This window comes from Bradyrhizobium sp. (assembly GCF_035652035.1).
Lineage (GTDB): Bacteria > Pseudomonadota > Alphaproteobacteria > Rhizobiales > Xanthobacteraceae > Bradyrhizobium.
In genome coordinates this window covers 1-56,258 of sequence record NZ_DASREO010000077.1, presented here as the reverse complement: position 1 = coordinate 56,258, position 56,258 = coordinate 1, and the positions used below count along the sequence as shown (strand labels likewise).

General features: G+C 63.0%; 55 protein-coding genes. 20 read left to right on the top strand and 35 right to left on the bottom strand.

From position 1 onward, the window contains the following. Positions 1–14: 14 nt before the first annotated feature. The 7 genes from VFB05_RS21150 to VFB05_RS21120 form a co-directional block, all read right to left on the bottom strand. Positions 15–1,331 carry a lytic murein transglycosylase gene (locus VFB05_RS21150; protein WP_325015774.1) on the bottom strand — a complete coding sequence of 439 codons (1,317 nt, stop codon included), beginning with the start codon at positions 1,329–1,331 and terminating at the stop codon, positions 15–17. Between the two features lie 140 nt (positions 1,332–1,471). Beyond that, entirely contained in the window at positions 1,472–1,753 is a 282-nt protein-coding gene (locus VFB05_RS21145) for a hypothetical protein (protein WP_325015772.1), read from the bottom strand. Between the two features lie 104 nt (positions 1,754–1,857). After that, positions 1,858–2,154, bottom strand: a complete 297-nt coding sequence (locus tag VFB05_RS21140) for a DUF1330 domain-containing protein (protein WP_325015770.1) — start codon at positions 2,152–2,154, stop codon at positions 1,858–1,860. 24 nt (positions 2,155–2,178) lie between these two features. Then, entirely contained in the window at positions 2,179–2,571 is a 393-nt protein-coding gene (locus tag VFB05_RS21135) for a RidA family protein (RefSeq protein ID WP_325015768.1), read from the bottom strand. A 202-nt stretch (positions 2,572–2,773) separates the two neighbouring features. After that, entirely contained in the window at positions 2,774–3,232 is a 459-nt protein-coding gene (locus VFB05_RS21130; RefSeq protein ID WP_325015766.1) for a hypothetical protein, read from the bottom strand. A 159-nt stretch (positions 3,233–3,391) separates the two neighbouring features. Next, entirely contained in the window at positions 3,392–4,606 is a 1,215-nt protein-coding gene (gene sbmA / locus VFB05_RS21125; protein WP_325015764.1) for a peptide antibiotic transporter SbmA, read from the bottom strand. 107 nt (positions 4,607–4,713) lie between these two features. After that, positions 4,714–6,159 carry a helix-turn-helix domain-containing protein gene (locus VFB05_RS21120; RefSeq protein ID WP_325015761.1) on the bottom strand — a complete coding sequence of 482 codons (1,446 nt, stop codon included), beginning with the start codon at positions 6,157–6,159 and terminating at the stop codon, positions 4,714–4,716. 283 nt (positions 6,160–6,442) lie between these two features. On the opposite strand from VFB05_RS21120, the gene VFB05_RS21115 reads away from it, so the two are divergent. The 3 genes from VFB05_RS21115 (at position 6,443) to VFB05_RS21105 (ending at position 9,033) form a co-directional block, all read left to right on the top strand. Continuing rightward, positions 6,443–8,080, top strand: a complete 1,638-nt coding sequence (locus VFB05_RS21115; RefSeq protein ID WP_325015759.1) for an isocitrate lyase — start codon at positions 6,443–6,445, stop codon at positions 8,078–8,080. A 13-nt stretch (positions 8,081–8,093) separates the two neighbouring features. After that, a complete protein-coding gene (locus tag VFB05_RS21110; protein ID WP_325015756.1) occupies positions 8,094–8,303 on the top strand; it encodes a DUF4170 domain-containing protein in 210 nt (69 codons plus the stop codon). A 175-nt stretch (positions 8,304–8,478) separates the two neighbouring features. Continuing rightward, on the top strand, positions 8,479–9,033 hold the full coding sequence (locus VFB05_RS21105) for a hypothetical protein (RefSeq protein ID WP_325015754.1): 555 nt from the start codon (positions 8,479–8,481) through the stop codon (positions 9,031–9,033). An 18-nt stretch (positions 9,034–9,051) separates the two neighbouring features. Here the strand turns inward: VFB05_RS21105 and VFB05_RS21100 are convergent, their stop codons facing one another. Then, entirely contained in the window at positions 9,052–9,945 is an 894-nt protein-coding gene (locus VFB05_RS21100) for a metallophosphoesterase (RefSeq protein ID WP_325015752.1), read from the bottom strand. A 102-nt stretch (positions 9,946–10,047) separates the two neighbouring features. Between VFB05_RS21100 and VFB05_RS21095 the strand changes: the two genes are divergently transcribed. The 3 genes from VFB05_RS21095 (at position 10,048) to VFB05_RS21085 (ending at position 12,185) form a co-directional block, all read left to right on the top strand. Continuing rightward, positions 10,048–10,539, top strand: a complete 492-nt coding sequence (locus VFB05_RS21095) for an NUDIX domain-containing protein (protein WP_325015750.1) — start codon at positions 10,048–10,050, stop codon at positions 10,537–10,539. Positions 10,540–10,659: 120 nt separating this feature from the next. After that, positions 10,660–11,640, top strand: coding sequence for a glycosyltransferase family 2 protein (locus tag VFB05_RS21090; protein ID WP_325015811.1), 981 nt, complete (start codon positions 10,660–10,662; stop codon positions 11,638–11,640). A 32-nt stretch (positions 11,641–11,672) separates the two neighbouring features. After that, on the top strand, positions 11,673–12,185 hold the full coding sequence (locus VFB05_RS21085; RefSeq protein ID WP_325015748.1) for an N-acetyltransferase: 513 nt from the start codon (positions 11,673–11,675) through the stop codon (positions 12,183–12,185). Positions 12,186–12,223: 38 nt separating this feature from the next. Here VFB05_RS21085 and VFB05_RS21080 read toward each other — a convergent pair whose 3' ends face one another. From VFB05_RS21080 to VFB05_RS21035, 10 genes are all read right to left on the bottom strand, one after another. Then, positions 12,224–14,482: a TonB-dependent receptor gene (locus VFB05_RS21080; RefSeq protein ID WP_325015746.1), complete on the bottom strand. Its 2,259-nt coding sequence runs from the start codon at positions 14,480–14,482 to the stop codon at positions 12,224–12,226. Positions 14,483–14,917: 435 nt separating this feature from the next. After that, positions 14,918–15,274, bottom strand: coding sequence for a DUF2946 family protein (locus VFB05_RS21075; RefSeq protein ID WP_325015744.1), 357 nt, complete (start codon positions 15,272–15,274; stop codon positions 14,918–14,920). A gap of 176 nt (positions 15,275–15,450) precedes the next feature. Further along, positions 15,451–16,173: a TonB family protein gene (locus tag VFB05_RS21070; protein WP_325015742.1), complete on the bottom strand. Its 723-nt coding sequence runs from the start codon at positions 16,171–16,173 to the stop codon at positions 15,451–15,453. After that, positions 16,170–16,604: a TonB system transport protein ExbD gene (gene exbD, locus VFB05_RS21065; RefSeq protein WP_325015740.1), complete on the bottom strand. Its 435-nt coding sequence runs from the start codon at positions 16,602–16,604 to the stop codon at positions 16,170–16,172. Before exbD ends, VFB05_RS21070 begins: the two co-directional genes overlap by 4 nt. A 4-nt stretch (positions 16,605–16,608) precedes the next feature. After that, positions 16,609–17,412 carry a tonB-system energizer ExbB gene (exbB, locus tag VFB05_RS21060; protein WP_414643231.1) on the bottom strand — a complete coding sequence of 268 codons (804 nt, stop codon included), beginning with the start codon at positions 17,410–17,412 and terminating at the stop codon, positions 16,609–16,611. A 165-nt stretch (positions 17,413–17,577) separates the two neighbouring features. Continuing rightward, the gene (locus tag VFB05_RS21055) at positions 17,578–17,931 is read right to left on the bottom strand and encodes a DUF2946 family protein (protein ID WP_325015738.1); all 354 of its coding nucleotides are present in this window, start codon (positions 17,929–17,931) and stop codon (positions 17,578–17,580) included. Positions 17,932–18,004: 73 nt separating this feature from the next. After that, on the bottom strand, positions 18,005–20,068 hold the full coding sequence (locus VFB05_RS21050) for a hypothetical protein (RefSeq protein WP_325015736.1): 2,064 nt from the start codon (positions 20,066–20,068) through the stop codon (positions 18,005–18,007). A 28-nt stretch (positions 20,069–20,096) separates the two neighbouring features. Further along, positions 20,097–22,901: a DUF4159 domain-containing protein gene (locus VFB05_RS21045; protein ID WP_325015807.1), complete on the bottom strand. Its 2,805-nt coding sequence runs from the start codon at positions 22,899–22,901 to the stop codon at positions 20,097–20,099. Beyond that, positions 22,901–23,845: a DUF58 domain-containing protein gene (locus tag VFB05_RS21040; RefSeq protein WP_325015734.1), complete on the bottom strand. Its 945-nt coding sequence runs from the start codon at positions 23,843–23,845 to the stop codon at positions 22,901–22,903. Before VFB05_RS21040 ends, VFB05_RS21045 begins: the two co-directional genes overlap by 1 nt. Beyond that, positions 23,845–24,849 (bottom strand): MoxR family ATPase, encoded by a 1,005-nt coding sequence (locus VFB05_RS21035; protein WP_325015732.1) that lies wholly within the window; start codon positions 24,847–24,849, stop codon positions 23,845–23,847. The genes VFB05_RS21040 and VFB05_RS21035 overlap by 1 nt, the downstream gene beginning before the upstream one ends. 305 nt (positions 24,850–25,154) lie before the next feature. Between VFB05_RS21035 and VFB05_RS21030 the strand changes: the two genes are divergently transcribed. From VFB05_RS21030 to VFB05_RS21010, 5 genes are all read left to right on the top strand, one after another. Then, complete coding sequence (locus VFB05_RS21030; RefSeq protein ID WP_325015805.1) at positions 25,155–25,763, top strand: DUF1285 domain-containing protein; 609 nt, start codon at positions 25,155–25,157, stop codon at positions 25,761–25,763. Between the two features lie 176 nt (positions 25,764–25,939). Continuing rightward, on the top strand, positions 25,940–26,599 hold the full coding sequence (locus tag VFB05_RS21025) for a CoA pyrophosphatase (RefSeq protein WP_414643230.1): 660 nt from the start codon (positions 25,940–25,942) through the stop codon (positions 26,597–26,599). Then, positions 26,596–26,859 (top strand): DUF6111 family protein, encoded by a 264-nt coding sequence (locus tag VFB05_RS21020; protein WP_325015727.1) that lies wholly within the window; start codon positions 26,596–26,598, stop codon positions 26,857–26,859. The genes VFB05_RS21025 and VFB05_RS21020 overlap by 4 nt, the downstream gene beginning before the upstream one ends. Further along, positions 26,856–28,106, top strand: coding sequence for a CCA tRNA nucleotidyltransferase (locus VFB05_RS21015; protein ID WP_325015725.1), 1,251 nt, complete (start codon positions 26,856–26,858; stop codon positions 28,104–28,106). The genes VFB05_RS21020 and VFB05_RS21015 overlap by 4 nt, the downstream gene beginning before the upstream one ends. Beyond that, complete coding sequence (locus tag VFB05_RS21010; protein WP_325015723.1) at positions 28,103–28,870, top strand: TSUP family transporter; 768 nt, start codon at positions 28,103–28,105, stop codon at positions 28,868–28,870. The genes VFB05_RS21015 and VFB05_RS21010 overlap by 4 nt, the downstream gene beginning before the upstream one ends. Positions 28,871–28,882: 12 nt before the next feature. Here the strand turns inward: VFB05_RS21010 and hemF are convergent, their stop codons facing one another. Further along, positions 28,883–29,770 carry an oxygen-dependent coproporphyrinogen oxidase gene (hemF, locus tag VFB05_RS21005; RefSeq protein ID WP_325015721.1) on the bottom strand — a complete coding sequence of 296 codons (888 nt, stop codon included), beginning with the start codon at positions 29,768–29,770 and terminating at the stop codon, positions 28,883–28,885. A 10-nt stretch (positions 29,771–29,780) separates the two neighbouring features. Further along, a complete protein-coding gene (locus VFB05_RS21000) occupies positions 29,781–30,248 on the bottom strand; it encodes a tRNA (cytidine(34)-2'-O)-methyltransferase (RefSeq protein WP_325015719.1) in 468 nt (155 codons plus the stop codon). Positions 30,249–30,650: 402 nt separating this feature from the next. Here VFB05_RS21000 and petA point away from each other — a divergent pair, with 402 nt between their 5' ends. The 5 genes from petA to VFB05_RS20975 all read left to right on the top strand — a co-directional run bounded on the left by petA (position 30,651) and on the right by VFB05_RS20975 (position 35,591). After that, positions 30,651–31,181 carry a ubiquinol-cytochrome c reductase iron-sulfur subunit gene (gene petA / locus VFB05_RS20995; RefSeq protein WP_325015717.1) on the top strand — a complete coding sequence of 177 codons (531 nt, stop codon included), beginning with the start codon at positions 30,651–30,653 and terminating at the stop codon, positions 31,179–31,181. A gap of 61 nt (positions 31,182–31,242) precedes the next feature. After that, positions 31,243–33,303 (top strand): cytochrome c1, encoded by a 2,061-nt coding sequence (locus VFB05_RS20990; RefSeq protein ID WP_325015715.1) that lies wholly within the window; start codon positions 31,243–31,245, stop codon positions 33,301–33,303. Between the two features lie 181 nt (positions 33,304–33,484). After that, on the top strand, positions 33,485–34,159 hold the full coding sequence (locus VFB05_RS20985; protein WP_325015713.1) for a dienelactone hydrolase family protein: 675 nt from the start codon (positions 33,485–33,487) through the stop codon (positions 34,157–34,159). Between the two features lie 11 nt (positions 34,160–34,170). Next, positions 34,171–35,073 carry an NAD-dependent epimerase/dehydratase family protein gene (locus VFB05_RS20980; RefSeq protein WP_325015711.1) on the top strand — a complete coding sequence of 301 codons (903 nt, stop codon included), beginning with the start codon at positions 34,171–34,173 and terminating at the stop codon, positions 35,071–35,073. Positions 35,074–35,138: 65 nt separating this feature from the next. After that, positions 35,139–35,591 (top strand): hypothetical protein, encoded by a 453-nt coding sequence (locus tag VFB05_RS20975; protein WP_325015709.1) that lies wholly within the window; start codon positions 35,139–35,141, stop codon positions 35,589–35,591. A 35-nt stretch (positions 35,592–35,626) separates the two neighbouring features. Here the strand turns inward: VFB05_RS20975 and VFB05_RS20970 are convergent, their stop codons facing one another. Next, positions 35,627–36,622, bottom strand: coding sequence for a VOC family protein (locus tag VFB05_RS20970; protein ID WP_325015707.1), 996 nt, complete (start codon positions 36,620–36,622; stop codon positions 35,627–35,629). 321 nt (positions 36,623–36,943) lie between these two features. On the opposite strand from VFB05_RS20970, the gene VFB05_RS20965 reads away from it, so the two are divergent. Then, the gene (locus tag VFB05_RS20965) at positions 36,944–39,100 is read left to right on the top strand and encodes an anthranilate synthase component I (protein WP_325015705.1); all 2,157 of its coding nucleotides are present in this window, start codon (positions 36,944–36,946) and stop codon (positions 39,098–39,100) included. 99 nt (positions 39,101–39,199) lie between these two features. Then, the gene (locus VFB05_RS20960; RefSeq protein ID WP_325015703.1) at positions 39,200–39,739 is read left to right on the top strand and encodes an adenine phosphoribosyltransferase; all 540 of its coding nucleotides are present in this window, start codon (positions 39,200–39,202) and stop codon (positions 39,737–39,739) included. Between the two features lie 14 nt (positions 39,740–39,753). Here the strand turns inward: VFB05_RS20960 and VFB05_RS20955 are convergent, their stop codons facing one another. The 9 genes from VFB05_RS20955 to VFB05_RS20915 form a co-directional block, all read right to left on the bottom strand. After that, complete coding sequence (locus tag VFB05_RS20955) at positions 39,754–40,068, bottom strand: monooxygenase (RefSeq protein WP_325015701.1); 315 nt, start codon at positions 40,066–40,068, stop codon at positions 39,754–39,756. Further along, positions 40,065–40,940 (bottom strand): carboxylating nicotinate-nucleotide diphosphorylase, encoded by an 876-nt coding sequence (nadC, locus tag VFB05_RS20950; RefSeq protein WP_325015699.1) that lies wholly within the window; start codon positions 40,938–40,940, stop codon positions 40,065–40,067. The genes VFB05_RS20955 and nadC overlap by 4 nt, the downstream gene beginning before the upstream one ends. Continuing rightward, positions 40,937–41,920, bottom strand: a complete 984-nt coding sequence (gene nadA / locus VFB05_RS20945) for a quinolinate synthase NadA (protein ID WP_325015696.1) — start codon at positions 41,918–41,920, stop codon at positions 40,937–40,939. The genes nadC and nadA overlap by 4 nt, the downstream gene beginning before the upstream one ends. Before the next feature lie 56 nt (positions 41,921–41,976). Continuing rightward, entirely contained in the window at positions 41,977–42,924 is a 948-nt protein-coding gene (locus VFB05_RS20940) for an NUDIX hydrolase (RefSeq protein ID WP_325015694.1), read from the bottom strand. A gap of 150 nt (positions 42,925–43,074) precedes the next feature. Further along, positions 43,075–43,743, bottom strand: coding sequence for a hypothetical protein (locus tag VFB05_RS20935; protein WP_325015803.1), 669 nt, complete (start codon positions 43,741–43,743; stop codon positions 43,075–43,077). Between the two features lie 60 nt (positions 43,744–43,803). Beyond that, the gene (locus tag VFB05_RS20930; protein WP_325015692.1) at positions 43,804–44,559 is read right to left on the bottom strand and encodes a hypothetical protein; all 756 of its coding nucleotides are present in this window, start codon (positions 44,557–44,559) and stop codon (positions 43,804–43,806) included. A gap of 280 nt (positions 44,560–44,839) precedes the next feature. Continuing rightward, positions 44,840–46,072 (bottom strand): M48 family metallopeptidase, encoded by a 1,233-nt coding sequence (locus VFB05_RS20925; RefSeq protein ID WP_325015690.1) that lies wholly within the window; start codon positions 46,070–46,072, stop codon positions 44,840–44,842. Positions 46,073–46,102: 30 nt separating this feature from the next. After that, positions 46,103–46,660 carry a LemA family protein gene (locus VFB05_RS20920; RefSeq protein ID WP_325015688.1) on the bottom strand — a complete coding sequence of 186 codons (558 nt, stop codon included), beginning with the start codon at positions 46,658–46,660 and terminating at the stop codon, positions 46,103–46,105. A gap of 166 nt (positions 46,661–46,826) precedes the next feature. Then, a complete protein-coding gene (locus tag VFB05_RS20915) occupies positions 46,827–47,270 on the bottom strand; it encodes a MarR family winged helix-turn-helix transcriptional regulator (protein ID WP_325015686.1) in 444 nt (147 codons plus the stop codon). Between the two features lie 84 nt (positions 47,271–47,354). On the opposite strand from VFB05_RS20915, the gene VFB05_RS20910 reads away from it, so the two are divergent. Then, the gene (locus VFB05_RS20910) at positions 47,355–48,164 is read left to right on the top strand and encodes an amidohydrolase family protein (RefSeq protein WP_325015684.1); all 810 of its coding nucleotides are present in this window, start codon (positions 47,355–47,357) and stop codon (positions 48,162–48,164) included. Positions 48,165–48,187: 23 nt separating this feature from the next. On the opposite strand, the gene VFB05_RS20905 is transcribed toward VFB05_RS20910, so the two are convergent. Next, positions 48,188–49,054, bottom strand: coding sequence for an ABC transporter substrate-binding protein (locus VFB05_RS20905; protein ID WP_325015801.1), 867 nt, complete (start codon positions 49,052–49,054; stop codon positions 48,188–48,190). A gap of 24 nt (positions 49,055–49,078) precedes the next feature. Next, positions 49,079–50,440 carry a Bug family tripartite tricarboxylate transporter substrate binding protein gene (locus tag VFB05_RS20900; RefSeq protein WP_325015682.1) on the bottom strand — a complete coding sequence of 454 codons (1,362 nt, stop codon included), beginning with the start codon at positions 50,438–50,440 and terminating at the stop codon, positions 49,079–49,081. Between VFB05_RS20900 and VFB05_RS20895 the strand changes: the two genes are divergently transcribed. After that, the gene (locus VFB05_RS20895; RefSeq protein ID WP_325015799.1) at positions 50,333–51,121 is read left to right on the top strand and encodes a tripartite tricarboxylate transporter substrate binding protein; all 789 of its coding nucleotides are present in this window, start codon (positions 50,333–50,335) and stop codon (positions 51,119–51,121) included. The two genes, VFB05_RS20900 and VFB05_RS20895, sit on opposite strands and share 108 nt — an antisense overlap. On the opposite strand, the gene VFB05_RS20890 is transcribed toward VFB05_RS20895, so the two are convergent. From VFB05_RS20890 to VFB05_RS20880, 3 genes are all read right to left on the bottom strand, one after another. Next, on the bottom strand, positions 51,108–52,085 hold the full coding sequence (locus VFB05_RS20890; protein ID WP_325015680.1) for a small ribosomal subunit Rsm22 family protein: 978 nt from the start codon (positions 52,083–52,085) through the stop codon (positions 51,108–51,110). The two genes, VFB05_RS20895 and VFB05_RS20890, sit on opposite strands and share 14 nt — an antisense overlap. A gap of 122 nt (positions 52,086–52,207) precedes the next feature. Continuing rightward, entirely contained in the window at positions 52,208–55,672 is a 3,465-nt protein-coding gene (gene smc / locus VFB05_RS20885; protein WP_325015678.1) for a chromosome segregation protein SMC, read from the bottom strand. Positions 55,673–56,001: 329 nt separating this feature from the next. After that, positions 56,002–56,258: DsbA family protein (locus VFB05_RS20880; protein ID WP_325015676.1), on the bottom strand; the 257-nt coding region annotated here is incomplete at its 5' end.

Here is a 56,258-nt window from a genome sequence, read left to right as displayed (position 1 = left end):
TTTTATCTCGAGGTTTATCTTGGCGGCTGCGCCATCGCAGCGGCAGGCTGCGCGCTCGGGCCGCGCATCCGCGCCAGCAATTCGGCCGTTGGCCACGAGTCTGCCGGCAAGCCGAATTTGACTTGCATCGCCTTGACCGCGGTGCGGCTCTGCTGGCCCATCACGCCATCGATCTTGCCGACATCGTAGCCGGCGCGCACGAGCAGCTGTTGCAGTTCGCGCAGCTGGTTCAGCGGCAGTTGCGCTACCGGCACGCTCGGCCGCTGCATCGGGGCTGCGCCCGCGATGCGGGTGGCGAGATAGCCGGCGGTGGTCGAATAGATCAGCGAATTATTCCATTCGGTATAGGCGGCGAAATTGGCATAGGCGAGGAATGCCGGCCCGTTACGGCCCATCGGCAGCAGCAGCGAGGCCGGCATGTCGTCGTCAGGCAATGGCCTGCCGTCAGGATATTTCACGCCGAGTTGCGCCCATTTCGACCGCGGAATCTTGATCGTCAGATCGGCCTGGTCCCAGGGGAAATTGGCGGGCGCCGTCACGCGCACCTCCTGGAGCCAGGGCTCGCCGCGCCGCCACTTCAATCCGGTCGCGATGTAATTCGCCGTCGAGCCGATCACGTCCTCGGCGCTCGACAGGAGATTGCGGCGGCCACCATAGTCGACCGCATAGCTGAAATAATGCGTCGGCAGGAATTGCGTCTGGCCAAGCTCGCCGGCCCAGGAGCCGACCATTTCATCCGGCGTCAGGTCGCCGCGGTCGATGATCTTCAGTGCGGCGATGGTTTCGCCGACGAAGCGCTCCGAGCGGCGGCAATCATAGGCGAGCGAGACCAGCGAACGCAGTGTCGGCAGGTTGCCCATGTTGGCGCCGAAATCGCTTTCAAGTCCCCAGAATGCGGCGATCACTGCCGGCGGCACGCCGTATTCTTTCTCGGCGCGAGCGAACGCTGAGGCATAGGTCTTGATCCGCGCCTGACCCTGTTGCATCCGGTAGGGCGCTGCCATGCGGCCGGAGAATTCGGTGAAGACCTGTCCGAACACGCGCTGGCCGCGGTCGCGGTTGACGATGCCCTGATCGTACACGAGGTAGGGCGAAGCGTCGTCGATCGCGCGCTGCGAGACCCCGGCAGCGATGGCCTGCTGCTTCAGATCAGCGAGGAAGCGATCGAAGCTCGCACCGTTATGGCAACTGGCCGCGCGGGGGACGGGAGCCGCTTTTGCGCGTGTCGGCGCCGGAAATCCCGGCGCAACGGATTGCGCCCATGCCGAACTTGTCAGCGTCGCAAGTCCGATCGCGCCGAGCACGCGTGAGAGTTTCGCTGGTAGCCGCATGTTGGATTCCCCCTGAGAGGAAATCCACTAGCATCCTTTTGGCGCGGCTGTCAGTGCCGCGTCATCGATTTGGGAACCTCATCAGAAAAGGACAGCCTGGATGCCCGGGCCTTTGCGCATATCAAAGTCGAAAACGGCGCTCAGTACGTCCAGGCCGGCATCGAGTAGCCTTGGCCGCAATAGCCGTGAACACAGCCGAATGTAAACCCGAGAGGGCCGAGGCTCTTGGGCGCACTATCGTCGTAGGCGTTGCCGGCCGCCTCGGCATACCCGCGGTCGTGCCTGGCCCAGCCGTGTGTTGCGCTGGCGTGGACACGCGTGACGTGGCCACGGCCGGTCTTGTGGTTCGAAGCCATTGCGCCGGCGGTCATCCCGGCAGCAAGCGCAAGCATCGTTGCGATTGCAAGAATGGGTGCTTTCATCAGGGGTTCTCCGCGTCGCTATCGGTCCCAGGCAAATGGCCCTTCCGGTATCATCCTTCAACGGGGCTGCGCGAAAATGGCTACCCGGTCATGGCAGTCATCGGCTATGCGCCTTCGAGGGTAATGATCATATCGGCCTCCGCCGTGGATTGTTTGCGCAACGCGACCAGCGGTTGGTATTCGGCGGATCGGTACCAGGCATTGAGCCGTTCCATATCCGGAAATTCGATGATGACGACCCTTTCCGGTCTCCAGTGCGGCGTTTCGGGAAATTGATGGCTTCCCGTCTTCGTGATGTAGCGACCACCATGCTTTGCTATCATCGGGGCTACCTTGATCCGGTAGTCCTCGAACTTCACGGCATCGGTGATGATGTGTTCGGCGATGTAGTAGGCGGGCATGTGTTGCTCCCCGGATGACGAAAGTCAGACCGTCGCGATGCAATCGATCTCGATGTCGAAGGGACCCGCATGTGATGGGACGTGCAGCAAAATCCGGGTTGGGGACCCCTCGATAAAATAGCGATCCCAGACTGCATTGAAGCGGTCATAATGCGACGGATCCGGGGTGCAATAGACATTGCACTTGAGAATATTCGCAAGCGAGGACCCGGCGGTCTCCAGGCAAAGCTTCATTTGTTCGATAACAATTTCGGATTGTCTCTCGAACGGGAAACGTTTGATTTCGCCGCTCTCGGGATCGAACGGTGGTAGTCCTGAAAGAAACACAAATCCGTTTGCCATCGCGACGGGACAGATCGGTCCCTTGCGGCGACGTTCGACATAGCTCGAGATCGGATCGACGCGTAAGCGCTTCATGCAAGTGCCCTCGGTGGGTGAATTGAACGCGCCGACCCTAATGCAAACGCGGTCCCGGATGGTTCGGCCGATACCGAACTGCCACGGCTTGTTGCCGATTGGACCGAACGCTAAGGTGGCGCGCGGCCGCTGCATGATCGAGCCAATGAAAACCCGCCCGGTTTCCCGGACGGGTCTTCGATCGAGTCCAGAATTGCGAAGCTTACCAGGTCCAGGCGTCGATCGGCGTACCGTAACCCCAGCCCCAGCCTGGAGCGCAGCCATAGAAGGGGTCGCAATAGCCCGTCGCTACGGTAGCGAGCCCAAGGCCCAGACCGACGAGACCCACGTCTGCCGCATAGGCATCATACGGGTAACCCCATCCGCCACCCCAACCCCATCCGCCGCCCCAGCCCCAACCGCCTCCGACGAAGCGCCGGCCGCGCCAGCCGCCGACGAACCGTCGACCGCCCCATCCGCCACCGCGCCAACCGCTGAAGCCGCGAACGCCCGCGAACCGGGCGCCGCCGAAACTGCGGGCTCCGGCAAAGCCACCATGGAATCCACCGCCATGAAAACCACCGCCATGGAAGCCGCCACCACCGCGGAAGGCCATCGCGCTAGTGCTGGTGCCAGCGGCAAGCGCAAGCGCCATCGCCCCGATCAATATCTGTTTCCTCATCAAAACCTCCTCTGCATCCTTGGGGTTGTTGACGAGTTAACGGTCGCGACGCCGAACCGTTGCTAACGAGGAGCCTGCGAGGAACCTAAAATATAGCTTAGGGTTCGCCGGGCGCGCAGAAACACGCGCCTTCCGCTGGCGCGAAGGCGTCGCCGAGGTTCAAGCCGACTGCGGTTTGGCCTCCGATTCGATCGGCGGCAGCGGGTCGCCGTGAATCTTGGCCTCGAAGCCGCGCAAGCGCTGATAAATCGAAATCAACTCGACGATCGTGCTCCAGGAGTTGATGAGATACTGAAAGGATTGGCGGACCTGGGCGAACGCATTCTGGATCTGCTGGAACGGTCCCAGCGTGAGCTTGCCGGCAACGACCGTCGGCACCAGCAGGATGTAAGGGAAGACGACGTCAGTCTGCAAATAGACAATGCGGCCGACGTTGAAGTACATGAAATTCAGATAAAGCCGAAAGTAGTTGCGGCGAATATTGGCGAACAGTTCGGCCAGCGTCGGCGGATCGGAGCGAGCCGGATTGTCTTCGCCTAACACCAGCTCCTTGCGATAAGCAGCCTCGACGCGCTGGTTATGAAACTCGATGCCGGGCAGTCGAATGCCGATCAAAGCCAACCCTCCCGTGCCGACAATTGACCAAACGATCGCCGCGATCACCAGCGGATAGGGGATAGAACCGATCAACGGAAGTTCGGTGACGATTTCCGATAACCGCAACAACAGCGGAAGGAATGCGATCAGCGTCAGCACGGCGCTGATCAGGTTGACGCCTAGCCCCTCCGTCGTGGTCGCGAATCGCATGGTGTCTTCCTGGACGCGTTGCGAGGCGCCTTCGATGGTGCGCAGGCGTGGCCAGTTCTCGACATAGTAGTCGTTCATCGCCGTTCGCCAGCGGAAGATGTAGTGACTGACGAAGAATCGAGTCATCACACCGACGACGACCGCAACAAAGGCGATACCGGCGAAGGTTGATAACTCAGCGTAGAACTCCCAGGCCGTCACGGCCCGCGACTTTGAAAGGGCGGCTTGCAGCAGATCGTAGAATGGCCCGTACCAGCTATTGATGGCGACGCTGACCTGGACCTGGAAGTACGAGGTGAACAGGATCAGCGCGGAACCCCAAACCGACCATCCTGCCCACCGATGCGGTGCGAACACTCGCCAGAAGCCAGCGAAGATTGCGACCGCGATCAGGAAATAGAGATCGAACCATAGCGACGCCGCCGACCAAAACAATGACACGCCGATCGTCTTGGACGGCGCGACGAGGTCTTCCGCATAGCCGTACCAAAGCGCCATCGACAGCGCTATCCAAACAAGTGCCGACCAGAAGAACAGCCTTGGGCGAGGGAAGAACGAGACGAACATGTCGGGGTATCCAGTCTTTGAGGCGGGAGCCGCTATATTTGCGGCCACCATACCGGGTCCGGCGGATTAGCCAACCGGCGCAAGCCCCAAAACAGCGTGCTCTGCGTTCACAATTCACGCGCGTTGGAGAAGGCAAAGGACGACATCCGCCGCGTGTTTTCGTCCAGGATCAGCGTGCGGGTGATCGGCGGTTCGGCGCGCTGGCTGCAATTCTCGCGCTCGCACAGCCGGCAGTTGACGCCGATCGGCGTGCCCTCTGAAGTTTCAAGATTAAGCCCGCTCGCGTAGACGAGTTTCGACGCGTGGCGGATCTCGCATCCGAGTCCGATCGCAAAGCGCGGCTGCGGCTGCGCATACGGCGCCGCTGGACGGCGCACGGTTTGTGCGATCGAGAAGTAGCGCGTGCCGTCGGGCAATTCGATCACCTGGCTCAAGAGCCGATCCGGCGTGTCGAAGGTCGAATGCACATTCCACAATGGACAGGTTCCGCCGAATTTCGAGAACGGGAAGGTGCCGGAGGAAAACCGCTTCGAGACGTTGCCGGCATTGTCGACGCGCAGCAGGAAGAACGGAACGCCGCGCGCATTGGGCCGCTGCAAGGTCGTCAGGCGATGGCACACCTGCTCGAGGCCCGCGTTGAAGCGCTGTGACAGGATGTTGAGGTCGTAGCCGAGCGCTTCGGCTGCCGTCTGGAACGGCTGATACGGCATCATGGCGGCGGCGGCGAAGTAATTGGCGAGCGTGATGCGGTAGAGCCGCCGTGGGGCGTCATCGAGCGGGCCGGCGCGGCCGATGATGGTCTCGATCGTGCTGGCGCATTCGGTAAGGGCAATCTGAAAGGCGAGCTGGAAGGCGCGGCCGGGCGCGTCGATCAGTTCCGAGATCAAGAGTTGCCGGCGATGGCGATCGAAACGGCGCAGCGTCTCGCGCATGACATCGACCGGCATGATGCGGGTGAGGATCGAGTGTTTTTCGCGTAGGCGCGCCGACAGCGCGGCAAATAATTCTTCGGCGGGAACATTGAGTTCGTCGCGCAGATTTTCCGCCGCCGTTTCGAGCTCTGGAAAATAATTGCGATTGGCCTCGATCAGATCGCGCACGCGTTCGATCGGGTTGGCCTCAAAGCGCGCGCCCTCGTCGCGATCGGCCATTTGCGCCGCAGCCATGGTCTCGCCGCGGCGCGCTTCGGTGTAGGCGGCATAGAGCCGTTGCAGCGCGTGCGTGACGCCGGGACAGAGTTCCGCGAGATCGCGCAGTTCCTGTTTCGGCAGATCGATCTGCCGGAACAACGGATCGGAAAAAATCTCGTTCAGTTCCGCGAAGAAGCGATCTTCGTCGGCGGTCGCAAGGTCGCGCAGGTCGAGGTCATAAGCTTCCGCCAGGCGTAACAGGATCTGTGCCGTCACCGGGCGCTGGTTGCGCTCGATCAGGTTGATGTAGCTCGGCGAGATGCCGAGACCTTCAGCGATCTGGGTCTGCGACAACCCGAGTTGCTGGCGGATACGCCGGAAGCGGGGACCGACAAACAGCTTCTTTCCGGAATCCGCGGGCATGGCGTTGTTCCCTTACATCGCGCGCGGCCGAAATCGGGCCGCTTGTCCCAGTCTTTACACGAAAACGGCGCGCAAACGTGCCGTCTTATGACAAAATTTACAAGATAACTTATGTCACATGTATGCGTGTTACATGACATCACCATTCGAAATCAAGCAGTATTTACGATTTGACGGGAGTCGCGTTTATCTCCTGACGAGCATTTTGCAATGCACTGTCACGAATGTCTGAGGCGGCGATACCGTCCTTCAGGCCCGTCGCATCTTCAGAAGGATTACGAACATGAACTACCAGCCACGCGGGATCAGTGATCAGGCTCTCCAGGGGCCGGCTTCGTATCAGAGCCAGATCGAGGCGGCCCAGGCGCTGCTCGACACCAGGCCGACCTGGAACGGGGTGACGGCCGAGGCTGTCGCGCGCATGCGCCTGCAGAATCGTTTCAGGACCGGCCTCGACGTCGCCCGTTACACCGCGGCGCTGATGCGGGCCGACATGGCCGCCTATGACGGCGATCCCACCAAGTACACGCAGTCGCTGGGCTGCTGGCATGGCTTCATCGCCCAGCAGAAGCTGATCTCGGTCAAGAAGCACTTCGGCACGACCGATCGCCGCTACCTGTACCTCTCGGGGTGGATGATCGCGGCGCTGCGCTCCGAGTTCGGACCGCTGCCTGACCAGTCCATGCATGAAAAGACCTCGGTGCCAGCCCTGATCGAGGAGCTCTACACCTTCCTGCGTCAGGCCGACTCGCGCGAGCTGAACGATATCTTCCGCGCGCTCGATACTGCCCGCGAGCAAGGCGACAAGGCGAAGGAGAAGGCGCTGATCGAGAAGATCGACAACTTCCAGACCCACGTCGTGCCCGTCATCGCCGACATCGATGCCGGCTTCGGCAACGCGGAAGCAACCTATCTGCTCGCCAAGAAGATGATCGAGGCGGGCGCCTGCGCTCTGCAGATCGAAAACCAGGTCTCGGACGAAAAGCAGTGCGGACATCAGGACGGCAAGGTGACCGTGCCGCACGATGTCTTCCTTGCGAAGATTCGCGCCTGCCGCCACGCGTTCCTTGAACTCGGCGTCGAAGACGGCGTCGTGGTGACCCGCACCGACTCGCTCGGCGCCGGCCTCACGCAGCAGATCGCCGTAAGCCACAAGCCCGGCGACATCGGCGACCAGTACAACAGCTTCCTCGATTGCGAGGAAGTGACGGCGGACAATGCCAGGAACGGCGACGTCATCATCAACCGTCACGGCAAGATGATGCGCCCCAAGCGGCTGCCCTCTAATCTCTACCAGTTCCGTCCGGGTACCGGCGAAGATCGCTGCGTGCTCGACTGCATCACCTCGCTGCAGAACGGCGCCGACTTGCTGTGGATCGAAACCGAGAAGCCGCATATCGAGCAGATCGCCAAGATGGTCGACCGGATCCGCAAGGTCATCCCGAACGCGAAGCTCGCCTACAACAACTCGCCGTCCTTCAACTGGACGCTGAACTTCCGCTGGCAGGTCTACGATGCGATGAAGGAAGCCGGCAAAGATGTCAGCAAGTACAATCGCGCCGAGCTGATGAAGGCGGAATACGACGACACGCCGCTGGCCAAGGAAGCCGACGAACGCATCCGCACCTTCCAGGCCGATTCAGCGAAGCGCGCCGGCATCTTCCACCATCTGATCACGTTGCCGACCTATCACACGGCAGCGCTCTCGACCGACAATCTGGCGAGGGAATATTTCGGCGAGCAGGGCATGCTCGGCTATGTGAAGAACGTCCAGCGCGCCGAGATCCGTCAGGGCATCGCCTGCGTGAAGCATCAGAACATGGCCGGCTCCGATATCGGCGACGATCACAAGGAGTACTTCGCCGGCGAAGCCGCCCTGAAGGCGGGCGGCGCCCACAACACGATGAACCAGTTCGGCTAGAGGAGGACTGACAATGACCGCAGGCAGCAATTTCTGGGTGATCGGTGGCGAGTTCGGCTCGATGAACTTCCACAAGCTCGTCGAAGGCTCCGCTCAGGTGAAGGGTCCCTTCAAGAGCCGGGCGGAAGCCGAACAATGCTGGCGCGAGGTTTCGGAAGAAAACCGCCACAAGGCCGGCGTGCGCTTTTCGATCGTGGAAGAGCCTTCCCGCGTGATGGCCTGATCCCCAATAAAGGCGTCCAAGGGCGGCCGCGGCCTCTTCGTCCCTTTAAGGGACGGCGGGGCCGCGTTCGTTTCTGGGGAGCATAAGCCTTTGGGAACAAACGTCTCTTTGCGGAGGCCAAGGTTACTGATAGGTTAATACCACTTTCCGGGGGTGAGGACGGGACGCAAGGCCGATGGCAGAGGCACAGAATATCGGAGACGAGGCCAGTGAGGTGCGGCCCACTCGGCTGCGCGATGCGCTCCGCAAGGCGCGGATCGAGGCTGCCGATCGTACCGGCGTCGTCGTCGACTTGCGCGATGCGGAAGTCGCGCGCCTTGAAATCCTGAGCGAGGCGCTGGATCCGCTGTTTGCTCAAATTCCCGACACCGTCGATCTGTTCGACCGCGGCATCAGTCAGGGCGAGACGCCGCGGCTGTGGATCGACGTGGTCGCCCACATCGTGATGGGCCGCGACAAGCGTGCCTATCGCTTCGTGCAGGACACCCGCTTCGGCCGCATCCTGATCGCGGAATCGCACGACGTGCCGGTCATTGTCGATGCCGTCACGGATTATGTCGCGCGCCGCATGGTCGAGCGCGAACATGCGCTGGTCGCGACTCCGGTTGCCATACCGGCTCCGACTGAAGAGCCGCGCCGCAGCCGGTTCTGGCCGTTTGCGTTCGGCTTCATCCTCGGCGCGCTGGCGCTGTTTGGCCTCGCGCTGTTTGCGAGCCTGAGCAGCATCTAGATCGCTATCGCGCCGGCGCTACAGCAGCTCCACGCGCCTGATTTCCTTGACCTGACGCGCGTCGTTGATGCCGCGCACCATTTGCCGGCAGCTCCAGCCGTTGCCGTCGCGCGCGATCGAAAACAGGTTGTAGGCCGCGTGAGGATAATGGCCGTGCGCCAATGCGGATGCCGACGGCACGCCGATCGCCGGTATCGACGATCCGTTCGGCCCCTCGATCCAGTTCGTGGAGTGAACGTGATCGTGTCCGTGCAGGATCATTTCCACGCCGTATCGTTTCAACAGCGCACGCAAATCCGATGAATCGGTCAGACGCTTGGCCCGCGCGTTCGAGCGGATCGGATGATGAATGAGCAGAATCCGAAAAGCGCTTTCTGACGCGAGTGTCGCGAGCAGGCGCTCGAGCGCTTCCATCTGGCTTTTGCCGAGCCAGCCCGTCGCCATGAATGGCGGCGTCGGCACTGCCGTGGATACGCCGATCAGCGCGAGGGGGCCGCGCCGGCGGAGCGACGGAAAGATCGCATCAGGATCCGGCGCCGCGTCGCCGGCGAGGTAGCTTTTCCAGTCCTCGGCAAATCGATGAGCGGTCGTGCGAACATAGGCATCGTGATTGCCGGGAACGAGGGTCACCCGTTCCGGCGGGCCGACGCTTTCGAGCCAGGCCAGCGCCGGCGCAAACTCGGCCTCTAGCGCGAGGTTGATGAGATCGCCGGTGACCGCAATGTGATCCGGCACCTGCGCCTGCAGGTCGGACATCAGCACGTCGACCACGTCGCGCCGATGATAGCGGTGGCGGTTTCGCGTCCAGTTCAGATAGCCGAGCACGCGCTTGCCCGCGAGTTCGGACAGCCGCGGGTGCGGCAGCGGCGGCAGGTGCGGGTCGGACACATGGGCGAGGGTGAAGGCCGCCATTGATGGATATCCCGCTTTCAAATCCACTCCACTCGCCGTATTGGCAAGCTGGCAGGGAGGATGCAAGGATCAAACGTAACCTTGGGAGTTGCAAGGATTGCCGTGACGACGACCGTACAGCGGCTGCGAACGCGTCTTGAGCCGGCGCTGCGGCGGCTCTTTCACCTCTACTGGCGATTTGCGCGCGGCATGACGCTCGGCGTGCGCGCCGTTGTGCTGGACAGCGAAAACCGCGTCTTTCTGGTCAAGCACAGCTATGTCAGCGGCTGGCATCTGCCCGGCGGCGGAGTGGAAACCGGCGAGACCTTGCGCGAAGCCCTGCGGCGGGAGCTCATCGAGGAGGGACGCATCGAACTCGCCGGCGAGCCTGCGTTTTTCGGCGTCTATTTGAACAGCCACGTTTCCAGGCGCGATCACGTCGCGGTGTATCTGGTCCGCGACTTCAAGCAGGATCGTCTGCCGGAACCGAACCGCGAGATCATCGATTGCGGCTTTTTCGATACGCGGGCCCTGCCGGCGGATACGACTGTGGGAACGCGGCTGCGGATCGCGGAAGTGGTCGAAAACAAGCCGCAAATCGCGACCTGGCGTTAGAGAACGTTAGCGATAGGTCCTTATGATCGGGCGCAAACCCTAACGATCGTTAAGGATTGGTCCATGAGCGCCGTATCGCAATCCATGCGCCCGTCAAAGCCTCGCGGCGATCTGGCCGGGATGGCGGAGGCGCTGGCTGAATTTGCGAGATCGGAATTTCCGATAAGCCAGCCTGCACAGCCGCGCGTTGCCGTGCTGGTGCCGTGCTTCAACGAGGAGGCCGCGGTCGCAACCGTGATCGCCGATTTTCGCAAGGCGCTGCCGTCGGCCGAAATCTATGTCTACGACAACAACTCGACGGATCGCACGGTCGCGGTGGCGCGCGAGGCTGACGCCATCGTTCGCAGCGAACGCCGTCAGGGCAAGGGCCATGTGGTCCGCCGCATGTTCGCCGATGTCGACGCCGACATTTACCTGCTGGTCGATGGCGACGCCACGTACGACGCATCGAGCGCCCCGAAAATGATCGAGGCGCTCAAGTCGGAGCATCTCGACATGGTGGTGGGTCTGCGGGTCGATCAGGCGGAGGCTGCCTGGCGGCCGGGACATCGTACCGGAAACTGGCTTTTGACCGGCTTTCTGGCCTCGATGTTCGGCAGGGCCTTCAAGGACATTCTCTCCGGCTATCGCGTGTTCTCGCGGCGGTTCGTCAAATCCTTCCCGGTGCTGTCGGACGGATTTGAGATCGAAACCGAGCTGAGCGTGCATGCGCTGGAACTCTCGCTCCCGACGGCGGAAATCGAAACGCCCTACTTTGCCCGGCCTGAAGGATCGGTCAGCAAGCTCAATACCTGGCGCGACGGCTTTCGGATCCTCGGCACTATCATAAAACTCTATCGCTCGGAAAAGCCGCTGCGCTTCTTTACTGCGATTGCCATGTTCCTTGCGCTGGTGTCGATCGGCCTTGCGATTCCGGTTTTCGTGACCTTCCTCGAGCAAGGCGTCGTCCCCCGCCTGCCCACGGCGGTGCTGTCGATGGGGTTGATGATCATGGCGATGCTCTCGCTGTCGTCCGGTCTGGTGCTTGACACGGTGACGCGCGGGCGGCGGGAGATGAAGCTCTTGGCCTATCTCGCGCAGCACCCTTTCGAGAAGGGTTGACGGCTCACGCAATCGCGTGTGGATAGGGGGTCATGAGCGATCTGTCTCTGACCATCCTGGCCGAAACCGCCAATGACGCGCAGGCGATCGAGCGTTTGCATGAGCGAACGTTCGGACCCGGCCGTTTTACCTTAAGCGCCTACCGGATTCGCGAGCACGTCGATCATGTGCTCGACCTGTCGTTCACCGCCTGGATCGGGACCCTGTTGGTCGGCTCGTTGCGCCAGTTGCCGATCACGATCGGAAATACCAAGGCGCTGCTGCTCGGACCGTTGACGATCGAGCCGCCGTTTCGCGGCCGTGGTGTCGGGCGCCTGTTGCTCGAGCGTGCGCTTGCCGACGCCAAGACCAAGGGGCACCGTTTGGTGCTGCTGGTCGGCGACGAGCCCTATTATAGTCGTGCCGGATTCAAGACCGTGCCGCAGGGGCGGGTGACTATGCCCGGACCCGTCGACTATAAGCGCCTTCTGGTCGCCGAACTCGCCGAGGGCGCTTTCGAGAATGTCTCCGGCGCCGTCCGCCCGGACTGGGATTTCGCGAAATAGCGGGATCGAAATTTCGATCCCGCATGATCGCCCGCACCTCATATCTTCTTTGAGATGCCAACGTAGAAGCCGCGGCGCGGTCCGAACTGCGGGGCGAACACACCGATGCCGCTGCCATCCCTGATCTCGTAGATCCGGTCGAACAGGTTGACGACGTCGAAGCGAATGGTCATCGGCTTCAGATCGTTGGGCAGCAGGAATTCGCGCTTGATGCCTAGGTTGACCTGCGTGTAGGCCGGCACCGAGCCGATGTTGGCGTCACCGTTGCGCAGGCCGCTGCCATAGATCGCGTCGGCGCTCAGCGTGACCCCGCACCACGACAATCCGTTATCGCCAAATGCCTCGGCTGCGGTCGCGGGCCGGCCGCAGAACTTGTAGCTCGCGCCGGCGGACGCGGTGACGAACTGGTTGTGGTCGGTATAGATGAAGTGCGACTGCAGGTACTGGAACTCGGTGAGCCCGCCGAGATCTGGAAGTGGTGTGTTGCCGAACAGATACTGGTTCGACACCGGGTCGTTCGCGCGCTGCTGGGCGATGGCGACATTACCGTAAAGCTGAAGGTTGCCGCTGGTGAGCTTGCCCTTGAATTCGATGCCTTCGTTGTAGCCGCGCGCGTAGTTGAAGGCGCTGAGCACCAGCGCCTGGCCGAAAAAGCCGTTGTCAATCAGATCGGTCGCGATCTTGTAATAGGCATCGACGCCAAGATCGAGACTGGAGCAGTTCTTTCCGTCCGAGCCGCATCCAAACTTGAAGGTCTGGTCGACACCGGCGTCGAAGTAGTGCGAGCGCTCCGGCAGGACTGGATCGCTTCCCTGGTTGGTCGGCACCGCCGCAGTCGTGTTGTTGAACGCGTTGATGTTGACCGGTGCAGCTTCTACCAGGACCGGCGGCGTGAAGTAGCGCGCATAACCTGCGTGGAACGTGGTGTTCTCGAACGGCTTGTAGGTGAAGCTGAGCCGCGGGCTGAACTGGTTGGCGGTGACGAACTGATCCATCTGGTCGAAGCGCAGGCCATAGTTCATGGTGAGCTGGTTGGTCAGTTTCCATTCGTCCTGAACATAGACGCCTGCGAGCCAGCCGAGTTTGGAGACATTGTCGGTGATGTTGAAGGGCGCGTCTATTGGGTTGCCGTTGATGTCCGTGGGCTCAACCAGCGAGGTATTGCCAACGAACACTTGCTCGCCGCTGACGGAGAAGCCGGCACGCAGCGTGTGCGAATCGCCAAGCTTGTAAGAGCCGTCGCCCTGCAGGCCGTTGACCAGGGACCGCCGGCTGATGTCCGAAGCGACGCCGTTGATCAGGAGATCGCCGATCGGATCGGGCGTATAATGGAGGTTGCTGTAGCGGGTGAAGAAGGACAATTGCCCGTCGAAGCCGTCGTACGACTTTTGCGCTGTCAGCACACTGAATTGCGTGGTCTCGACTTGGTTCTCGTTGAGCAGCAAGGAGTTGAAACTGGACACGCCGAAGGCGCTGCCCAGAGTCGTCGGCTGGTCAGGCCGGTTGGGAATCTGGAAATTGTTGTACGCCGTGCCCGCGATCAGGCTGACCCGGGTGGTCGGATCGACGTAGGCCGACATATAGGCAAAGCCCCGGTCCTGCTGCGAGAAATCGTGAAATGCATTGTAGGTGGGTGTTGCGCTTTCGATGCCCACTGAGTTCTGCGTGTAGCGGCCGGTGAAGTAGTACTGCACGCCGGCAAAGCAATCCGGATTGGCCTTGGTATAAGCCCCCGGCGTCGGGGTAGGGCAGGTGTTGCCGAATGTGCCGCCATATTCGAAGCTCGGCTGGATCGTTCCAAAACTGCCGCCGTAGACGCCGACGCTGCCCGAGTTGTTGAAGAGGTCGGTGCGGGTCTTGATGTCGATGAGGCCTGTCGTGCGCAGTCCGTATTCGGCCGGCAAGGCGCCCGTGACCAGTGACATGCTGCCGATGAAACTGGTGTCGAAAATGCTGCCGAGACCGGTGACGCCGTCAGGCAACAAGATCCCGTTGATCCGGTATTGAAGGTTGCCATGATCGTTGCGGACATGCAGCGAACCGCTGGCCGCCGAATCCTGCGAGACGCCGGGCATCTGAAGCAGCACCTTCTCGACCGAAGCATTATCGCCCTGCGGCAAATCCTGGATCGCGGCGCGGCTGATGGTGTCGGAGGTCGTGCCTGTTGTCGTGAAGATGTTGCCGCGCGCCTGATCGAAGGTTGCATTCTTGGCGGCAAGTCGGGCGGCTGCCTGCTCCGCCGGGGAGAGCGGCGCGGGTGCAGGTGCGACCGGAGCCGCCGGGGCCCGACGGGTCACGACCTGTGGCTTCTGCTTCGGCGGCCTGGCCGCTTGCTTCGGGGCCTGGACGTTGGTTTGCGGCAGCACCGTCGCAGGCGCATTTGCCGAAGGTGAGGGCGGGGCGTTCTCCGCAGGCGCTGGCGTTGGTGCCGTATTCTGCGGAGTTGGAGATGGCGTAGGCGCAGGTGTTGGTTCTGCAGTCTGCGATCGCGCGGTCTCCGCGAAGGTGCAGATCATGAGCGAGGCCACGCTTAAGGCTACGATGGGTTTGATAGGTACTTTTCTTGCGACTGGCATTGTCTCGATCCCAACAAACGCCGCGAACGAATCTATCGCTATGCGCGAATTCGAAAGCGGCTGCCGCGGACTTGCGGCGAACTGATTGCCTCGTCTTCCCAGGGGATCGACCACGAATGAAACGGCCAATCCCGCCAGGAAGTGTTCAAGTCAATGTCAGGAGATGGGAGGTGCGCGTGATTGGAAGGCCGCGCGCGCAGAGCGCGGATGGATGGTTGGCGCTTCCGTTGTCAGATGCGCGTGCTCGATCGTCGGCGGCAGCGGCAGCGCCGGTGGTGCGGCGGCCATCGCCGTGCTTGCCAGCGCGACTACGGCGCAGATCGCGCAGACATCGTCCGGATGATGATCCCCGTCGTGAACCGGCGCAGGGAGTTGTTGGGAGGATTGGAGCGACGGCGCCGTTGTTTGCGCCACGATCGCATGGAAGTGGCCGAACGACAGCGCAAACTGGACGACGAGCGCAAATAACGCTGCGCGCGCGCCAAGTCTGATGTTCGACCGGACCCATTGCATATCGATAGTGCCCCACGCCGGAAGCCGCTACATCCCCGTGGCTTCGACGTTACAACATAACATCGCAAGCGCGACGCTTCGATGTCAACTCCTCCGGTCGGAAAACAATTCGTGAGAGCGAGGCGACACGGCGCGTGTGGAATTTCGGCAACGTCGCGTGCCGCTCACGCGACTGATCAGCGCGCGAAGTGCATCGGCCAGATGTAGCTCTCCTGCGCGCCCGGCTTGGCAGCGGGGAAGGGCGGGAACGGGCTGGCACGATGCAGGATATCGAGCGCCTCGTGATCGAGCACGTTGTTGCCCGAGGATTTCGACACCTCGCTCAAAATCACGTCGCCTGCGCGGTTCAACGCGAAGCGCACCAGCACGGTGCCGGAAGCGCCATGCGCGTCCTTCGGATAGCGCTTGAATTTCTCAAGATGGCCGACTACGAGCGCGTTATAGGCGTTCGAGCCGGCCTCGGTGAATTCGCCGATGCGCGCATTCTTCGGCAGCGCGCGCGTCTCCGGCGCCGGTGTAACGGGCATCGGCTCTGGCTTTTCGATCTTCGCCTCTTTTTGCGGCAGTGTCACCTCTGCCTGCTGCGGTGGCGGTGGAGGCTGCACCACCTCTTCCGTCGACTTTTCCTCGACCTTGCGCTCCTGCATTGGCACCGCGGGTGCCTCCTGCATGGTCGGTCCGACGGCGACGTCCTGGTCCTGGAGCGTTGGCGCGGCGGCGTCCAACGGCGCCAGCGTCACGGCGATCGCCGGTAGAATGTTCTGTTCGACCGGCTGGCGCGCATACCAGAATGCGATCGCGCTGATGAGGGCCGCATGCGCCGCGAGAATGGTGATGCCCGCGAGCATCCATCGGGGCACACCGTTCCGTTCCGGCAGATAAAGCGCGAACGCGTTCATTGCTTTGCCGCTTGTGTCTCGAGGCCGACCAGCGCGAGCTTCAGGTGGCCTGTGTCGCGCAGCACGTTCATCACCTCCATCAGCTCGCCATAGCTGATGGACTTGTCGCCGCGGACGAAAATCGTCTCGTCCTTGTGGCCGTTGGTGGCGGCGTCGAGCGCGCTTGAAAGCTCGCCGCGCGGAACGATGGTCTCGCCGATCGCAATCGTTGCGTCGGACTTGATGGTGACGAACACCGGTTTGTCGGGGCGCGGCTGCTCGGACGCCGTCGATGCCGGCAGGTTGACGCCGATGTCGACGGTTGCGAGCGGCGCGGCGACCATGAAGATGATCAATAGAACCAGCATCACGTCGATAAACGGGGTGACGTTGATCTCGTGCAGTACGTCGAATTCGTCGGTGCTCGAACCGGATGGAAGACGCATGGCCATCGGCTTACTCCGCCGCTCGCGGCAGCGTCGCCGTATGGCGCAGTTGCCCGCGGCTGATGATCAGCAGCAATTGCGCGGAGGCGTCACCGAGCAGGGTGCGATAGCCGCCGATCATGCGCGCGAGATGATTGTAGATCACGACCGCCGGGATCGCCGCGACAAGGCCGAACGCGGTTGCTAGCAGGGCTTCCGCAATACCGGGCGCAACCACCGCGAGGTTGGTGGTGTGCGATTCCGAAATGCCGATGAACGAATTCATGATGCCCCACACCGTGCCGAACAGCCCGACAAAGGGGGCGGTCGCGCCGATGGTGGCAAGTATGCCGACGCCGCGCGATAGATGCCGCGTCATTGCCGCTTCGACGCGCTCCAGCCGCAGCGCGACGCGCTCCTTGAAGCCGTCGTCGACGATGCCATCGGAAAGCTCGGCCTCGCGCGCGGTGGAGAGGATCAGCTGCGCGACGGCGTCCCGCTTCTTCGCGCACGCGAGCGCGGCATCGGCAAGACTGCCGCCACGCTCCAGCATGGCAAGGCGACGGCGCGCCGCCCGCCTTGCGGCCTGGAGTTCGATGGTCTTGGCGAGCCAGACCGTCCAGGTGACGAGCGAGGCGAAAGCCAGCCCGATCATGACCGCTTTCACGACGATATCGGCATTGAGGAACATGCCCCATGGCGACAGGTTGTGCGGCAGCAGTGGATTTGCTTCCTGGGTGAGCGCGGAAGACGGAAGCATGACGCCGGCCGCAAGGGCGCCGGCCACGACGTAGGTTATTCGCCGATGCGAAATCCCGCCGCGTTGATGCTTCATGGTGCTTTGCTGCATCTTGTTCTCTCTTCACTGAATCGATTTCTGCCTGGCAAATGCCCTCTGTTCCCAGTTGGAGAGGCATGTCGCTGGCGCTGAATTATTTTCCGTCCACAGCTACCGGCGTCGCTTGGCGCGCCTTTAGCTGCAGCGGAAGGCCGATCGATGTCAGGAGAGTGGTGGCGCGCGTGATTGAAACGCCGCGCGCATGGTGCGCGGATGGACGATCGCCTCGCCGATTGGCAGGCGCGCGATTTCGAAAGCTTGCGGAACCGGTAGCGGCGGCGGCACGGCGGCCATGGCCGAACTTGTCAGGGCGACCGCGGCGCAGATCGCACAAAAGTCATCCGGATGTTGATCGGAATCGTGGCCGGGCGCCGGCTGATGCTGCGAGGATTGGATCGACGGAGCCGCTTGCGCGGCTAGGCCGTGGGCGTGGCCGAACCACAGGGCAAACTGAACGGCCAGCGCGAGAAGCGCCAGCCGGCTGCCATGCCTGATGTTCGAACGAAACCACTTCATCCCAAAAACGCCTCGCTCCGGGGATCAGGGTCCCCGCGCAATACCTGAATATTATAACGTGTTTAGGCCGCGCTCAACGTCCCTCGCGCACCCAGGTCGCGGCAAACGCGCCGAGCAGCAGCAACAGGCCGATCAGGCCTGCAAAGACCGGCAGGACGCCGACGCCCCGGACGACGCTGGCATCGCGCATTTTCACGCCCATCCAGCCGTCGCCGCGGAAAATGCTGGAGGCGCGAACCGGCACGATGCGCGGCAGATCGATGCTGGAGCCGTTGACGACGCGTTGTACGTCACCGCCGGTCGCTTGCGCCAGCGGCTTGAGCGTGTCGGTGGTGGAGGTGACTTCGGAGAATTCCTTCGGGTTGGTCGGGCCGACATTGATCAGCGCTTTCAGCGTGCCGTCAGTCGCCTGCCACAGGCCGAGTTCGTTGGCCGGCATCGTCGCCGTCCACACGCCGGGCTCGCCCGCGCTCAAGGTCAATTCGCGGGTGGCGCCGGACGGTGAGGTCACCGTCACAGGCGAAACGCTGTCGGCCATGGTTTGACGCTGCACGACGAGGTCATGGCCGTGAACCTGCAAGTGCAGCGCTTCCTCGTCGAGATCCGGCTGCTTCATCAGCCAGTGTGACATGCGCCGCAAGAGGTCGAGATGCGGGCCGCCGCCTTCATAGCCGCGCGCCCAAAGCCAGATATGATCCGACAGCAGCAGCGCAACGCGGCCCTCGCCAAAGCGCGACAATAGCAGCAGCGGCTTGCCGTCCGCGCCCGTGATGACAGGCGGGCTCGTCGCATTGCGCGTCTCCACCTCGCGGAAGAAGCGGCTCCAGTGCGGCGGATCGCTGTTCGAGCCTTCGAGGCCGCGCGTCACCGGATGGCGTTTGCCGAAGTCGCTGAGCACGGCATAAAACGGCTTCTCGCTGACACCGACCGGCTCGGCCGGAAGCACCGAATCCAGCGGCGTGCGCCAGATGCTGGTGGAGGATGCGTAGTCCGGACCGGCCGACACCAGCACCGCGCCGCCCGCCCGCACGTAGCGTGCGATATTGTCGAAATAGGCGATCGGCAGCACGCCCTGGCGCGCGTAGCGATCGAAGATGATCAACTGGAATTCGTTGATCTTCTGCTGGAACAATTCGCGCGTCGGAAAAGCGATCAGCGACAATTCGTTGATCGGCGTGCCGTCCTGCTTCTCCGGCGGGCGCAAAATCGTGAAGTGTACGAGGTCGACGCTGGCGTCGGACTTCAGCAGGTTGCGCCAGGTGCGTTCGCCGGAATGCGGCTCGCCCGACACCAGCAGCACGCGCAGCTTGTCGCGCACCCCGTCGATTGCGACCACGGCGCGGTTGTTGACGAGCGTCAGCTCGCTATCGAGCGGCGAAGCCTCGATCTCGACGATATTCTGGCCGGCATGCTTGATGTCGACGTCGACATTGACGGTCTGGCCACTTGTGACCGTGCGCTCGTTGAGCGTCTCGCCATCGACGCGCACCGTGACCTTGGCGCGCTGGCCGGTGACGCCCTGATCGTCCAGCCGGTAGGTGATGGTCTGCACCTGGCCGACGATGCCGAAGCGCGGCGCGGCCGTGATTGCGATCCGCCGGTCGCGCTCGTTCTTTTGACCGGTGATCAGCGCATGGACCGGCGCCTGAAAGCCGAGCGCGGTGGCGTTGGGTGGAATGTCGTGCACCCGTCCGTCGGTGATCAGGAAGGCGCCGGCAACGCGATCGACCGGTACGTCCGAGAGCACGGAGGACACCGCGCCGAACAACTTGGTGCCGTCAGTCTCGCCGTCGGCCTGGCCGGCTTCGACCACGCGCACTTCGAGGCCGGGAATTTTCTTTAAAGTGTCGACCAGGGCCTGCTGCGCGCGGGCGGTTTCCTTGGTGCGATCGCCAAAGCTCTGGCTGGGGCTCTTGTCGACGACCACTGCGGCGACCGACGATAATGGCTCGCGTTCTTCGCGGGTGAATGACGGATTGGCGAGCGCGAGCAACAGCAAGCCCAGCGCGAGCAGCCTGACCCACGCGCCGCGCGGACGTCCGATGAACAGCAACGCCGCAATCATGACGATCGCGACAAGTGCCGTCCAGAGCACAAGCGAGGGGATCAGCGGGGTAAACGCGATGCCGTAGTTCATGGCGTGGACCTGTCCGTGATCGCGGTCATCATTGTCCGAGCCGCTCGATCAATGCCGGGGCGTGCACCTGGTCGGCCTTGTAGTTTCCGGTCAGCGTGTACATCACGATGTTGACGCCGGCGCGGAAGGCAAATTCGCGCTGCCGCGGTTCGCCCGGCGTCAATGGCAGCATCGGTTGTCCGTCGGGGCGTATCGCCCAGGCGCCGGCGAGATCGTTGGACGTAATGATGATCGGCGAAACGCCATCGCCGCCGCGCGCCGGATGCGAGGCCGCGTCTTCATCTTCGTCGCGCGGCAACGCTTCGACCCAGGTCTGCCCGGTGTCGAACCGGCCGGGAAAGTCGCGCAGCAGATAAAACGTCTTGGTCAGCACGTGCTCGCGCGGCACCGGCTCGAGCTCAGGCACGTCGAGCGAGGAAAGAATCTCCCGCAGCGTTTGCATGCCAGGCGTTTGCGATGCGCCGTTGTCGCCGGGCGGCGCCTCGATGGCATCGCGCGTGTCGAACAGCACTGTGCCGCCTTGCTTCATATAGGCGTCGATCTTGTCGATCGCCTCCTGCGGCGGCTTCGCCGCGCCGGGAACAACCGGCCAGTAGATCAATGGAAAGAATGCGAGCTCGTCGTGCGCAGGGTCGATGCCGACGGGATCGCCGGCCTCGAGCGCTGTGCGCTGGGCCAGAAACAGCGTCAGACCCGACAGACCTGCCTTGACGATGGAATCGACGTCCGCATTGCCGGTCACGACGTAAGCGAGGCGCGTCTGCGTGGTCGCCTTGATGGCGAACTCGTCGGCCGCGCTGTCGGCTCTCGTCGGCGACGGCAGGCCGAGCGGCAACAACAGCGCGAGCAAGAGCGCCGCCGGCGCCGCGCGCCGCCGCAACAGACTGGCAATCCCGCCGCCGAGGAAGGCAACTACCAACGCGTCGATCAGGAACAACGCGAGCGCGGCGCCGAGCAGCATGCCGCGCAGATCGCGCGGCTCCGAATTGGTGTAACTGGCCCGCCGCGCGTTCAGGACCGACGTATCGAGCGGCGTGATGCGGTCGGTTGCCGCCAGCGTGTTGACCGCAAGCGGCCCATCGGCCGGGCCGTAGAATCCGGGCGGATGATCCAGCGTCGCCCGATCGCGGAAATTGGCGGCAAGGGGCTTTGCCGTCGAAGGCGGCGGTCCGAATGCGCCAAAGCCGTCGAGTATGCGCAGTGGCGCGACCGTCTCGGCGCTCGCGTCGCTGGTCGCGCCCGGAGCCGGGCCTGATGCGAAGCCGGAAACGTCGACGATCCGCCGCAGCATTTCGACGAAGGAGCCGGACATCGGAAGATCGGACCATTTCATGTCGGCGCTGACGTGGAACAGAGCGAGTAGCCCCTTGCCGCGGCGTTCGCCGGTGACGAGCGGCGTGCCGTCTTCCAGCGACGCCCAGCTCTTTGTCGGCAACACCGCGTCGGGCTCGGCGAGGACCTGCCGGTTGACGGTGACGTCCTTCGGCACCGCGAGCCCGGCAAAGGGTCCATCGGATGCGAAGGCTGCAAGGTGCTGCGGCTTTTCCCAGGTCAGACTGCCGCCGAGGCTGCGTCCGCCGCGGCGCAATTTCACCGGCACCAGATCGTCGTCGGCTTGCGCCAGCCGCGGGCCGGCAAAGCGCACCAGCACGCCGCCGCGTTCGATCCAGGCATTGATGCGCTCGCGAAGCTCCGGCGACAAAGTGCCGACATCCGCCAGCACCATCATCGGCAGCTTCTGATCGAGAAACTGCGAGATCGCCTGTTGCGGCGCGCCGTGATCGCCCTGCCTGACGTCGGCGAACGGCGCCAGCGCGCGGGTGAGATAGAATGTCGACGCCAACAGCGGTTGCGCGGTGTCGGAGCTCGAACCGGAGACGACGCCGACGGCGCGGCGGCGCCATCGCTTGTCGAGCAGTTGCACCGCACCGGCCGAGCGTTCATTAGAGATTTCCAGCCGCGCGATGTCGTTGCGCAATTCGACCGGCAGGTCGAACGAAGCCTCGGTCTCCCGCTCACCGGGCGCAAAAGCAAAACGCGCTTCCCCGATCGGCGAACCCTTCTGGTCGAGCCCGCGCACGGTGCCGCTGCCAACGTCGCCACCGGCGCGCAGCACCTTCACCGTCATCTTGGCGGCGGCATTTTCGGCCCCAGCAAGCGCGAGCGCGGGCGGCGTTCCGCCCTCGAACACCGTCACGACGCGGTCGCCGACGATTTTCTTCAGACCCTGCAGGAACTCGGCGCCGTGTCCGCTGTCGACACCATCCGACAGCCAGACGATCTCGCAATCGCCGGTCGCCTTCAGGAAGCGATCGATGATCGGAAGCGCTTCTGCCCTGTCGATCGAATAAGGTTTCGGCGACAGCTGGCGCAACGCCACGCGCGCCGTGCCGCCAGGCATGATGGCGATGTCGCGCGCAGGTTCCGAGAGCGGAATGAGCGCAACGCCGCGCCGGTCGTTGTCGGCATTTGCGATCAATTCGTCCGCAGCCTTGACGCGGGCATCCCAACTGGAGGCCGCGCTCCAGCCGTCGTCGATGACGATCGCGAGCGGCGCGCGCGAGGTGGTCGCGCCGACCGGCGGATTCCAGATCGGTCCCGCCGCAGCCAGAATGACCAAAGCCGCGGCGGCGAGACGCAGCGCCGTCAGCCACCACGGTGTGCGCGAAGGCGTCTCTTCCTTCGGGGCGATGTCAAACAACAGCCGCGTCGGCGGAAACTCGATGCGCCGCGGCCGCGGCGGCATTACGCGGAGCAGCCACCACAGCACCGGCAGGCTCAAAAGGCCGAGCAGCAGCATCGGTTCGATAAAGGAAAGCGGCAGACCTGCGATCATGCGCTGCGCCCCGCTTTGACTGTGGCGCCGCGCGCAGTTCCCTTGCTCACCATCATGCCCGAATGCAGGAACAGCAGCAGTTCAGCCGCCGAGCGGCTGGTGGTGTGGGTGGAAAACAGCCAATCGAGCTTGGCGGTCTCAAGGCGGATTTGCTCGCGGTGAAGCGCAAGGCGCGCGACGTAGTCGTTCGCCCAGCTTTCAGCGCGGCCCGCGATGATGATGTTTCCGCCTTCCGGCTCGACAAATTCAATGCGTCCCGAATAGGGAAAGGTTTCTTCGGCGGGATCGACGACCTGGATCATCGTGCCGTGCGCGCCCGATGCGGACAGCCCCGCAAGCATGCCGCGGATCTCCTCGATCGGCGACCAGAAGTCCGACAGCACCACGATTTCCGACAGCGGCGACGGCACAAAGGACGGCGGCAGGCTGAGGCGCGCCGCATCGTCGTGCAGCATCGCCTGCGCCATCTTGTCGATGATGCTGCGGCTTGCGGTCGGGCTGACGAGGCCGGGGATGCCGACTCGCTCGCCGCCGTCGACCAGAAGCTCGGCAAGCGCAAAGGCGACGATCAGCGCGCGCTCGAGCTTGCTGTCGCGCGCCTCCCGTGACGCAAACGCCATCGACGGCGAACGGTCCGGCCAGATCCAGACGGTGTGGGCGGCTTCCCATTCCTGCTCGCGGACGTAGAGATGGTCATCGCGCGCCGAGCGGCGCCAGTCGACGCGCTGGGCAGGTTCGCCGGACACGAAGCGCCGATACTGCCAGAAACTTTCGCCGGCGCCGGCGCGCCGCCGTCCGTGCAGGCCGTGAATGACATTGGCTGCGATCCGCCGTGCTTCCAGCACAAGGCGCGGCAGCGATGCGGCGAGCGTTCGGCTTTCGCCATCGGCACGTCGGACTGCTACTGCCTCCCTCGCGGTGTGCTCGGTGGCTGCGGCCATCAGCCAATCCGCATTTTCAACTGTTTGATGACGTCGGCAATGGTGCGGCCTTCGGCGCGGGCCGAGAACGTCAGCGCCATGCGGTGTTTGAGGACCGGCTCGGCAAGGTCGAGCACGTCGTCGACCGATGGCGCGAGACGCCCGTCAAGCAGTGCACGGGCGCGAACGGCGAGCATCAGCGATTGGCTGGCGCGCGGGCCGGGGCCCCAGGCGATCAGCTTGCCGGCCTCGCCGCCTTCAGGACCGGGGCGCGCCGAGCGCACCAGCGACAGGATCGCCTCGACGACGGAATCGCCAACCGGCAGGCGGCGCACCAGGCGCTGCGCCGTGATCAATGTTTCGGCGTCCATCGCCGCTTTCGCCAGCGTCTCCTCGGCGCCCGTGGTTTCAAACAGGATGCGCCGCTCGGCATCGCGATCGGGATAGTCGACGTCGATTTCCATCAGGAAGCGGTCAAGCTGCGCTTCCGGCAACGGATAGGTGCCTTCCTGCTCGAGCGGATTTTGGGTCGCGAGCACGTGGAACGGCTTCGGCAAGTCGTGGCGGGCGCCCGCAACCGTAATGTGCTGCTCCTGCATGGCTTGAAGCAGCGCGGATTGGGTGCGGGGGCTGGCGCGATTGATTTCGTCCGCCATCAGAAGCTGGGCGAACACGGGTCCGGCGATGAAGCGGAACGAGCGCTTTCCGGTATTGCTCTCGTCCAGCACCTCGGCGCCGAGAATGTCTGACGGCATCAGGTCCGGCGTGAACTGGATGCGTTTGGCGTCGAGCCCGAGTGTGACGCCCAAGGTTTCGACCAGTTTGGTCTTGGCGAGGCCGGGCACGCCGATCAGGAGCGCGTGTCCGCCGGACAGGATCGTGACCAGCGTGTTTTCGATGACCCGTTCCTGGCCGAAAATAACGGTGGAAATCGCTTCTTTGGCGGCGCGGATCTGCCCCGCGACTTGTTCGGCCGAACGGACAACGACGTCCTCGAGTTTCTCGACACTGTCAGTGCCAGCCATTCCGTTCTCCTTAAACCTGAACCTTAAGTTCGCCGCTCGTTGGCCGCCGATTTCGTCGGGTCCATGCTAAACTCACGCGAAGGCCCTGTATCCGTTGAATTAAACTATCCCCACAATATCGACATTTAGGGGTATGAACCGCATCACGATGTGGCGACTTGATCCGCAAGAATACGGTTGAATTCGTTCAGGACAGACGCGCATTGCCAGCGTCGAATGATCAGATTCTTGCACCAATCGTGCCAAAACCAAGCGTCCCGAAACCCGACTGTTCCAATTCTCAAGGCTCAAACTCACGGCAAACCATGGCGAAGCAAGGGCGGGAACCGGTTCAAAGTCTTGAAGGTCTCACAGCCGCAGCAAAAGACGCTGCGAATGGCAATGCTGCCGGAAAAGGCTTGCCTCCGGTGCACCTCTGGAATCCGCCCTTTTGCGGCGATCTCGATATGCGAATCGCCGCCGACGGCACTTGGTACTATATGGGGACGCCGATCGGGCGCCCAGCTCTGGTCCGGCTGTTTTCGACAATCCTCAAGCGCGAAGATGGTAAGCACTTTCTTGTGACGCCGGTCGAAAAAGTCGGCATTCGCGTCGACGATGCGCCGTTCCTGGCGGTCGAAATGGTCAAGGAGCAGGGCGAGGAGGGCCGGTCCTTGCGCTTTCGGACCAATGTGGACGACTGGGTGGCGTGCGATGAAGCGCATCCGCTGCGTTTTGAGCCCTCTGCCGAGGGCGGGCTGACGCCTTATCTGCATGTCCGTGCCGATCTTTGGGCAAAGGTTACACGCGCGCTCTATTATGATCTGGTTGACATCGGCGAGGCGCGGATGGTCGATGGTCGTGAGATGTTCGGGGTCGCATCGTCAGGAGCATTCTTTGCGATGGCGGATGCGGAAGTGGTGAGGGGCGGCTAATACCGCCGATCTGAAGTCCCCGCGGTGCGGGCTGCGGGTTTTTTCGGGGACTTCAGATCGAAAGCGGTATTGGATTTAATAAGTTTGGTAGTGCCCATAACTTTCCGAAGTTCGTGAAGGTGGGCGCTGCGAGGGAGCACGAACTTCGGAAAGTGGGCACTACCTTGAATCAAGCGATGGCGGAAAACGATCCCGCCACAATCAGTTCAGCGGAGTTTTTCGATCGCGCGCACGCGCGGTTGAACTTCGATATTCCCGCGGGTCTGACCGATCCGAACCAGATTCCCGAGAGCGGCGACCGGGGCACCGACCGGATGCTCGAGATTCTGTCGCGCGAGCAGCCGATCCGCCCCGCAGCGGTGTTGATCCCGGTGATCGACCGTCCGCAGCCGACCGTGCTGTTGACCCAGCGCTCGGCCCATCTCAACGAGCACGCCGGCCAGATTTCCTTTCCCGGAGGCAAGATCGACAAGGCGGACGCCTCGCCGCTCGATGCGGCGTTGCGTGAGGCCTGCGAGGAAGTCGGTCTGGCGCGCGAATTCATCGATCCGATCGGCTATCTCGATCTCTATGGAACGAGCTTCGGCTTTCGCATCCTGCCGACGGTGGCCCGCGTCAAGCCCGGCTTCACGTTGCGCATCAGCGCGTCGGAAGTCGACGATGCGTTCGAGGTCCCGCTGGCGTTCTTGATGAATCCGGCAAACCACCAGCTTCACAGCAAGGAATTCCGCGGCATGGAGCGCTTTTTCTACGCCATGCCCTACGGCGAGCGATATATCTGGGGCGCGACGGCCGGAATCCTGCGGGTGCTGTACGAACGGATCTTCACCCCATGATCCGTTCGGCCCTTACCGAGATCGGAGTCTTTCTGATCCCGTTTGCGGTCTACGCTCTGTTTCTGGTCGCCACCCGTTCCGGATTGCTGGCAACGTCCTCCTGGCCCGTGGTGATCATTGGACGATTGCTGGTCGGCTCGCTGCTGCTCGTTCTCGTCAGTCTGATCCTGCTCGCCCAGTTCTCCGGCGCGCCGCCGGATTCGACCTATTTTCCAGCGCATGTCGAGAACGGCAGGGTCGTTCCCGGGGTCGAGCGATGACGAGCGCGCGGCGATTGGACAACGCGCCGTGGCTGAAGACCGGCCCGGCAGCGCGCGTGCTCAAATTGCTCAATACCGACGGCGAGGAAGCGCGCGTGGTCGGCGGCGCCGTGCGCAACGCGCTGCTTGATCTCCCCATTGGCGACGTCGACATCGCAACCACGGCCTTGCCGGAAGAAGTTGCGCGCCGCGCGAAGGCGGCCGGCATCAAGTGCGTGCCGACCGGTATCGAGCACGGCACGGTGACGCTCGTGGTCGATGCAAAGCCGTTCGAGGTTACGACGCTGCGCGAGGATACCGAAACCTTCGGCCGCAAGGCCAAGGTGGCATTCGGCCGCGACTGGGTGCGCGATGCCGAGCGGCGCGACTTCACCGTCAATGGCCTGTCGGTCGATCCGGAAGGCAACGTTCACGACTATGTCGGCGGCCTCGATGACATCGCGGCGCGGCGCGTGCGTTTCATTGGCGAGCCGGAAAAGCGCATCGCCGAGGATTACCTGCGCATCCTCCGCTTCTTCCGGATTCACGCCGCCTATGGCGCGGGCGAACCGGATAGCGCCGGATATCTCGCCTGCATCGGCGGCCGCGCCGGACTTATTGGTCTTTCGGCAGAACGAATCCGTCTCGAAATCCTGAAGTTGATGGTCGCGGACGGCGCGGCCGGCAGCGTGACAGCGATGGTGGAGGGCGGCCTGTCGCTGCCGATTTTCGGCGGCGTCGCTTACACGGGGCCGTTTGCGGCCCTCATCGGAATCGAACAGGCGCTGGGTCTTTCGCCCGATCCGATCCGCAGGCTCGGCGCGCTCGCGGTCGCTGTCACGGAGGATGCAAGGCGCGTGGCCTCGCGGCTGCGGCTGACCAATGCTGAGACCAAGGCGCTGGATTCCATGGGCCATCGCTGGTGGCGGCTTGGCGGAATGGACGAGGCGCGCGCGCGGCGCAGGCTCTATCGCCTCGGTGAAGAGCGCTATCGCGACCGGCTGTTGCTGGCCTGGGCGCGATCGGGCGCGCGAAGCGAGGATACCTCGTGGCGAGAACTGGCGAGCCTGCCGGCGCGCTGGACGGCGCCGAAATTTCCGCTTCGAGCAGCCGACTTTCTTGCGCGCGGCATTGCACAGGGGCCAGAGCTCGGACAGGTGCTGGCATTGGCGGAGGACGCCTGGCTCGCAGCGGAATTCCCGCTCGACCAGGCCGCGCTAGATACCATCGCCGATCAGGCCGTGGCGCGCTTGACCAGCAAGCCGTGAATCTTCTGTCCGGCTTTGCCGACATTTCGGCTATCCAACTCGTGCTGGTCGCCGGCGTTGCCCTGTTTGCCTCCGTCGTCGGCGGTGTGGCGGGTTACGGCACCGGCGCGCTGATGCCGCTCGTATTGGTGCCGTTGATCGGCGCGGAGCCGGTGGTGCCGATCATCGCGATATCGGCCATTTTCAGCAATTTCAGCCGCGCTGCCGCCTATCGGCGCTACGCCGATCGCCGCCGCGCCGGCATCGTGATCGTGGCATCGGCGCTAACGACCGCGCTCGGTGCTTACGGCTACACGATGCTGACCAGCGCCGGTGCGGCGATCGTGATCGGCTCCATGCTGATCCTGAGCGTTCCACTGCGGCGCTTTGCGCGGCGGCGGAAATTGAAGATCGACGAAACGGGACTCGGCCTGAGCGCCGTTGCTTATGGCGTCGTGGTCGGCGGCACCTCTGGTTCGGGCGTCATTCTGCTGTCGCTGCTGATGGCGTCGGGCCTCGAAGGCGCTGCCGTGATCGCGACCGACGCCGTGATTTCGCTTGCCACTGGCGTCATCAAGATCTCCGTGTTTGGCCTCGCCGGTGTCGTGACGCCTCAGGTGATCGCCTTTGCGCTTCTGATCGGCGCCGTCGCGCTGCCGGGCGCGTTCTTTGCGAGAAGTTTTGTCGAGCGGATGCCTCTGCACATCCACGCGGCCATTCTCGATGCCGCCGTGATCACCGGCGGACTCGTCATGATGTCGGCCGGGTTACGGCATCTGATTTGATTCAAGAAAGGCTCAAGGCCATTTCACTTCCGGCGGCATGGACGACAGGATCGAATCCACGTTGCCACCGGTCTTGAGACCGAAGATCGTGCCACGGTCGTAGAGCAGGTTGAACTCGACATAGCGGCCGCGCCGGATCAGTTGCTCCTCGCGGTCGGTCTCGCTCCAGGCGCCGGCGAAATTGCGCCGGACCAGTTCCGGGTAGATTTTCAAAAAGGCGCGGCCGACATCCTCTGTGAAAGCGAAATCGGCATTCCAGTCGCCGGAATCGTGATGGTCGTAGAAAATGCCGCCGATGCCGCGCGCCTCCTTGCGGTGGGGCAGATAGAAATACTCGTCGCACCACTTCCTGTATTTTTCATACGGCGCAACAGCCGCATGCGCATCACATGCGGCTTTCATGGCGGCGTGGAAGGCCACCGTATCGGGATCATCCTGCGTTCGCCGCCGGTTGAGCACCGGCGTCAGATCGGCGCCGCCGCCGAACCACGCCTTCGTCGTGACGATGAAGCGCGTGTTCATATGCACCGCGGGGACATGCGGACTGCGCGGGTGGGCGATCAGCGAAATGCCGGTCGCCCAGAACGCGGGATCATCTGACGTTCCCGGAATCTGGGCGCGGAATTCCGGCGCAAACTCGCCGTGAACGGTCGAGCAATGAACGCCGACTTTCTCGAACAGCCGTCCGTGCATCATACCCATGACGCCGCCACCGCCCGGTTGGCCGGTATGGTCGGTGCGTTGCCAGGGCGTCAGCACAAAACGGCCGGGGCTGCCTGCATAAAGCGCAGCCGGAGCCTCGTCTTCGAGGCGCTCGAGCGCGGCGCAAATGTCGTCGCGCAAGCGTTCGAACCAGGCTCTTGCGCGGGCCTTGCGTTCGTCGAGCTTGGAAACATCCATTGATCGTGCCCTAATCTGTCGGAGGCCGTCCGGCTCCGGTCTGCCGGTGCGCCTCGCCTAATGCCATGGCCGCAGCCATCGCGACATTGAGCGAGCGCAAAGTAGGCTTGATCGGGATCACGAGGCGCACGTCGGCGGCCTCGGCGACCTCCGGAGGAACGCCCGCGCTTTCCCGCCCGAATAACAAGATGTCCGACGGCTGATAGCGAAAATCAAGATATGGGGTGGCTCCCTTGGTCGTGAACAGGAGCAGCCGATGGCCGCCTTGCCGGCGCCATTCCTCGAATTTCGTCCAGGAATCGTGGCGCACCCAGTTCACCTGATCGAGATAGTCCATCCCGGCACGACGAAAGTTGCGATCGGATACCGCAAAGCCCGCGGGCTCGATGATATGGGCGGTCGCGTCCATGCAGGCGCAGAGCCTCAAGATCGTGCCGGTGTTCTGGGGAATGTCGGGCTGGTAAAGCGCGATCTGCATCCGATTCCAATCGCCGTGTCCTGACTGGCCGCTGTCACGCCCGTTTCACAAGGAACGCCAGAGTCAAAGCCACACTAGAATCATATATTTGCCGGTGTCCCTTTGCTTCAGACCTTCGAAACGGGGCCCGGCTCGCGACGAGATACGGATGCCAGAACCGGGACACCAGAAATATGCAAAAAAGCGCCGTGCCGCGCGTAATTAGTGCATTGCACGCCGCTCAGCCGATAGCGGGCTTGCGCTATTCCGGCAAGGGTGCCAATAGAACGATTCTGGACTGTATCTTTTGCCGATAGGGGTCGGAAAAGGCCGGTCTTTCTGCCGCCGCGGGGGTCGCGGGCGCCGGCAGCCTCCCGGTCACCGGGGCGGTTCCGGCTGCAGCTTATGAAAGGGTTTGGAATCGTGACGACAGCGTCTTCGGCGGAGCATCCGACACGCCGTGATTTCCTCTTCGTAGCAACCGGGGCTTTTGCCGCCGTGGGTGGGGTGGCCTCGCTATGGCCGTTTATTTCCCAGATGAACCCGGATGCCGCCACGATCGCGGCCGGCGCGCCGATCGAAGTCGATCTGGCGCCGATTGCCGAGGGACAGGACATCAAGGTGTTCTGGCGCGGCAAGCCGATCTACATCATGAACCGCACCAAGAAGCAGGTCGAGGAGGCGCGGAGCGTCGCCGTCGACAGCCTGCGGGATCCGCAGAGCGACCAATCCCGGGTCAAGGAAGGCCATGACAACTGGCTGGTCGTGATCGGCATCTGTACCCATCTCGGTTGCATCCCGATCGCCCATGAAGGCAACTACGACGGCTTCTTCTGCCCCTGCCACGGTTCGCAGTACGACTCCTCGGGTCGCATTCGCCAGGGGCCGGCGCCGGCCAATCTGCCCGTCCCGCCCTATCAATTCGTCTCCGACACCAAAATCCAGATCGGCTGAGGTGAGGGGCGCCACGCCCTTCGACCTTGTCGCGTCGTCTTAATTCCCTAGGGATCGCAACATGAGCGGACCATCCGACTTCCAACCAACCAATCCCGCGCTCAAGTGGATTGAACGGCGTCTTCCGATTTTCGGCCTCATGCACTCCTCGTTCGTGGCCTATCCGACGCCCCGCAACCTGAACTACTGGTGGACCTTCGGCGCCATCCTGTCGCTGATGCTGGGCTTGCAGATCCTGACCGGCGTGATCCTGGCGATGCACTACACGCCGAACGCCGATCTCGCTTTCAGCTCGGTCGAGCACATCGTTCGCGACGTCAACTTTGGCTGGCTGCTCCGCAACATGCATGCCGCCGGCGCGTCGATGTTCTTCTTCGCCGTCTATGTCCACATGTTCCGCGGCCTGTATTACGGGTCATACAAGGAGCCGCGCGAGGTGCTGTGGATTCTCGGCGTCATCATCTATCTCTTGATGATGGCGACCGGTTTCATGGGCTACGTGCTGCCGTGGGGCCAGATGAGCTTCTGGGGCGCCACCGTCATCACCAATCTTTTCTCGGCCATTCCCTATGTCGGCGACAGCATCGTAACGCTGCTCTGGGGCGGCTACTCGGTCGGCAACCCGACGCTGAACCGGTTCTTCTCGCTGCACTACCTGCTGCCGTTCCTGATCGCCGGCGTCGTGGTGCTGCACGTCTGGGCGCTGCATGTCGCGGGCCAGAACAATCCGGCCGGCGTCGAAGCCAAGACCGAAAAGGACACGGTGCCGTTCACGCCGTACGCGACGATCAAGGACATGTTCGGCGTGTCCTGCTTCCTGCTGCTCTACGCCTGGTTCATCTTCTACATGCCGAACTATCTCGGCGATGCCGACAACTACATTCCGGCCAATCCGGGCGTGACGCCGGCGCACATCGTGCCCGAATGGTACTACCTGCCGTTCTACGCGATCCTGCGTTCGATCCCGAACAAGCTCGCGGGCGTGATCGCGATGTTCTCGGCGATCCTCGTGCTGGTGTTCCTGCCCTGGCTCGACACCGCCAAGACGCGTTCGTCCAAGTATCGTCCGCTCGCCAAGCAGTTCTTCTGGATCTTCGTCGTGGTCTGCATCCTGCTCGGCTATCTCGGCTCGCAGCCGCCGGAAGGCATCTACGTCATTGCCGGACGCATCCTCACCGTCTGCTATTTCGCCTACTTCCTGATCCTGCTGCCGCTCTTGTCGCGCATCGAAACGCCGCGGCCGGTCCCCAATTCGATCGCCGATGACGTGCTCGCCAAGTACAGCAAGACGGCTGCCTCGGTAGTGGTCGCGTTTCTGGTCGCAGGCGGTCTTGTTGCGGGCTCGACGCAGAACGCACGCGCTGCCGAGGAAAGCAACCCGCCGGCGCAGACATGGTCGTTCTCCGGCCCTTTCGGCAAATATGATCGCGGCGCTTTGCAGCGCGGGCTGAAGGTCTACAAGGAAGTCTGCGCCGCCTGCCACTCGCTGAATTACGTGGCGTTCCGCAACCTCGCCGATCCCGGCGGTCCCGGCTATTCGGCGGCACAGGCGGCGGCTTTCGCGTCGGAGTACAAGATCAAGGACGGTCCGAACGATTCCGGTGACATGTTCGAGCGGCCCGGACGGCCTGCCGATTATTTCCCGGCGCCGTTCCCGAACGAGCAGGCCGCTGCAGCCGCCAACGGCGGCAAGGCGCCGCCGGATCTGTCGCTGATGGCCAAAGCGCGTTCCTATGAGCGCGGCTTCCCCTGGTTCGTCTTCGACTTCTTTACCCAGTTCCAGGAGCAGGGGCCGAACTATATCGTCGGCATCCTGACCGGCTTCGAGGACAAGCCGCCGGCGGGCGTCACCGTTCCCACGGGCACGTACTACAACAAGTACTACCCGGGCCACGCCATCAAGATGCCGAAGCCGCTCTCCGACGGCCAGGTCACCTTCGATGACGGCTCGCCCGCGACTGTCCAGCAATACGCCCATGACGTCGCGACGTTCCTGATGTGGGCGGCAGAGCCGCAGATGGAGGCGCGCAAGCACCTCGGCCTGCAGGTCTTCGTGTTCCTGATCATCTTTGCCTTCCTGATGTATTTCACGAAACGGAAGGTCTGGGCCGACGCCCACTGATCGTTGATCTAACGCCAAATCTGAAAAAAGCCCCGCAAGGGGCTTTTTTTATTGCCTTCAGATCATTGGCTTCACGGTGATTTTAGCGTTTTGGCGATCCCGCGCGTTAGCCTGGATGATTGCGCTGGCCATTCGCTGCGGACAGAATGCCGCCAATCAAGGCACAGCCACAGGAGCAAACATGGGCACCATCATCACTTTCAAACGCCCTGACGGCAAAGAAGCGAACGGCTACCTCGCCAATGCCGCGAAGGGCAACGCGCCGGGCTTGGTCGTCATCCAGGAGTGGTGGGGGCTACAGGACCAGATCAAGGGCTTGTGCGATCGCTTCGCGCGAGCCGGCTTCGACGCGCTGGCGCCTGATCTCTACAAGGGCAAGGTCGTGCCCTATCACGACACCGACGCCGCCGGCAAAGAGATGAACTCGCTCGATTTCATGGACGCGACGACGCAGACGGTGCGGGGCGCGGTGCAATACCTGGCACGTAACGGCGCCAAGGTCGGCCTCACCGGCTTCTGTCTCGGCGGCGCGGTGACGATCATCGGCGCCACCAAAATTCCGGAACTGACCGCTGGCGTCGTGTTCTACGGCATTCCGCCGGAAGCCGCCGCCAAGCCTTCCGACGTGAAGATCCCCTTGCAGGCGCATTTCGCCAGCAAGGACGACTGGTGCACGCCGCAGGTGGTAGACAGCTTCGAGAAGGCGATGAAGGAAGCCGGAAAATCGCTCGAGCTGTTCCGCTATGACGCCGACCACGCTTTCGTCAACGAGCAGCGCATGGCGGTGCATGATCGCAAGGCAGCCGAACTCGCCTGGGGTCGCGCGACGGAGTACCTGCACAAGCATCTCGGCTGACACGCCCCGCAATGAAGATCTTCTGCACGGGCGCATCGGGCTATATCGGCGGATCGGTGGCGGCGCATCTGGTCGCGGACGGCCATCGGGTGACCGGGCTGGTCCGCTCGCCAGACAAGGCCGATGCGATCCGCGGGCGCGGCATCACGCCGCTAATCGGCACCCTCGATGACGCAGCGACACTGGCGCAGGCCGCGCGCGAGGCCGACGCCGTCGTCAATGCCGCGAGCGCCGACCACAAGGGCGCGGTCGATGCGCTGCTCGGTGCGCTCGCCGGCAGCGGCAAGCCCTTCATCCACACATCGGGATCGAGCATCGTCGGCACGCGCAGCAGCGGCGAGCGGTCGGATGCGGTGTTCGACGAGGATACGCCGTTCACCCCATCGCCGGCACGAACCGCGCGCGTGGCGCTGAACAAGCAGATCCTCGCGTACCGCGACAACGGCTGCCGCCCTGTCATTATCTGCCCGAGCCTGATCTATGGTTCTGGGCTCGGCGTCGAGCCGCACTCCACGCAAGTGCCGCTCCTGATCGAGCTCGCGAAAAAGCGCGGCAATGCCGCGCATGCCGGTCCGGGTGCGAACATCTGGTCCAACGTGCACATCGACGATCTCGTCACGCTCTACGCGCTCGCGATCGACAAGGCGCGCCCGGGCGCGTTTTACTTCGTCGAGAACGGCGAGAATTCGATGCACGAGGTATGCGTCGCCATCAACCGCATGCTGGGCTTTGCCCGGGAGCCATCAGCGATGTCGATGCAGGAGGCGGCAGCCGTTTGGGGCGAGGGCACGGCAGAGGACACCATGGCCTCCAACAGCCGCGTCCGCGCCAAACGCGCGCGGGCCGAACTCGCCTGGCAGGCGAAAGCGCGGAGCTTGATCGCGGAGATCGAGCAGGGCTGTTATCGGGAGTAGTTTAGCAACTTGGAAGCTCGTGCTAAGGGTGCGCTGGATCTGCCCCTCCGTGAATGGAGCCCGACGTGTACCAGCGCTACGATGATATCTTCTCTCGCATAACCGAAGCGCCACATTGGTTTGACGAATATGCCGTCCCACGTTACTGCGAGTTCACACCCAGCAAGCTCGCAAACATTTACGCGGGCGAAGCGGCGTTGGCAGAGGTCACGTGCCAAGTTTGCAAACACGCGTTTCGCGTCGCGTTTTCAAGAGCCAACTGGAGTTCGGGAACGATCGCTGAGGCGATTCGATCGCGAACCCTGGATTTCGGTGATCCACCTAACTATTGTTGCGGCAACGCAGACATGAGCAGCGAGCCGCGAAGGGTGATTGAGTACTGGCGGCGCCACGATCCAAGATATACTCGGCAGGAAGGCAAAAACGTCATCGTCACCGACTTCGCCGCCTTTACCAGATGGGTTCGCGATTCCTCTCTCGAAGTCGATATTCGACCCGATTGGGTTGCTCCTCTATGAGAGAGGCTTCTGCTGACGCAGCAGAATGCTGTCGGCTATCCCTTGCGCACCCCGTCCCACCACGGACAGGTGCCCGACATCAGATGATAGTTGCCGTCGATCACCTGAACCGGCGCACGCAAGCCGTCTGACGCTGCTTGCATCCGCATGTCGCGCGCCGTCTTGCGATCCTCTTCGGAAAGCCACATCCGCTCATGGCCCCACAGGCTCGGGCCTTGATGCATCTCGAAGGGTTGCCAGCTAACGGGGTCGACCACGCGGCCGCCCCAGCCACATTCGACCATGAACGACGAGGGCGTCTTCGCATAGAACGAGGTCATGAGATCGTTGGTGTGACGTCCGAGCGTGACGTTCACGCGTTCTTCCGCGAGCGCGATGTCGTAAGCCTGGCCGACGTCGTCGAGCGAAAACAATTCCACCATCAGGTGATGCACGCCGTTCCTGCCGGTTTCGATCAGGGCGAGCGAGTGATGGCGCGGATTGACGTGGAAGAAGTAGGCGCGGAACGGTTTTTCGATGTAGTCGGAGAGACGGAAGCCGAGCAGGTCGACATAGAACGGCATCACGTCGTCGAGGCGTTCGACCGTCAGCACGATATGGCCGAGGCCCAGCGCGCCGGTGCGAAAGCCTGAAATCGAGCGGCCCGGCGAAAACGGCGTCGCGTCGATTTCGGCGCCATGGAAGGCTTCAAGCCGGTTGCCGGCGGGATCAGAGAAAGAAATCAGCGCGCGCACCCGCCGTGCATCCGCGAGCGCCTGCGGCTCGGCGCTGACCTTCACCTTGGCCGCTTCCAGCCGCGCGGCCAGCGCATCCAGCGCAGCGCCATTCTCGACTTCCCAGCCGAAGAAGCGCGCGCCGTCTCCCATCGCGCGATCGATCATGACGCGTTGCTTGCGGTCGTCCATCCGGAAGGCGAGCATGGAATTGCCGCGCTCGATGGCCTGCCAGCCGACCAGCGATGTGCCGAACTGCCGCCAATCGTCCAGAGCGGTCGAGCCGAAACCGACATAGCCCAATGCTTGCAATGACACGATAGCCTCCCGCTGTTTCCTTTTGGCTTGGGCGAAGCCTAAGCCGGTTTCCTCCCCTGCGCGAGCCGTTCTGCGTGCATCGCGCTCATCCTTCCGTGAGGTCACCCGGCGCGGTTCGCCCTTGACGTTGCGGCCCGGCCATGGTGAGTACGTCGGCCATGAGCACCGCTGTTCCCGTCTGTCGTCGTTGGTGGCGCCCCTCCTAAAGAGGTGGCCGGTGCGATTTGTCGTTAACTTTTATCGTTTCCAGGGCCGCCATCGCAGGCGGCTTTCGTTTGTCCTGTGTGGCGTTCCCTCCGCAAGTCTGGTTAAGAGGATCACATGAACAGGACTGTCTTTTCCCTGCCTGAAAAAAGCGAATACCGGACCCGCGGCGGCCTTTTGATTGCCCGCTCGGTCGAGCATTTTTCCGGCGGCGCCAGCAGGCTCGACGACTTGATCAAGCTGCTCGATACCCGTCGCGGCGTGGTGCTGTCGTCGGGCACGACCGTGCCGGGCCGCTACGACAGCTTCGATCTTGGCTTTGCCGATCCGCCGTTGCAACTGCAGACGAGAGCTGAGAATTTCTCGCTGTCCGCACTGAACCCGCGCGGCGAAGTTCTGATCGCTTTCTTGGGCGATGTGCTGCGCGACGCCAGCATCGTCATCACCGAACGCAGCGCGAGCCGTCTTGCCGGCCATATCCTGCGAGGCGAGGCGCCTCTCGATGAAGATCAGCGCACCCGCCGAGCCACCGTCATGTCGCTGGTACGCCAGCTTGTTGCGGCGTTCGGCTCGAACGAAGATGGGCTGCTCGGCCTGTTCGGCGCCTTTGCCTACGACCTCGTGTTCCAGATCGAAGATCTGGTGCAGAAGCGCGCGCGAGAGGACGACCAGCGCGACATCGTATTGTTCGTGCCGGATCGCTTGCTTGCCTATGACCGCGCCACCGCGCGCGGCGCAGTCTTGAGCTACGATTTCGCCTGGAACGGCCAATCGTCGGAGGGGTTGTCACGAGACACGTCCGAGAGCGTCTATGCGCGGACACCGCGGCAGGCTTTCGCCGATCATGCGCCGGGCGAGTATCAGGCCACGGTGGAAACGGCGCGCTCGGCGTTTGCGCGTGGCGATCTGTTCGAGGCGGTGCCGGGGCAGCTGTTTGGCGAGCCGTGCGAGCGTTCGCCGGCCGAAGTGTTTCAACGGCTGTGCCGGATCAACCCGTCACCTTATGGCGCGCTGATGAATCTCGGCGACGGCGAATTTCTGGTTTCGGCGTCGCCGGAAATGTTCGTCCGCTCCGACGGCCGGCGGATCGAGACCTGTCCGATTTCCGGCACCATCGCGCGCGGCGCGGACGCGATCGGCGATGCGGAGCAGATCAGGCAGCTGCTCAATTCGCAGAAGGACGAATTCGAACTGAACATGTGCACCGACGTCGATCGCAACGACAAGGCGCGGATTTGCGTGCCCGGGACCATCAAGGTGCTGGCGCGACGTCAGATCGAGACCTATTCAAAGCTGTTCCATACCGTCGATCATGTCGAAGGCATGCTGCGGCCGGGCTTCGATTCGCTCGACGCGTTCCTGACCCACGCCTGGGCCGTCACGGTGACGGGGGCGCCGAAGCTGTGGGCCATGCAGTTCGTCGAAGACCATGAGCGCACGCCGCGCCGCTGGTATGCGGGCGCGATCGGTGTCGTCAACTTCGACGGCAGCATCAATACTGGCCTCACCATCCGCACCATCCGCATGAAGGACGGCATCGCCGAGGTGCGGGTCGGCGCCACCTGTCTGTTCGATTCTGATCCCGCGGCCGAAGATCGCGAGTGCCAGGTCAAGGCGGCGGCGCTGTTTCAGGCATTGCGCGGCGATCCGCCAAAGCCGCTCTCGGACTTTGCGCCCGATGCGACCGGCTCGGGCAAGCGCGTCCTCCTGATCGACCATGACGACAGCTTCGTGCATATGCTCGCGGACTATTTCCGTCAGGTCGGCGCCAGCGTGACGGTCGTGCGCTATATCCACGCGCAGCAGATGCTGGCCAAGGCGAGCTACGACCTGCTGGTGCTGTCGCCGGGACCGGGCCGGCCGGAAGATTTCGATATTGCGGCGACGATCGGCACCGCGCTCGACAAGAGGCTGCCGATCTTCGGCGTTTGTCTCGGCGTGCAGGCGATCGGCGAGTATTTCGGCGGCCAATTGGGCCAGTTGCAGCAGCCGGCGCATGGGCGGCCGTCTCGGGTGCAGGTGAGGGGCGGAAGGTTAATGCAGAACCTGCCCAATGAAATCGTCATCGGGCGGTATCATTCGCTTTATGTCGAGCGCGACAGCATGCCCGATGTGCTACAGGTAACGGCCAGCACCGAGGACGGCGTGGCGATGGCCCTCGAGCACAAGACGTTGCCGGTCGCCGGCGTGCAGTTTCACCCGGAATCGCTGATGTCGCTCGGTGGCGAGGTGGGTCTGCGGATCGTCGAAAATGCGTTCCGGCTTCGTGCATGATCCGGAAAAGTGGATACCGGTTTTCCGGACGAGATCATGCACCTGTAAAGGCTGAATGCCGGTGAATTGAAAATGACGAAAAGGATTTGAGAGGTCACCATGAGTCCCGAATACGACCTGAAGGCCACGGTTCGCACCATTCCGGACTACCCGAAGCCCGGAATCATGTTCCGCGATATCACCACGCTTCTGGGCGATGCGCGTGCCTTCCGCCGGGCCGTGGATGAACTGGTGCAGCCCTGGGCCGGATCGAAGATCGACAAGATCGCCGGCATCGAGGCGCGCGGCTTCATTCTCGGCGGCGCGATGGCGCATCAGGTGTCCGCCGGCTTCGTGCCGATCCGCAAGCGGGGCAAGCTGCCGCACACGACCGTGCGCATCGCTTACTCACTCGAATACGGCGTCGACGAAATGGAGATGCATGTCGACGCCATCCACCCCGGCGAGCGCGTGATCCTGGTCGACGACCTGATCGCGACCGGCGGCACGGCTGAAGGCGCGGTCAAGTTGCTGCGCCAGATCGGCGCCAATGTGGTGGCGGCCTGCTTCATCGTCGACCTGCCGGAACTCGGCGGCGCAGCCAAGCTGCGCGCGATGGATGTCGCGGTGCGAACGCTGATGACGTTCGAGGGGCACTGACGTCGGACGTCATACTATTTGTTCGAAAGAATCTCGCCGGACAGATTGTCGACCACGACCGGGCAGTCGAAATGAACGACTGAGGGATCGGTGTTGTATTTCCCCCGCATGGTGGTGCGCCATTCGTCGTTGAACATGGCTTCGGCCTCGACACGCGAATTCCAGAGATAGACCCCGCCGAGCGTCTTTCCGTCTTCCGCCAGGTAATAATACTTTCGGAAAAGCCCGGTTACGTCCCGGTACCCCGGCGCCGTGCTCAGAAACATGCGCCGGGCCTCCGCTTGCGTCATCGGCTTTGGCAACGGATACGTCGTAATGGTCGTAATCACGGTAACTCTCCTGTCTGGAAGTCCAATCCGATATCGAGCGCCGGCGCGCTATGCGTCAGCCACCCGATCGAAATCAGATCGACGCCCGTCGCGGCGATCGCGGGCGCGGTTGCCAGGGTGATGCGGCCTGAAGCTTCGGTGATGGCGCGACCGGCGGTCATCTCCACGGCGCGACGCATCTGCTCGACTGTCATATTGTCGAGCAGCACGGCGTCGACGCCGACCGCCAGCGCTTCCTCGAGCTGCTTCAGCGTATCGACCTCGACCTCGATCTTGACGAGGTGGCCGACGTAGCTTCGCGCCCGTTCGATCGCTGTCGCGACACTGCCGGCAATCGCAATGTGATTGTCTTTGATGAACACGGCGTCGTCGAGGCCGAAGCGGCCATTGGCTCCGCCTCCGGCGCGCACCGCATATTTCTCGATCGCGCGCAGCCCAGGCGTCGTCTTCCGAATGCAGACGATGCGCGCTTTCTCCCCGGCGACGGCTGCAACGATCGCGGCGGTTGCCGACGCAATGCCGCTGAGGCGGCAGAGGAAATTCAGCGCCGTTCGCTCGGCTGTCAGGATGGCGCGCGCGGGCCCCCGGATTTCGGCAATCGTGTCTCCCGCCGCGATCGCTTCGCCGTCCTGGCGTTGGCGGTCGATTTTGACCCGTTCGTCAATCAAGCGGAACGCGAGTTCAACCAGGTCGAGACCGGCCACAACGCCGGACTGACGCGCGACCAACGAGGCCGTTACCATCAGATCAACAGGTGCAATCGCACTGGTCGTGAGATCGCCGGCGCGGCCGAGGTCTTCGAGAAGCGCGGCGCGCACCAACGGCTCGATCATGATGGTCGGCATTGGGGCGAGGGGAAGTGGCGTTGTCATAGCGCGAGCATCCTTTCGACGGCGCGGCGCGCCTTGTTGGCGATGGCTGGATCGACCGTGACCGCATGCCGGCCGGTCTTGAGCGCGTTGCGAATATTGGACAGCGTGATCCGTTTCATGTGCGGACACAGATTGCAGGGGCGGACGAAATCGATGCCGGGATATTGCGCAGCCACGTTGTCGCTCATCGAACATTCGGTCAGCAGCAAGACGCGTGCCGGGCGCCGCTTTTCGACATAGTCGGACATCGCCGCTGTCGAGCCTGCGAAATCGGCCGCCGCCACGACCTCGGGTGGACACTCGGGGTGCGCGAGGACCACGACCCCCGGGTGGGCTTCCCGCAATTCGGCGATCTCGGCCGGCGTGAAGCGCTCGTGCACTTCGCAGTGGCCGCTCCAGGCGATGATCTCCACGTCGGTCTCGCTGGCAACATTACGGGCCAGATATTCGTCGGGGAGCATGATCACGCGATCGACGCCAAGGGACTCGACAACGGCGCGCGCATTGCCCGAGGTGCAGCAGATGTCAGCTTCTGCCTTCACGGCGGCGGAGGTGTTGACATAGGCGACAACGGGCACATCAGGATATCGGCTGCGCATCAGGCGCACGTCCGCGAGCGTGATCGATTCGGCGAGCGAGCAGCCGGCCTCGAGGTCGGGGATCAGCACCGTCTTGTCCGGATTCAGAAGTTTGGCGGTTTCCGCCATGAACGACACGCCGGCCAGCACGATCATCGCGGCTTCGGTCCGAGCCGCCTCGCGCGCCAGCGCAAGGCTGTCGCCGACGATATCGGCGACGCAATGGAAGATTTCCGGGGTCTGGTAGTTGTGCGCAAGGATGATGGCGTTGCGTTGCCGCTTCAACGCGAGGATGGCGTCGATGTCATCTTCAAACGTCTGCCACTCGATAGGGGGGATTACACGGCGAACGCGATCGTACAGGCCCGCGGCTCGCGCCGGCCCGGTGAGGGTGTCTGGCATCAATTATACTCCATTTGAGTATATTATGGATATACTGATCCTGAGAATAAGTCTTGTCAAGGTCGGATGAGCGGCAGCTTGGTTCCGGCGACGGCGCGCTCGGCGAGGACGCCGCGGCGGAAACGATAGAGTTTCGCCGGGCGGCCCGGCGCATCGGCGGCGGTCGCGCCGGTCTCCTCGACCAGTTCCTGCTGCTCGATCAGCCTGCGAAAATTCGGCTTGTGCACGAGATGCCCGGCGAGCGCCTCGACCGCGCGCTGCAATTGCAGAAGCGTGAATGTTGGCGGCATCAGCTCGAACACCACCGGCCGGTACTTGATCTTCGCCCGCAGCCTTGCGACGGCGGTTGCCAGGATACGCCGGTGATCGCCGATCATGGCGCGGCCCGAAACGAGCGTCGCTTTCTGTGCGACGCCGGCGCGAACCGCCTCTTCGATGATTCCGGCCTCATACGCCAGTTCATAACGCTGCAGGATCAATTCCTCGTTCCAGGGCGATCCGTCGAGACCGTATGACACGCTCACGCGCTCGATGCGCCCGCGGCGTTGTGCGGGATCGTCCGCGGCCTTGGCCCAGGCCCGCAGGCGCGGAATCATCGTCTTGTCGACGAAAGCGGGCGTGCGGACGCGACGATCCTCCCAGGGAAAATAGTCGTACCAGCTGTGCCATCCCGCATCGGTCTTGCCTGCCGTGCGTTCTTCGCGGGTCAGGCCGAGATAGCTGATCGAAATGACGCGCCTTTCGCCACTCTCGCCGACACGATCGCGGTCGGCAAAGGTGTAGAGCTGTTCGACATAGCCGAGCGGATGACTGGTCTGCCGCTCGACCCACGCTCGCAGTCCGGCCTGCAGCGACCGGTCGTCCAGCTCGAACGGGCCTGAGGGCAGGGCCGAACCACCGCGAATGGTCATGACGCGCGGTTCGCCGCCGGTGACGGCGGCCAGCACCGCGACGAGATCAACCGCCAAACCGGCTTTCGCCGGATCAGAGCGGCGCTTGTTCAAGGGGATTGGCTTCTCTTGCTGCAACGGCAATTTTCTCCCGCGGGCTTTTTCGCGATTCTATTCGAAACCCAGCGGTCAATCTGCGTGGTTGGCGGTCGGCCGGCAAGGTCGTTGTTAAAAAGGCCTGGGATACGTGACTGTCCCAAACGATCACGACCCCTGCAGGATCATGCTGAGTTCAAGCTCGCGGAAGCTCATGTAATTGCGGCGAATCCACTGATGCAGTTCGGTGGAGGAATCCTTCTCTTGCCGCAAATAGTCGGTGAACGAGAACGACAGCCGGTCGACATAGGTTTTCAGGAAATTCGGCAGCGCGCTGATGTTGAGAATCTTTCCGCGCGCGAAAGCCGGTGGCAATTCCCCGCGCACCACGTACTCGTTGTCAACGGTGACAAGCGCACTTGGCGGAATCTGGCGCTCCAGCGTCGGATAGCTTCGGGCCGAGACGCGGTCGGTATCGGCGACGAAGAGAATGACCGGCGCGATACTGCGGCGGACGGCTTCCTTCATGAAGCCGATTTCCTCAGTCATCTTGAAGAATTCGTCGAAGGCGTGAAAGCCAAGGTCGATCACCTTGGGCGCGCCGTCATGGATGATCAGGCGGTCCATCAGCGCCATCTTGCCGACCGTATCGTCGATTTCGGCGGTTTCGGTGATCTTCGGCAGAAAATCCAGCAGCGACGGCTCTTTCAGATTGACGTCGAAGGCTGTCACCTCGCGGTTCTTCAGCAGGAGAAACTCGCTCAAAAGGCGCGCGACCAGCGTCTTGCCGACCAGAGGGCGGGGCGAGCAAACGATGTAGACGGGTGTGTGGCGCATCACGCGCTATATCAGGCAGAACCAAGCCTCATTCCACCCCAATCGGAGCGGACGCGCAAATTATTTTTCGCCGCCGCGCGAGGTTGGTTTGCCGGAGCCGACGATGTCGGTGAGCTTGATGCGGTCGTATTCGCTCCAGACATTGGCGAGCCAGTGCCGGACATAGCCGCGCAGCACGAACGAATAGTTCGCCGCGTCGTCGCTGATGCCCTTGTTGGCCACGAATTTCAGGAACGGAACGGAGGCGACCTCGACCTGCTCGTAGGCCATTTCATTCAGCTTGGGGATGGTGAGGTCGGTCGCGTCCTTGATGCGGTGGAAGTACGAATTGTAGGTCGCCTGGTCCCACTGGAAGAACTGGGTGTCGTTGATGAAGTTCTTCACCAGGAAATAGCGCGCCCCCGCCATGAAATTGGAGGTTTCCGCGATTTCGTCGAGCGAGGCGATCGACGGACCGAGGATGTGGAACACGGCAAAGGTGATCTGGCCGGACTTGGCGGCATCGAGGAAGCCGATGTCGCGCAGGGAGGCGAGCGCCGGCGACAGCAGTCCGGCGCGGACGTCGATCACGGTGACCGAGGGGGAAACCGTGTTCAGCGTATCGAAGATCTTCATCTGGTCCGAGGTCGTCGTCATGTCGACGATCTCGGTGATGTCGGGATGGAAGCGCTTGAGCGTGCCGCGCGGAGATTCGGTGTCGAAAGCGCGGGTCAAGACATTATTGGCGCTGAAATAATCCAAGAGCGTGCGCGAGACGGTCGTCTTGCCGACCCCGCCCTTGTCAGCGCCTACCACGATCACTGCCGGCTTCGCCATGAACCTACCTGTATCCTGTTGGGCACATTTTTCTGTTCGAGCCGGACGTCCGGCTCCGGAAAGACCGGGATCAATCCCGGATATGTGCCGCAATCCCCCAACCGATTAGGCGCTCCGAAGAGATCGAAGCTCCCCTGTCTGCTTTGGGTGGGAAGATGGCAGAAACAAGGGAGAATTCAATTCATTAGAAGCAGGTCAGCCCCAATCATTCGACCGTCGTTAACGGCCGAAGGCGGCCTGAAGGTGGCCGCTTCGGATTTTTTCTAGAACTGTTCGGGCCTTAGTGGCGACCCCAAGGTCCGCTGGGCGGTCCACCGGGAGGCTCCGCCGGGCTGCCCCAGGGACCTGAAGGCGGACCCGAAGGTGGACCCGAGGGCGGGGCCGGCGAGGGGTCGTTGGCGTCGCTCCAGGGCCCCTTCGGCACGGGTGGCGGGGTCTGGCCGTCCGGAATTTGGCTTTGATCGTCGGCTGGCTGCTCCGACGGCAAAGCGAGCGGACCGGGGTCGCGTCCGCCGGCGAATTTGACCAGGGCCTCGACGCGGGCGTCCACCGAGGGGTGGGTGGCAAACAGGTCTGAAAAGCCTTCGCGCGGGTTGTCGAGGCACAACTCCATGATTGCCGAGGTCGCGCCCGGAAGCTCGCCGCGGTTCTCGATCTTGCGCAGCGCCGAGATCATGGCATCGGGGTTCTTGGTCAGTTCGACCGAGCCTGCGTCGGCCAGATATTCGCGCGAGCGCGACAGCGCCAGCCGCACCATTTGTGACAACAGCCAGGCCAGCGCGATCAGCGCAACCGCGATCAGGACGGCGATGATGGCGCCGCCGCCGGAGCTCCTTCGGTTGTCCGAAGAGGAGGAAGATCGCGAAGACGACCACGAGCCGCGGCCGCCGAAGCCGCCATAATAGCCGAAGTTGGTGAAGCTGCGGAAGAACAACTCGGCGAAGAAGCCGACCACGCCGGCAATGATCACCGCGATCACCATCATCTGCACGTCGCCGTTGCGGATATGGGTGAGTTCGTGGCCGAGCACGGCCTTGACCTCCTGGTCGTTCAGTGCGTTGAGCAGTCCCGACGTGACGGTGACGGAATATTGGCTCCGGTTGAGCCCGGTCGCATAGGCGTTCAGCGCATCGCTGTCGACGATCTTCAGCTTCGGCATCGGAATGCCGCGCGAGATGCAGAGATTCTCCAGGAGATTGTATAGGCGCGGCTGCTGCTGCCGCGTCACGGCTTCACCGCCGGTGACGGCATCGACGATCGACTGGTGGAAGAAATAGGCAATCGCGATCCAGAGCAACGTGCCGCCGGTGGCAAAGGGAAAGGCCTTGATCAGGTCGCGCGCGGCGGCCGCGAGGTAATAGTTAGCCGGCGCAGCCGGGCCAATGCTCATGACCTCGGCGATCAAGGCGCCGGCATAGACCATCACGTAAACCAGCACGAACAGCCCGCCGAGCAGGAGCATCGAACGGGTCCTGTTCGCCGCGATATGCGTGTAGAGACCGTAAGCGGCCATGACGTGGGACTCCGTTCAGTCCCCCCGCGATCAGAACTTCACCTGCGGTGCGGCTTCGACTTCGGTCCGGCTGGCGCCAAGGTCGAAGAACTCCTTGCGGGTGAAACCGAACGCGCCGGCAAACAGCGCGGCCGGCATCTGCTGAATGCCGGTGTTGTATTCCTGGACCGCGTTGTTGAAGAAGCGGCGGCTTGCCGCAATCTTGTTCTCGAGGTCGGAGAGTTCGCTCGCGAGCTGCTGGAAGTTGGCGTTGGCCTTGAGGTCCGGATAGGCCTCCGACAGCGCGATCAGCCGGCCGAGCGCGCCGGAGAGCTGGTTCTCCGCCGCCGAGACCTGCGCCGGTCCCTGTGCGGACATCGCCGAGTTACGCGCCTTGATGACGTCGTCGAGCGTGCCGCGTTCGTGCGCGGCGTAACCCTTCACCGTCTCGACCAGGTTCGGGATCAAATCGTGGCGTTGCTTGAGCTGAACGTCGATATCGGCATAGGCCTGGTTGACGCGCTGGCCGAGCGCGACCAGCCGGTTATAGGCCCCGAAGGCAAACAGGACGAGAACGACGATGATGCCGAGGACGATCCAGCCGGACATGGAAAACTCCTGAATTGGAAAGGGATGCGGATAGCCTAAACCAGGGACGATCGTACGGCAGCCGCCACGAAGTGGGTATCCCTTTAGTCGGCTGCAAGGGACGCGGAGTTCAACGGACAACCAGCTGAAACCGCTTATTTTTTTGCTCGACCGCGCTATGCGGCATCTAGGTCTCGTCGAACGCCGACGCGATGCGTTGCAAATAGTCGGCGAGTTGCGCGATCTCGTCAGGCGTGAGCGCGGCTTCGATGGTCTGGTTGATGCCCTTGAAGGGCTGGTCGATCCGTTTCAGGGCCGCGCGGCCGTCGCCGCTCAGCCGCAACTGCCAGGCGCGGGCATCGGCCTCATCGCGCACGCGCTCCAGCAGCCCCATGCCGAGCAGACGCTGGGCCATGGCCGTGAGAGCGGATTCATTGAGGCCGAGTTGCATGGCGACCTCGCGCTGGGACACCGCGCCGCGCGCGACCAGCGTCAGCACGGCGGCCTGCGCCGTCGTGATTTCGGCGGCGACGATCAGGGCACGATCGGCCGACTTCTGCACGCGGTGCGCGGCCAGTTGCAGCCGATGATAGAGGCGCGATTTCGAGGCGGGCGATTTTGGGCCGGACATGGCGATTCAATATCCTGCTTGCGCGCGGACATCCATCGGTTCTATATACTTCACTAGTGAAGTAAATAATAATGGAGCTGGCCAATGAGTGTCATCGACGTTTGGGCGCAGATCACGACGGAGCGGATGGCTAACCGGCCCTGGCTGAAGACGCTGATGCGCTGGACCGGGCGCGAGGACGCTATCCTGGAGAGCACCGACAGCACGCTCAAGGCGATGGACGCCGCCGGCGTCGACATCGCGCTGTTGTCAGCGTGGACCGGTCCCGAGGGGGAGTTGATCAGCAATGAAGAGGTGGCGCAGCAGATCGAGGCGGCGCCGACGCGGTTTCGCGGGCTCGCCAGCGTCGATCTCTATCAACCGATGACGGGTGTTCGCGACATCAGGCGCTGGGTCGATGGCAAGAGGTTTGTCGGCGTGCGCCTGGTGCCCTGGCTCTGGGATCTGCCGCCGAATGATCGCCGCTACTATCCGATCTATGCCGCTTGCGTCGAAGCCGGTGTTCCCTTCTGCACCCAGATCGGCCACACCGGGCCGTTGAAACGCTCAGAGACCGGACGGCTCATTCCCTATCTCGAAGACGTCTTGCTGGATTTTCCCGAGTTGGTCGTCGTCGCCGGTCACGTCGGTTTTCCTTGGCTCGACGAACTGGTGACACTCTCGGTGAAGTTTCCCAACTTTCATGTCGATACGTCAGCCTACGCGCTGCATCGGCTGCCGCCGGCCTTTGTCGAGTGGATGAAGGGGATTGGGCGGAGCCGGGTGATGTTCGGCACCAACTGGCCGATGCTTTCGCCGCAGAAATGTCTTGCGGGACTGAGCGCGCTCGGACTTCCCGAGGCGCAATCGGAGGCGTTCCTGTCCGGCAATGCGCGCCGGGTGTTCGCGCTCTGATGTGCCAGTCCCGTCGAGGCTCGTCAAATGAGGCTGACATCCACACATTTTTCGAAGACCGGCGAACGCCTCAAGGAGCTCCCTGAAAGAAAGCTCAAGCCGAGGCGTTCAAACCCCGGTTTCGACATCGCGGGGTCGCGCGCCCATAGGCCGTCATCCAGATAACGTTGCAGAGAACGAGCGAGTAGCTCCTCGGATATATCAGGAAAGAAGCAAGCGACGACCTCCGCGAGCTCTCGTCCGCTATGGGTGGTGAGCCAAGCTTGCATCTTTGCCAGCGCATGGGTCATGCCGAGAAAGGCGTCGCGCTGTGCCGCGATTTTGCTTCGGGTTGAAATGAAGGATGTATAGACCGTCGGCCCCCGCGAACTGGCGGCATACAGGACGGTGCCGGCTTGATCGATTTCGGCTTGCGACGCATATGGCTCGAACGCCTGCATCACATCAAGCGTTTTGCTGCGCAGCGCCGCGTAGTTATCCGGCATCGTTCGATCGCCAATTCGCGCGATCGTTGCAGGGTCGATGCCGATTTCCCGCAAGTCGTGTTGCAGGCACATCCAGGGTGTGGGCACCTCCGAGACCGCGGCAAAACGCAGGCGCGCGAGGTCCGAAAGCTTAAATCCCTCGGAATTGCCAATGAGCAAAAACGGGTCGCGCGAGACGACCTCGCCAAAGCAGACCAAGGGGCTTTGCTCGTCCCGGTCGTGCGCCATCATGACGCGCATCGGACCGCCCCACGTCAGATCAATCGTGCCATTGGTGAGATGCGCAATGGCGTCACCCGGTGCTGCGCTGGAAATCAATTCCACATCGACGCCTTCGCTCGCCGAGAGGCCGAGCGCGTGAATGGCGTAAAACGGGGCATAAAAGATTGCGCGAAAATTCTCCATCAGTCTGATCTTCACGTCGATCTCCTATTCCAAAACCAAACCGGAAGACTTGATCGGCCCGGCCCATTTGGCGATCTCGTCGGTGACGAATTTGGCGAGATAGGCCGATGAACGCCGTTCGTCAGCGACGAGATCGATGCCATTTGCCTTGAATCGCGCTTGCACCATGGAATCGTTCATCGCTGCGACAGTGGCATCGTGCAGCCTTTGAACGATCAATGCCGGCGTGTTCTTGGGGAGAAAGAGCGCGCTCCAATTGGTTGCCTCGAAATCCGCCAACCCCTGCTCATGCGCCGACGCCACATTTGGCAAACTCGGCGAGCGCTCACGGCTCAATATGGCGATGGGCTTGATGGCTCCGCTTTCGATGTGAGGAAGCGCGGTCGGCGTATCGATGCAGAGATAGTCTATTCGCTGCGCGATCAGGTCCTGCATCGCCAAAGCGCCACCGCGATAGGGCACATGGTTGACATCGATGCCGATGCGCGCGTTGATCAAGGCGCAGCCGAGATGAGTAGCAGAGCCGGCACCCGCCGAAGCAAAGTGCATCGTTGTCTGATTGGCCTTCGCATACGCCGTGAACTCCCGCAAATTGTTGGCAGGAAAATCCTTGCGCGCCACCATCACCAGCGCAAGCTCAGCGATCAGCACGACTGGAGCGAAATCTTCGGCCGCATTGTAAGATGGAGTTTTATAGAGCGTTTGACTGACGGCGTGGGTGCCGACATTGCCGAGCACGAATTGGTATCCGTCCGGCGCCGATTTGGCGACCCGTGCGGCGCCGATCATGCCGCCGGCCCCACCAAGGTTCTCCACAATCACTTGTTCGTGCAAGGCGTCGCTCAAGGCAGGTTGCAAAATGCGGGCAACCGCATCCATCGGACCACCGGTTGCGAACGGGACGATCATCGTCAGCGGCCGGCTCGGCCAAGCGTGCGCCTCGGCCGGGGGCACCAAGTTCGCAAGCGAAGCAATCAGGGCGAAGCGAAACATTCTCTGAAGCATTCCCGGCTCACGATAGTACATGTCCGCCGATTGATTGCGGATTTGGTCGCTTGAGATATCCTCTTCTGGCTGCACAGACAAATAGGGTGATCGACCATGCGTTTCTGGATCTGGCTCGTGTTCGGAGCCTGGATCGTGGCAATTCCGAATTCGGCGCAAGCCGAGTACCCGGAGCGGCTGATCACCCTGATCGTCGCTGTCCCGCCGGGAGGCGCCGGCGATATTGTCGCACGGCAGTTTGCGAACAGACTTTCCGAATTGCTCAAGCAGAATATCGTCATCGAAAATCGGGGAGGGGCAGCGGGCACCATTGCGGCTGCGATCACGGCACGAGCGGCTGCGGATGGTTATACCCTTCTCCTCTCGTCGATCGCGACCCATGCCACCGCTCCGGTCGTCTACAAGAATATCACCTACGATCCATCCAAGGATTTTTCGCACATTGGTTTGATCGCGACCGCGCCTGCGATTCTCAGCGTCAATTCCGCGCTGCCCATTCATTCGGTCGCTGATCTCGTCGCTTATGCCAAAGACAAGCCGGGCGAGCTCAATTTCGGCTCGTCTGGCAACGGAAGCGGGCCGCAGCTGTGGGGCGAGATGTTCATGGCCGCATCGGGCGCCAGGCTCACTCACGTTCCCTACAAAGGATCGGGCCCTGCAGTGGTCGATCTGCTCGCCGGCAGAATACAGATGATGTTCGATGCTGCGGCGGCGCAAATGTCGGGTATCCAAACCGGGCAATTGCGACCGCTGGCTGTCATGAGTGCGGAGCGCTCGATTTTCCTTCCTGACGTCCCGACCATGGCCGAGGCCGGCTACCCCCAGGTCACGGGTAATTTGTGGTACGGCCTTTCTGCTCCCGCGAAGCTGCCATCATCCGTCGTGGCGCGGCTTGAAGGCGCCTTACAAAAAATTGCGGCCATGCCCGATTTTCAAGAGGCATTGCAACAAGTGGGCCTACTTTCAACGCCGATGTCCGCGCGAAGCTACTCCCAGTTTATTTTGGATGAGAACGACAAATACCGTAAGGTCGCACGAACGGCGAACATTACGGTCGATTGACGTCCTCGACCGCCTCGCCCCAGCGCCAGCGGCGAGCCGCGGCATAGGCCGTTTTGTCGCGGCTTTGGACTTTCGCCACACCAAGTCCGTTCGCCGTGCAGAGTTTGGCTGACACTTCAACCTTGTTGATTGCGGGCTGCGCCAGCACGCGCGACAAGCGCTGGGTCGCAGGTCCGCGCGTCAGCACGACATAGCTGAATTTTTCATCTTCGAACGGAAGCTCGGCGCCCTTGATCTGGATATGCGCGCGCAGCCGCGGCAGCCGTTGCGCGAAATGGCACCAGTCGGGCGGTACAAGCGGGCACGCGCGATCATGCGGGCAGGGCGCCGCGACATGCGCGCCGCTTGCGATCAGTTGCGCGCGAAGTTGGATGATCCGCGCGTAGCCGGCGGGCGTACCGGGCTCGACGACAAGCAGTGTATCGCGCGTCTTGCTCCACAGGCGTTCGGCAAGCGCGCGCCGTTCGGCCTCGCTGACTTCGCCGATCAGGTAGCTTGCGATCACGACGTCGGCCGCCTCGACCTCGTCAAGCGCGTGAGCGTCGCGGCGGCAGGTCATCGTGGCAAGCCGTGGGTTCTCTTTGCCAAGCTTGAGCGCCAGCGTTTGCAAAGCGGCGTTGATGTCGAGCAGCATGAACGCTTGCAGCGAGGCGAACGTCTCGGCCGCGGCCCAGCTCGCCGTGCCCGGGCCGGCGCCGACATCGAGCAGGCGTTGAGGCGCAAAGTCCGGCCGCGCTTCGCAAAGCGCGTTCAGGCACGCCGACACCGCGGCATAGGTCGCAGGCATCCGCACCAGCGCATAGGCCAGCGCATCGACAGGCGAGGCGATGGCGTGGGAGTTGCCGCCGTCGCGATAGGTTTTGGAAATCTGCGCCGCGCGCGCGGCGATGTCATCGCGCGCCAGACCCTCCAGCTTCTTGTCCAGCGCGGCGCGGAGGTCGGGAGGTAGGGAGGGGGAGATCATGTAGCGAACATCTCCACGTCATTGCGAGCGGAGCGAAGCAATCCAGTTTATCTCATGGGTATCTGGATTGCTTCGTCGCTATCGCTCCTCGCAATGACGGCGTCGAGGCCCGAGCGTCCGTCCTACGCCACGTGCTGGTCGAGGATTGCGACCGCTTCGTCGAGCGCCACTGACACGAGCTGCGACACGCCGCGTTCGGCCATGGTGACGCCGAACAGGCGGTTCATCCGCGCCATCGTGATCGGATTGTGCGTGATGATGATGAAGCGCGTCTCGGTGGTCGACGTCATTTCATGCAGCAAGTTGCAGAAGCGTTCGACATTGTGGTCGTCGAGCGGCGCGTCGACCTCGTCCAGCACGCAGATCGGCGACGGATTGGTGAGGAACACCGCAAAGATCAGCGCCAGCGCCGTCAGCGCCTGCTCGCCGCCAGAGAGCAGCGACAGCGTCTGCGGCTTCTTGCCGGGCGGCTTCGCAATGATTTCGAGGCCCGCTTCCAGCGGATCCTCGCTCTCGATCAGGTGCAGCGCGGCTTCGCCGCCGCCGAACAGTTCGACGAACAGGCGCTTGAAATGGTTGTTGACCGTCTCGAACGAGGCGAGAAGTCGCTCGCGCGCTTCGCGGTTGAGGCTCTGGATGCCTTGACGAAGGCGCTTGATGGCCTCGACCAGATCGTCGCGTTCGGTGGTCAGCGTCGTGTGCTGTGCCTCGACCTCGCGCAGCTCTTCCTCGGCGCGCAGGTTGACGGCGCCAAGCCGTTCACGGTCGCGCCGCAGCTTTTCGAGGTTTTCCTCGATCTCGGGAAGCGGCGGCAATTCCGCGCCCACCTCGATCTCGGCAAGGCCGGCGACCGCATGCGGCTCGACCTCCAGCATGTCGTGGATCTCGCGTTCGATATCGGCGAGACGGCGCTTGGCGCCGTCCATCCGCTCTTCGGCGCGGCCGGTCGCCTCGCGCGCGCTCGACAAGGCTTCGAGCGATGCCTTGGCGGCGCGATCGGTCTCGGCCATGACGTTTTCAGCAGCCGCCAGTGTATCGGCCGCAGTGCGACGGCCACCCTCGGCCGCCTCGATTTCGCTGATCAGAGCGCGGCGCTTTTCGGCAAAGACCGCCGGCGCGTTTTCGAGCTCGGCGCGTTCGGCCTTGACCTCGTTGGTGCGGGCTTCGATCGTCTCGAGTTGCGAAGCAGCGCTGGTCTTGCGGCTTTGCCAGTCGTTGCGTTCGGCGGTGATCGCCTGAAGCCTTCGGTCGGCGAGTTCGGCTTCGCGCGCCAGCGCCTGCGCCTCGGCGCGCACCTGCGCGGCGACGCGGCGGCAGCCCTCGATGCCGGTCTTGACCTCGGTGAGCCGTGCTTCGGTGGGCTCGCTCGACGGCAACTCGGCCAGCGCTGCGGTCGCGCTTTCATGGGCGGTTTGAGCTTCGCCGCGATCGGCGGCGATGCGGCTGCGCGCCTCCGTCAACGCCGACTTGCGGGCCGTGTGACGGTTGATTTCGCGTTCGGTTGCAGCATGGCGCTCGCGCGCCGCGTCTGCTTCGCGCTGTGCTGCACGCGAAGCTTCGCGGGCAGCGGTTTCCGCTGACGCGGCCGCCTTCAACTCGGCTTCGGCGGTCTCGAGCGCCTGCCGCTTGGCGCTCGCATCGATCCGCGCCTGTTCCAGCTCGTTTTCAATGTCGACAAGACGCGCGCGTTCGGCGAGGCGCCGCGCTGCGCCGGTCGGTGCATGGGCTGCGGCAACAAAGCCATCCCAGCGCCAGACGTCACCCTCCAGCGATACCAGCCGCTGGCCGGTCTTCAGCTGCGAGATCAACTCGGCCCCACGTTCGCGCGTGACGACACCGATCTGCGCCAGACGCCGCTTGAGTTCAGGCGGCGCCTGAACATGCGCGGCGAGGGATTCCACTCCCGCGGGCAGCGTCGGATCGCCCTCCGTCACGCCGGTATTGGTCCAGCGCATCGGCGCGGACGGATCGACGGGGGCATCGAGATCGTCGCCGAGTACGGCGCCGATCGCTTTTTCATAGCCCTTCGCCACCGTGATGCCATCGATGATCGGCGGCCAGAGGTTCTTGGTCTCGCTGTTGACGAGTTTTGAGATGGTGCGCGCTTCGGTTTCAAGGCGCTGCACGCGCTTGTCCGCTTCGGTGAGTGGTGCGCGCGAGGCCTCGAGCCTGGCGCGGGCTGCGGCATGCGCGGCCTCGGCGGATTGCGAGGCGCTCTCAGCGCTGGCCCGGTTTTCCTGGCTTTCTTCCACCGCAGCCGCGAGCATGGCGATGTCGCCGTGCCCGCCGGTCTCTTCGGCGAGCTTCTGTTCGTCATGCTCGACATTGGCGAGGTCGGTATCGAGCTTCGCCAGGCGATCGCGGTGGCTGCGCACATTGCCTTCGAGCTGGTTGCGCTTGGCGGTGAGGTCGGCGAGCGCCGTGGTCAGCTCTGCGAAAAGCCGTTCAGCGGCCGCGAGCGTGCTTTCTGCTTCCGCCACGCGCTCGTCGACGCCGCTGCGCTTCTCGACGCGGGATTTGATTTCTTCCTTGAGCTCGGCGTCCTCGGTGTCCAGCCGCAGCAAGGCGGCATCGGCGTCGGCAGTCTGTTGCTGTTCGCGGGCGATGTCGGCCGAAAACTGCGCCAGGCGACGGTCGAGTTCGGCGACGCGTTCCTGCGCTCGCGCCTCCTCGCGATCGAGCATCTCGCGGGCATTGGTCAGGCGTTGCAGGCCGGCCGCGGCGCGGGCCTCGGCCTCGCGCAAAGCGGGCAGCTCCGATGCGCGGATGGCCTGGATGCGGGCGGCTTCCGCCTGTTCGCGGGTTCGTTCAGCCATCTCGCGAACGGCGAGGTCGTGGACGTGGGTGGTCTCGGACACGCCGGCCTGCGCCTCGATCCAGCGCAGGTGAAACAACAGTGCCTCCGCCTTGCGCACCTTGGCGGCAACTTCGCGGTAGCGGATCGCCTGCCGCGCCTGCTTCTTCAGGCCGTCGATCTGACCTGAGAGCTGCCCGATCACGTCCTCGACGCGGGTGAGGTTGGTCTCGGCCGCCTTCAACCGCAGTTCGGCCTCGTGGCGGCGGGCATGCAGGCCGGCGACGCCGGCGGCGTCTTCCAGCACGCGGCGGCGCTGTTCGGGCTTGGCCTGAATGATCTCGCCGATCTTGCCCTGGTGCACCAGCGCCGGCGAACGCGCGCCGGTCGCGGCATCGGCAAACAGAAGCTGCACGTCGCGGGCCCGCACGTCGCGGCCGTTGATGCGGTAGACCGATCCGGCCTCGCGCTCGATACGGCGGGAAATTTCAAGAGACTGGCTGTCGTTGACGGCTGCCGGCGCCGTGCGCTCGGAATTGTCGATCGTCATCACGACTTCGGCGTGGTTGCGCGCCGGGCGATTGCCGGAGCCGGCAAAGATCACCGCATCCATGTCGGCGGCGCGCAGCGACTTGTGCGAGGTCTCGCCCATCGCCCAGCGCAGCGCCTCCACCAGATTGGATTTGCCGCAGCCGTTCGGGCCGACGACGCCGGTGAGGCCGGGCTCGATCACAAAGTCGGTTGGTTCGACGAACGACTTGAAACCGTGGAGACGGAGGCGGGTCAGCTTCATAGGCACAGATTCTCTGTTGGCAGGGCGCGAATCTCCCTGCCGGGACAATACCATAGAAGGCAATGTCGGTGTGACGTGAGTCGCTTCGGTAGCGGCCCTGGAGACGCGGACAATGGCGGGGCGAGGAGCCGAGGGCAACCGGAGCGGCCAGCTTTTCCCAAGGGAAAATCAGTGTAGCGGTCGTGAAGTCAGCATCTTTGCCGCCGCGGGTTCGTCAAGCGGACTTCAGGACCAAAGCCACACTGAATCAATAAGTTGGCTAGTGCCCTTTCGATTCCGAAGTCCGCAAACAAGGGGCCGCATCGCTGTTCCAGTTCCGGCCTAGTCGTTTAGATCTTGAGCAGCGCCTTGATCCGCCTATCGAATTCCTCAAACGGGGTTTCGCCGACGATCTTGTCGTCATTGACGAGGAAGGTGGGTGTCGCATCGACGCCCAGTTTGGCGCTGGCGTTGGCCCGCTGGGCCACGATCTGGCTGAACAGCGCGTCGTCCTTCAGGCAGTTCCCGACCTGCTGATCGTCCAGACCGGCCTGCTTGCCGATCTCGTTCAGCGTGTCGCGGGGTTTCGTCACCTTCGACCAGTTCT

What these genes read in the sequence shown, in the direction of transcription:
- VFB05_RS21150 (WP_325015774.1), bottom strand. Translation starts at nt 1,331, where the DNA reads ATGCGGCTACCAGCGAAACTCTCACGCGTGCTCGGCGCGATCGGACTT.
- VFB05_RS21145 (WP_325015772.1), bottom strand. Translation starts at nt 1,753, where the DNA reads ATGAAAGCACCCATTCTTGCAATCGCAACGATGCTTGCGCTTGCTGCC.
- VFB05_RS21140 (WP_325015770.1), bottom strand. Translation starts at nt 2,154, where the DNA reads ATGCCCGCCTACTACATCGCCGAACACATCATCACCGATGCCGTGAAG.
- VFB05_RS21135 (WP_325015768.1), bottom strand. Translation starts at nt 2,571, where the DNA reads ATGAAGCGCTTACGCGTCGATCCGATCTCGAGCTATGTCGAACGTCGC.
- VFB05_RS21130 (WP_325015766.1), bottom strand. Translation starts at nt 3,232, where the DNA reads ATGAGGAAACAGATATTGATCGGGGCGATGGCGCTTGCGCTTGCCGCT.
- sbmA (WP_325015764.1), bottom strand. Translation starts at nt 4,606, where the DNA reads ATGTTCGTCTCGTTCTTCCCTCGCCCAAGGCTGTTCTTCTGGTCGGCA.
- VFB05_RS21120 (WP_325015761.1), bottom strand. Translation starts at nt 6,159, where the DNA reads ATGCCCGCGGATTCCGGAAAGAAGCTGTTTGTCGGTCCCCGCTTCCGG.
- VFB05_RS21115 (WP_325015759.1), top strand. Translation starts at nt 6,443, where the DNA reads ATGAACTACCAGCCACGCGGGATCAGTGATCAGGCTCTCCAGGGGCCG.
- VFB05_RS21110 (WP_325015756.1), top strand. Translation starts at nt 8,094, where the DNA reads ATGACCGCAGGCAGCAATTTCTGGGTGATCGGTGGCGAGTTCGGCTCG.
- VFB05_RS21105 (WP_325015754.1), top strand. Translation starts at nt 8,479, where the DNA reads ATGGCAGAGGCACAGAATATCGGAGACGAGGCCAGTGAGGTGCGGCCC.
- VFB05_RS21100 (WP_325015752.1), bottom strand. Translation starts at nt 9,945, where the DNA reads ATGGCGGCCTTCACCCTCGCCCATGTGTCCGACCCGCACCTGCCGCCG.
- VFB05_RS21090 (WP_325015811.1), top strand. Translation starts at nt 10,660, where the DNA reads ATGGCGGAGGCGCTGGCTGAATTTGCGAGATCGGAATTTCCGATAAGC.
- VFB05_RS21085 (WP_325015748.1), top strand. Translation starts at nt 11,673, where the DNA reads ATGAGCGATCTGTCTCTGACCATCCTGGCCGAAACCGCCAATGACGCG.
- VFB05_RS21075 (WP_325015744.1), bottom strand. Translation starts at nt 15,274, where the DNA reads ATGCAATGGGTCCGGTCGAACATCAGACTTGGCGCGCGCGCAGCGTTA.
- VFB05_RS21070 (WP_325015742.1), bottom strand. Translation starts at nt 16,173, where the DNA reads ATGAACGCGTTCGCGCTTTATCTGCCGGAACGGAACGGTGTGCCCCGA.
- exbD (WP_325015740.1), bottom strand. Translation starts at nt 16,604, where the DNA reads ATGGCCATGCGTCTTCCATCCGGTTCGAGCACCGACGAATTCGACGTA.
- exbB (WP_414643231.1), bottom strand. Translation starts at nt 17,412, where the DNA reads ATGAAGCATCAACGCGGCGGGATTTCGCATCGGCGAATAACCTACGTC.
- VFB05_RS21055 (WP_325015738.1), bottom strand. Translation starts at nt 17,931, where the DNA reads ATGAAGTGGTTTCGTTCGAACATCAGGCATGGCAGCCGGCTGGCGCTT.
- VFB05_RS21050 (WP_325015736.1), bottom strand. Translation starts at nt 20,068, where the DNA reads ATGAACTACGGCATCGCGTTTACCCCGCTGATCCCCTCGCTTGTGCTC.
- VFB05_RS21040 (WP_325015734.1), bottom strand. Translation starts at nt 23,845, where the DNA reads ATGGCCGCAGCCACCGAGCACACCGCGAGGGAGGCAGTAGCAGTCCGA.
- VFB05_RS21035 (WP_325015732.1), bottom strand. Translation starts at nt 24,849, where the DNA reads ATGGCTGGCACTGACAGTGTCGAGAAACTCGAGGACGTCGTTGTCCGT.
- VFB05_RS21030 (WP_325015805.1), top strand. Translation starts at nt 25,155, where the DNA reads ATGGCGAAGCAAGGGCGGGAACCGGTTCAAAGTCTTGAAGGTCTCACA.
- VFB05_RS21025 (WP_414643230.1), top strand. Translation starts at nt 25,940, where the DNA reads ATGGCGGAAAACGATCCCGCCACAATCAGTTCAGCGGAGTTTTTCGAT.
- VFB05_RS21020 (WP_325015727.1), top strand. Translation starts at nt 26,596, where the DNA reads ATGATCCGTTCGGCCCTTACCGAGATCGGAGTCTTTCTGATCCCGTTT.
- VFB05_RS21015 (WP_325015725.1), top strand. Translation starts at nt 26,856, where the DNA reads ATGACGAGCGCGCGGCGATTGGACAACGCGCCGTGGCTGAAGACCGGC.
- hemF (WP_325015721.1), bottom strand. Translation starts at nt 29,770, where the DNA reads ATGGATGTTTCCAAGCTCGACGAACGCAAGGCCCGCGCAAGAGCCTGG.
- VFB05_RS21000 (WP_325015719.1), bottom strand. Translation starts at nt 30,248, where the DNA reads ATGCAGATCGCGCTTTACCAGCCCGACATTCCCCAGAACACCGGCACG.
- VFB05_RS20990 (WP_325015715.1), top strand. Translation starts at nt 31,243, where the DNA reads ATGAGCGGACCATCCGACTTCCAACCAACCAATCCCGCGCTCAAGTGG.
- VFB05_RS20985 (WP_325015713.1), top strand. Translation starts at nt 33,485, where the DNA reads ATGGGCACCATCATCACTTTCAAACGCCCTGACGGCAAAGAAGCGAAC.
- VFB05_RS20980 (WP_325015711.1), top strand. Translation starts at nt 34,171, where the DNA reads ATGAAGATCTTCTGCACGGGCGCATCGGGCTATATCGGCGGATCGGTG.
- VFB05_RS20965 (WP_325015705.1), top strand. Translation starts at nt 36,944, where the DNA reads ATGAACAGGACTGTCTTTTCCCTGCCTGAAAAAAGCGAATACCGGACC.
- VFB05_RS20960 (WP_325015703.1), top strand. Translation starts at nt 39,200, where the DNA reads ATGAGTCCCGAATACGACCTGAAGGCCACGGTTCGCACCATTCCGGAC.
- nadC (WP_325015699.1), bottom strand. Translation starts at nt 40,940, where the DNA reads ATGACAACGCCACTTCCCCTCGCCCCAATGCCGACCATCATGATCGAG.
- nadA (WP_325015696.1), bottom strand. Translation starts at nt 41,920, where the DNA reads ATGCCAGACACCCTCACCGGGCCGGCGCGAGCCGCGGGCCTGTACGAT.
- VFB05_RS20935 (WP_325015803.1), bottom strand. Translation starts at nt 43,743, where the DNA reads ATGCGCCACACACCCGTCTACATCGTTTGCTCGCCCCGCCCTCTGGTC.
- VFB05_RS20930 (WP_325015692.1), bottom strand. Translation starts at nt 44,559, where the DNA reads ATGGCGAAGCCGGCAGTGATCGTGGTAGGCGCTGACAAGGGCGGGGTC.
- VFB05_RS20925 (WP_325015690.1), bottom strand. Translation starts at nt 46,072, where the DNA reads ATGGCCGCTTACGGTCTCTACACGCATATCGCGGCGAACAGGACCCGT.
- VFB05_RS20920 (WP_325015688.1), bottom strand. Translation starts at nt 46,660, where the DNA reads ATGTCCGGCTGGATCGTCCTCGGCATCATCGTCGTTCTCGTCCTGTTT.
- VFB05_RS20915 (WP_325015686.1), bottom strand. Translation starts at nt 47,270, where the DNA reads ATGTCCGGCCCAAAATCGCCCGCCTCGAAATCGCGCCTCTATCATCGG.
- VFB05_RS20910 (WP_325015684.1), top strand. Translation starts at nt 47,355, where the DNA reads ATGAGTGTCATCGACGTTTGGGCGCAGATCACGACGGAGCGGATGGCT.
- VFB05_RS20905 (WP_325015801.1), bottom strand. Translation starts at nt 49,054, where the DNA reads ATGGAGAATTTTCGCGCAATCTTTTATGCCCCGTTTTACGCCATTCAC.
- VFB05_RS20900 (WP_325015682.1), bottom strand. Translation starts at nt 50,440, where the DNA reads ATGGGTCGCGATCGACGAGAGGAGAAGGGTATAACCATCCGCAGCCGC.
- VFB05_RS20890 (WP_325015680.1), bottom strand. Translation starts at nt 52,085, where the DNA reads ATGATCTCCCCCTCCCTACCTCCCGACCTCCGCGCCGCGCTGGACAAG.
- smc (WP_325015678.1), bottom strand. Translation starts at nt 55,672, where the DNA reads ATGAAGCTGACCCGCCTCCGTCTCCACGGTTTCAAGTCGTTCGTCGAA.